The organism is Streptomyces gobiensis, from assembly GCF_021216675.1.
GTDB classification, from domain to species: domain Bacteria; phylum Actinomycetota; class Actinomycetes; order Streptomycetales; family Streptomycetaceae; genus Streptomyces; species Streptomyces gobiensis.
Map to the genome: position 1 here is coordinate 2355063 of NZ_CP086120.1, position 57337 is coordinate 2412399.

54 protein-coding genes (2 of these 54 only partly in view) are annotated in these 57337 nt (G+C 69.6%); 29 read left to right on the top strand and 25 right to left on the bottom strand.

What is annotated here, in order from left to right; translation table 11 throughout:
- The 5 genes from test1122_RS10760 to test1122_RS10775 form a co-directional block, all read left to right on the top strand.
- A protein-coding gene (locus tag test1122_RS10760) for a hypothetical protein (RefSeq protein WP_422396962.1) crosses the window boundary here: on the top strand, positions 1-672 show its 3' portion. The gene continues 225 nt to the left of window position 1, outside the view; 672 of the gene's 897 nt are visible here — the last part of the coding sequence; its start codon lies beyond the left edge, outside the window; the stop codon is at positions 670-672.
- A 61-nt stretch (positions 673-733) separates the two neighbouring features.
- Complete coding sequence (locus test1122_RS10765) at positions 734-1435, top strand: LmeA family phospholipid-binding protein (protein ID WP_232268949.1); 702 nt, start codon at positions 734-736, stop codon at positions 1433-1435.
- 184 nt (positions 1436-1619) lie between these two features.
- A complete protein-coding gene (locus test1122_RS26800; RefSeq protein WP_422397068.1) occupies positions 1620-1703 on the top strand; it encodes a putative leader peptide in 84 nt (27 codons plus the stop codon).
- Positions 1704-1842: 139 nt separating this feature from the next.
- Positions 1843-2679 (top strand): sulfurtransferase, encoded by an 837-nt coding sequence (locus test1122_RS10770; RefSeq protein ID WP_232268950.1) that lies wholly within the window; start codon positions 1843-1845, stop codon positions 2677-2679.
- A gap of 31 nt (positions 2680-2710) precedes the next feature.
- Positions 2711-2998, top strand: coding sequence for a DUF1416 domain-containing protein (locus tag test1122_RS10775; protein ID WP_232268951.1), 288 nt, complete (start codon positions 2711-2713; stop codon positions 2996-2998).
- An 81-nt stretch (positions 2999-3079) separates the two neighbouring features.
- Here the strand turns inward: test1122_RS10775 and test1122_RS10780 are convergent, their stop codons facing one another.
- On the bottom strand, positions 3080-3451 hold the full coding sequence (locus tag test1122_RS10780; protein WP_232268952.1) for a DsrE family protein: 372 nt from the start codon (positions 3449-3451) through the stop codon (positions 3080-3082).
- Positions 3452-3747: 296 nt separating this feature from the next.
- Here test1122_RS10780 and test1122_RS10785 point away from each other — a divergent pair, with 296 nt between their 5' ends.
- The gene (locus tag test1122_RS10785; protein WP_232268953.1) at positions 3748-4311 is read left to right on the top strand and encodes a heme-binding beta-barrel domain-containing protein; all 564 of its coding nucleotides are present in this window, start codon (positions 3748-3750) and stop codon (positions 4309-4311) included.
- A gap of 162 nt (positions 4312-4473) precedes the next feature.
- On the opposite strand, the gene test1122_RS10790 is transcribed toward test1122_RS10785, so the two are convergent.
- The 4 genes from test1122_RS10790 to test1122_RS10805 form a co-directional block, all read right to left on the bottom strand.
- Positions 4474-4614 (bottom strand): hypothetical protein, encoded by a 141-nt coding sequence (locus test1122_RS10790; RefSeq protein ID WP_232268954.1) that lies wholly within the window; start codon positions 4612-4614, stop codon positions 4474-4476.
- Between the two features lie 377 nt (positions 4615-4991).
- The gene (locus tag test1122_RS10795) at positions 4992-5243 is read right to left on the bottom strand and encodes a hypothetical protein (RefSeq protein WP_232268955.1); all 252 of its coding nucleotides are present in this window, start codon (positions 5241-5243) and stop codon (positions 4992-4994) included.
- A 101-nt stretch (positions 5244-5344) separates the two neighbouring features.
- Positions 5345-6250: a 5'/3'-nucleotidase SurE gene (gene surE / locus test1122_RS10800; protein ID WP_232268956.1), complete on the bottom strand. Its 906-nt coding sequence runs from the start codon at positions 6248-6250 to the stop codon at positions 5345-5347.
- 89 nt (positions 6251-6339) lie between these two features.
- On the bottom strand, positions 6340-7584 hold the full coding sequence (locus test1122_RS10805; protein ID WP_232268957.1) for an MFS transporter: 1245 nt from the start codon (positions 7582-7584) through the stop codon (positions 6340-6342).
- Positions 7585-8446: 862 nt separating this feature from the next.
- Here test1122_RS10805 and test1122_RS10810 point away from each other — a divergent pair.
- From test1122_RS10810 to test1122_RS10825, 4 genes are all read left to right on the top strand, one after another.
- Complete coding sequence (locus test1122_RS10810; RefSeq protein WP_232268958.1) at positions 8447-8968, top strand: phosphatase PAP2 family protein; 522 nt, start codon at positions 8447-8449, stop codon at positions 8966-8968.
- 196 nt (positions 8969-9164) lie between these two features.
- Positions 9165-10709: a carboxylesterase/lipase family protein gene (locus test1122_RS10815; protein WP_232268959.1), complete on the top strand. Its 1545-nt coding sequence runs from the start codon at positions 9165-9167 to the stop codon at positions 10707-10709.
- Between the two features lie 133 nt (positions 10710-10842).
- Complete coding sequence (locus test1122_RS10820; RefSeq protein WP_338423528.1) at positions 10843-12720, top strand: glycoside hydrolase family 3 protein; 1878 nt, start codon at positions 10843-10845, stop codon at positions 12718-12720.
- Positions 12721-13065: 345 nt separating this feature from the next.
- Positions 13066-14073 (top strand): LacI family DNA-binding transcriptional regulator, encoded by a 1008-nt coding sequence (locus tag test1122_RS10825; RefSeq protein ID WP_232268960.1) that lies wholly within the window; start codon positions 13066-13068, stop codon positions 14071-14073.
- 53 nt (positions 14074-14126) lie between these two features.
- Here test1122_RS10825 and test1122_RS10830 read toward each other — a convergent pair whose 3' ends face one another.
- Positions 14127-14774: a phosphatase PAP2 family protein gene (locus tag test1122_RS10830; protein ID WP_232268961.1), complete on the bottom strand. Its 648-nt coding sequence runs from the start codon at positions 14772-14774 to the stop codon at positions 14127-14129.
- A gap of 222 nt (positions 14775-14996) precedes the next feature.
- Complete coding sequence (locus tag test1122_RS10835; protein ID WP_232268962.1) at positions 14997-15935, bottom strand: alpha/beta hydrolase; 939 nt, start codon at positions 15933-15935, stop codon at positions 14997-14999.
- Positions 15936-16171: 236 nt separating this feature from the next.
- Between test1122_RS10835 and test1122_RS10840 the strand changes: the two genes are divergently transcribed.
- The 9 genes from test1122_RS10840 to test1122_RS10880 all read left to right on the top strand — a co-directional run bounded on the left by test1122_RS10840 (position 16172) and on the right by test1122_RS10880 (position 26524).
- On the top strand, positions 16172-16654 hold the full coding sequence (locus test1122_RS10840; RefSeq protein ID WP_232268963.1) for an ATP-binding protein: 483 nt from the start codon (positions 16172-16174) through the stop codon (positions 16652-16654).
- A 193-nt stretch (positions 16655-16847) separates the two neighbouring features.
- Positions 16848-18473, top strand: coding sequence for an AMP-binding protein (locus tag test1122_RS10845; RefSeq protein ID WP_232268964.1), 1626 nt, complete (start codon positions 16848-16850; stop codon positions 18471-18473).
- Between the two features lie 73 nt (positions 18474-18546).
- Positions 18547-19041, top strand: a complete 495-nt coding sequence (locus test1122_RS10850) for an acyl-CoA thioesterase (protein WP_232268965.1) — start codon at positions 18547-18549, stop codon at positions 19039-19041.
- Between the two features lie 98 nt (positions 19042-19139).
- A complete protein-coding gene (locus test1122_RS10855; protein WP_232268966.1) occupies positions 19140-21536 on the top strand; it encodes a bifunctional salicylyl-CoA 5-hydroxylase/oxidoreductase in 2397 nt (798 codons plus the stop codon).
- A gap of 35 nt (positions 21537-21571) precedes the next feature.
- Entirely contained in the window at positions 21572-22612 is a 1041-nt protein-coding gene (locus test1122_RS10860; protein WP_232268967.1) for a carbon-nitrogen hydrolase family protein, read from the top strand.
- Complete coding sequence (locus test1122_RS10865) at positions 22609-23721, top strand: cupin domain-containing protein (protein ID WP_232268968.1); 1113 nt, start codon at positions 22609-22611, stop codon at positions 23719-23721. Before test1122_RS10860 ends, test1122_RS10865 begins: the two co-directional genes overlap by 4 nt.
- 132 nt (positions 23722-23853) lie before the next feature.
- Complete coding sequence (locus test1122_RS10870) at positions 23854-24759, top strand: fumarylacetoacetate hydrolase family protein (RefSeq protein WP_232268969.1); 906 nt, start codon at positions 23854-23856, stop codon at positions 24757-24759.
- 103 nt (positions 24760-24862) lie between these two features.
- Positions 24863-25585, top strand: coding sequence for a maleate cis-trans isomerase family protein (locus test1122_RS10875; RefSeq protein ID WP_232271860.1), 723 nt, complete (start codon positions 24863-24865; stop codon positions 25583-25585).
- Positions 25586-25684: 99 nt separating this feature from the next.
- A complete protein-coding gene (locus tag test1122_RS10880; RefSeq protein ID WP_232268970.1) occupies positions 25685-26524 on the top strand; it encodes a PaaX family transcriptional regulator in 840 nt (279 codons plus the stop codon).
- A 480-nt stretch (positions 26525-27004) separates the two neighbouring features.
- On the opposite strand, the gene ilvD is transcribed toward test1122_RS10880, so the two are convergent.
- The 4 genes from ilvD to test1122_RS10900 form a co-directional block, all read right to left on the bottom strand.
- Positions 27005-28846, bottom strand: coding sequence for a dihydroxy-acid dehydratase (gene ilvD, locus test1122_RS10885; RefSeq protein ID WP_232268971.1), 1842 nt, complete (start codon positions 28844-28846; stop codon positions 27005-27007).
- A gap of 142 nt (positions 28847-28988) precedes the next feature.
- Complete coding sequence (locus tag test1122_RS10890) at positions 28989-29603, bottom strand: TetR/AcrR family transcriptional regulator (RefSeq protein WP_232268972.1); 615 nt, start codon at positions 29601-29603, stop codon at positions 28989-28991.
- On the bottom strand, positions 29600-30424 hold the full coding sequence (locus tag test1122_RS10895; RefSeq protein ID WP_232268973.1) for a sugar phosphate isomerase/epimerase family protein: 825 nt from the start codon (positions 30422-30424) through the stop codon (positions 29600-29602). Before test1122_RS10895 ends, test1122_RS10890 begins: the two co-directional genes overlap by 4 nt.
- A gap of 232 nt (positions 30425-30656) precedes the next feature.
- A complete protein-coding gene (locus test1122_RS10900; protein WP_232268974.1) occupies positions 30657-31589 on the bottom strand; it encodes a Ppx/GppA family phosphatase in 933 nt (310 codons plus the stop codon).
- A 62-nt stretch (positions 31590-31651) separates the two neighbouring features.
- Here test1122_RS10900 and test1122_RS10905 point away from each other — a divergent pair, with 62 nt between their 5' ends.
- Positions 31652-32470, top strand: coding sequence for a DUF3109 family protein (locus test1122_RS10905; protein WP_232268975.1), 819 nt, complete (start codon positions 31652-31654; stop codon positions 32468-32470).
- Here test1122_RS10905 and test1122_RS10910 read toward each other — a convergent pair.
- Complete coding sequence (locus test1122_RS10910) at positions 32467-34155, bottom strand: BACON domain-containing protein (protein ID WP_232268976.1); 1689 nt, start codon at positions 34153-34155, stop codon at positions 32467-32469. The genes test1122_RS10905 and test1122_RS10910 overlap by 4 nt on opposite strands.
- A 277-nt stretch (positions 34156-34432) precedes the next feature.
- On the opposite strand from test1122_RS10910, the gene radA reads away from it, so the two are divergent.
- Both radA and disA read left to right on the top strand, forming a co-directional pair.
- The gene (gene radA / locus test1122_RS10915; protein ID WP_232268977.1) at positions 34433-35836 is read left to right on the top strand and encodes a DNA repair protein RadA; all 1404 of its coding nucleotides are present in this window, start codon (positions 34433-34435) and stop codon (positions 35834-35836) included.
- 86 nt (positions 35837-35922) lie between these two features.
- Positions 35923-36981: a DNA integrity scanning diadenylate cyclase DisA gene (disA, locus tag test1122_RS10920; protein WP_232271861.1), complete on the top strand. Its 1059-nt coding sequence runs from the start codon at positions 35923-35925 to the stop codon at positions 36979-36981.
- A gap of 73 nt (positions 36982-37054) precedes the next feature.
- On the opposite strand, the gene test1122_RS10925 is transcribed toward disA, so the two are convergent.
- A complete protein-coding gene (locus test1122_RS10925) occupies positions 37055-37873 on the bottom strand; it encodes a hypothetical protein (RefSeq protein ID WP_232268978.1) in 819 nt (272 codons plus the stop codon).
- 157 nt (positions 37874-38030) lie between these two features.
- Here test1122_RS10925 and test1122_RS10930 point away from each other — a divergent pair, with 157 nt between their 5' ends.
- The 7 genes from test1122_RS10930 (at position 38031) to test1122_RS10960 (ending at position 42970) form a co-directional block, all read left to right on the top strand.
- Positions 38031-38942: an HhH-GPD family protein gene (locus test1122_RS10930; RefSeq protein ID WP_232268979.1), complete on the top strand. Its 912-nt coding sequence runs from the start codon at positions 38031-38033 to the stop codon at positions 38940-38942.
- Positions 38943-39104: 162 nt separating this feature from the next.
- The gene (locus test1122_RS10935; protein ID WP_232268980.1) at positions 39105-39656 is read left to right on the top strand and encodes a SigE family RNA polymerase sigma factor; all 552 of its coding nucleotides are present in this window, start codon (positions 39105-39107) and stop codon (positions 39654-39656) included.
- On the top strand, positions 39644-40393 hold the full coding sequence (locus test1122_RS10940; RefSeq protein WP_232268981.1) for a hypothetical protein: 750 nt from the start codon (positions 39644-39646) through the stop codon (positions 40391-40393). The genes test1122_RS10935 and test1122_RS10940 overlap by 13 nt, the downstream gene beginning before the upstream one ends.
- A gap of 8 nt (positions 40394-40401) precedes the next feature.
- Entirely contained in the window at positions 40402-41118 is a 717-nt protein-coding gene (gene cseB, locus test1122_RS10945; RefSeq protein ID WP_232268982.1) for a two-component system response regulator CseB, read from the top strand.
- 12 nt (positions 41119-41130) lie between these two features.
- Positions 41131-42387, top strand: coding sequence for a two-component system sensor histidine kinase CseC (gene cseC / locus test1122_RS10950; RefSeq protein WP_232268983.1), 1257 nt, complete (start codon positions 41131-41133; stop codon positions 42385-42387).
- A gap of 74 nt (positions 42388-42461) precedes the next feature.
- Entirely contained in the window at positions 42462-42725 is a 264-nt protein-coding gene (locus tag test1122_RS10955; protein ID WP_232268984.1) for a type II toxin-antitoxin system prevent-host-death family antitoxin, read from the top strand.
- On the top strand, positions 42722-42970 hold the full coding sequence (locus tag test1122_RS10960; RefSeq protein ID WP_232268985.1) for a type II toxin-antitoxin system RelE family toxin: 249 nt from the start codon (positions 42722-42724) through the stop codon (positions 42968-42970). The genes test1122_RS10955 and test1122_RS10960 overlap by 4 nt, the downstream gene beginning before the upstream one ends.
- A 188-nt stretch (positions 42971-43158) precedes the next feature.
- Here the strand turns inward: test1122_RS10960 and test1122_RS10965 are convergent, their stop codons facing one another.
- The 12 genes from test1122_RS10965 to test1122_RS11020 form a co-directional block, all read right to left on the bottom strand.
- The gene (locus test1122_RS10965; protein WP_232268986.1) at positions 43159-45684 is read right to left on the bottom strand and encodes an ATP-dependent Clp protease ATP-binding subunit; all 2526 of its coding nucleotides are present in this window, start codon (positions 45682-45684) and stop codon (positions 43159-43161) included.
- A 960-nt stretch (positions 45685-46644) separates the two neighbouring features.
- Positions 46645-46977, bottom strand: coding sequence for a histone-like nucleoid-structuring protein Lsr2 (locus test1122_RS10970; protein ID WP_232268987.1), 333 nt, complete (start codon positions 46975-46977; stop codon positions 46645-46647).
- A gap of 201 nt (positions 46978-47178) precedes the next feature.
- Positions 47179-47697 (bottom strand): amino-acid N-acetyltransferase, encoded by a 519-nt coding sequence (locus test1122_RS10975; protein ID WP_232268988.1) that lies wholly within the window; start codon positions 47695-47697, stop codon positions 47179-47181.
- A 9-nt stretch (positions 47698-47706) separates the two neighbouring features.
- Positions 47707-48099, bottom strand: coding sequence for a BlaI/MecI/CopY family transcriptional regulator (locus tag test1122_RS10980; protein WP_232268989.1), 393 nt, complete (start codon positions 48097-48099; stop codon positions 47707-47709).
- A 108-nt stretch (positions 48100-48207) separates the two neighbouring features.
- Positions 48208-48420 carry a hypothetical protein gene (locus test1122_RS10985; protein ID WP_232268990.1) on the bottom strand — a complete coding sequence of 71 codons (213 nt, stop codon included), beginning with the start codon at positions 48418-48420 and terminating at the stop codon, positions 48208-48210.
- Positions 48421-49044: 624 nt separating this feature from the next.
- Positions 49045-49674, bottom strand: a complete 630-nt coding sequence (locus test1122_RS10990) for a hypothetical protein (RefSeq protein WP_232268991.1) — start codon at positions 49672-49674, stop codon at positions 49045-49047.
- Between the two features lie 51 nt (positions 49675-49725).
- Positions 49726-50532, bottom strand: a complete 807-nt coding sequence (locus test1122_RS10995; protein ID WP_232268992.1) for a type III pantothenate kinase — start codon at positions 50530-50532, stop codon at positions 49726-49728.
- Positions 50533-50534: 2 nt separating this feature from the next.
- A complete protein-coding gene (gene nadC / locus test1122_RS11000) occupies positions 50535-51611 on the bottom strand; it encodes a carboxylating nicotinate-nucleotide diphosphorylase (RefSeq protein ID WP_422396963.1) in 1077 nt (358 codons plus the stop codon).
- Complete coding sequence (locus test1122_RS11005; RefSeq protein ID WP_232268993.1) at positions 51608-53335, bottom strand: L-aspartate oxidase; 1728 nt, start codon at positions 53333-53335, stop codon at positions 51608-51610. The genes nadC and test1122_RS11005 overlap by 4 nt, the downstream gene beginning before the upstream one ends.
- Positions 53332-54339: a pantoate--beta-alanine ligase gene (panC, locus tag test1122_RS11010; RefSeq protein ID WP_232268994.1), complete on the bottom strand. Its 1008-nt coding sequence runs from the start codon at positions 54337-54339 to the stop codon at positions 53332-53334. The genes test1122_RS11005 and panC overlap by 4 nt, the downstream gene beginning before the upstream one ends.
- A complete protein-coding gene (locus test1122_RS11015; RefSeq protein ID WP_232268995.1) occupies positions 54339-55247 on the bottom strand; it encodes a Rossmann-like and DUF2520 domain-containing protein in 909 nt (302 codons plus the stop codon). Before test1122_RS11015 ends, panC begins: the two co-directional genes overlap by 1 nt.
- A gap of 190 nt (positions 55248-55437) precedes the next feature.
- Positions 55438-57337, bottom strand: the 3' portion of a protein-coding gene (locus test1122_RS11020; protein WP_232268996.1) for a phosphatidylglycerol lysyltransferase domain-containing protein. The gene runs 11 nt beyond the window's last position; the window shows 1900 of its 1911 coding nt (coding positions 12-1911); its start codon lies off the right edge, out of view; the stop codon is at positions 55438-55440.

The window sequence follows — 57337 nt, forward strand, 5'->3', positions numbered from 1 at the left end:
CTGCTCGCGCTCACCGCACCGCTGGACCGCCTCGCACTCACCGTGGCTGTCGTCCTGCTTCAGGCGGTCACCGCCGCGGGCTGGTACCGGCTGAACGGCATGTGGCCCGCCCGGCAGGGCATCGCCCTCGCCTTCCTCGCGGGCGTCACCGCTGATATCGCCCTGCTGACCGCCAGCCGCGCGCACGCCGCCACCGCGGTTCTCGGCTCGCTCGGCATCTGGGTGCTGCTGATCCTCGTCCTCCAGCTCCGCAACCACAGCTCCCCCGACGAGCGGCTGTACGCGCTCACCGCCGCCGTTGGCTCTACGGTCCTCACGGTGCTCGCCGCTGCCTATCTGGCGGCCGCCGCCGTCACCACCGACGCGGTGATCACCGGCGTGGCCGCCGTCGCCGTGGCCGCCCTCGCCCGCGCACTGCCGCTGCCGTCGTTCGTCTCCGCCGCCATCGCCCTGCTGGCCGCCACCGGCGCGGGCATCACCGCAGGCCAGCTCACGGGCCTGGGCACCTCCGGCGCGCTCCTGGGGCTGGCCACCGGCGGCTGTGCCCTGCTCGGTCTCCGGGTCGCCAGCTATGACTTCCCGTCCCGCTTCGTCCATATGACCGCGGGGGTCGCCCTGCCGCTCGCCGTCGCCGCCCCGGCCGTGTACGTACTCGGACGCGCGCTCGGCTGAGCGTACGCCGATAGATCACGATAGGATTACGGAGCGTCAACCCAGAGGGGACCCGGAACCCATGCGAGCGCTCCGTATCACGTTGATCGTCCTGCTCGTGCTGGGCGGACTGCTCATCGGCGCCGACCGGCTCGGGGCGAAGCTCACCGAGGACAAGATCGCCGACGAGATCAAGTCCTCGCAGAACGCCAGGGATGTGTCGGTCTCCATCCACGGCTTCCCCTTTCTCACCCAGGTCGCGGTCAAGAAGCTGAACTCGGTCGACGTGGAGCTCACCGGGGTGACCGCCGACAACGGCGAACGCAGCATCCGGGTGTCGGAGTTCGATATCCACGCCAAGGACGTCCGGCTCTCGGACAACTTCTCCACCGCCGTCGCCGACCGGGCCACCGGCACCGCGCGCCTCTCCTACCCGGACCTCTCGGACGCCGCCGATGAAGGCGTCCGGGTCAGCTACGGCGGCAAGACCCAGGCGGGCAAGGGCAAGGTGAAGGTCACCGTAGGGGTGGAGCTGTTCGGTCGCACCCTTGAGCATTCCACCACCAGCACGGTCAGCGTGGAGAAGGGCGACACGATCCGGCTGCGTGCCGACGTCATCCCAGGTGCCGAGATTCCGGGCCTGGAGGACCTGGTACGGGACAAGATCGACTACACCCGGAAGATCGAGGGTCTGCCCGAGGGTGTCAGGCTTGAGGGGATCGAGCCGACCAGGGATGGCGTAAACGTGCGCTTCTCGGGTACGAACGTCAAGGTCACCAGCTAAGAGACGTATGTCCCACGATCCGAGACGCCCAGTCCGCCGGGTCAACGCCACCACCGTGCCACGCCCCCACCACCCCCTGACACATCCGCGCCGCCTCCCCTCGCATCCCACATGCCAGACGATCTCGTCTCGCCATTCGGAACGCCGGTGACACACACCCCGCCCCCTCCTTACGATCGTCGGTATGAAGCGACAGGCGGATCTCACGAAGCGACGGGCAGTCGATCTGTGCCGCGTCTCCGCCATGCTCTGTCGCCCCGCCGTCTAACGGCTGGCCGCCAGGCGCATTGCGCGCGCTGAACTCACAGCCGCCTCATCCCACCTTTCCGCGCCGCACAGCGCTGTGTGTGCGACCACGCGCATCCGCACACACCCCCACCCACCGCATCCGCTCCGGAGGAGATTCCATGAGCCGCAGTGACGTCCTGGTGGACGCCGACTGGGTCCAGGCCCGTATCGATGACCCGAAGGTGGTCATCGTCGAGGTAGACGAAGACACCTCGGCATACGACAAGAACCACATCAAGAACGCCATCCGCATTGACTGGAAGCAGGACCTCCAGGACCCGGTCCGCCGCGACTTCGTGGACCAAGAGGGCTTCGAGAAGCTGCTCTCCGCCAAGGGCATCGCCAACGACGACACCGTCGTCCTCTACGGCGGCAACAACAACTGGTTCGCGGCGTACGCCTACTGGTACTTCAAGCTCTACGGCCACCAGGACGTCAAGCTCCTGGACGGCGGCCGCAAGAAGTGGGAGCTCGACTCCCGCGACCTGGTCGCCGAGATCCCGTCCCGCCCGGCCACCGAGTACAAGGCCAAGCCGCAGGACACCTCCATCCGCGCCTTCCGCGACGACGTCGTCAAGGCGATCGGCGACCAGAACCTGGTCGACGTCCGCTCCCCCGACGAGTTCAGCGGCAAGCTGCTCGCCCCGGCGCACCTCCCGCAGGAGCAGTCGCAGCGCCCCGGCCATGTGCCGACCGCCCGCAACATCCCCTGGTCCAAGTCGGCCAACGACGACGGCACCTTCAAGTCGGACGACGACCTCAAGGATCTCTACGAGGAGGAGGGCGTCGACCTCGGCAAGGACACCATCGCCTACTGCCGCATCGGCGAGCGCTCCGCCCACACCTGGTTCGTCCTGCACGAGCTGCTGGGTCAGCAGAACGTCAAGAACTACGACGGCTCCTGGACCGAGTACGGCTCCCTCGTAGGCGTCCCGATCGAGCTCGGCTCCAACTGACCGCCTGACCTACCCGAAAGGAAATCCCCTCATGTGCGGAGCACAGGCAGGCGGCCCCGACGCCTCCACCATCAAGCCCGGTGAGACCACCATCCAGGGCAGCGTGACCCGCGACGGCGAGCCCGTCACCGGCTACGTCCGCCTCCTGGACTCCACCGGCGAGTTCACCGCCGAGGTGCCGACCTCTGCGACCGGCCAGTTCCGCTTCTACGCGGCCGAGGGCACCTGGACCGTCCGTGCCCTCGTCCCGGGCGGCACAGCGGACCGCACGGTCGTCGCCCAGCAGGGCGGCCTGGCCGAGATCGCCATCGCCGTATAGGCGGAAACGCATACGGCCGGAGGGCCGCACCCCACGGGTTGGACGCCAGGGGGTGCGGCCCTCCGCGCTTTTCGGACCCGCTCAGTACACGAGCGCCTGAGCGCCGTCCGCCATGGCCTCGCTCAGAAACACCTGCGCCCCCGCGATACGCACGCCCTCGAGCACATCCTTCTCCTCGATCTCCCGGCGCGCCGCGCACTGGGTGCACAGGGTGATCCGCCCGCCCGCCTGGATCCCCTCGATCAGCTCCGGCAGCGGCGCCGCGTGCGGCAGCTCAAACTCCGCCGCCTTCCCCGGCAGCGCGAACCACGCCGACTCCCCGGTGAGCCAGAGCGACACCTCCACCCCGCTCGCGGCCGCCACCGCCGCCACCGTGAACGCCTGGGAGCACCGCTCCGGGGCATCCGCCCCCGCCGTCACCTTGATCACAAGCTTCTTCGCGCTGTCAGCCATACGCCCACAGTAGTGCGGGCCCGCACCGAAACCCGATTGTGATCGCCACGGCCCACAAGGCGCACAGACGGGGGCGGCGGACCTCACAGCGCCGCCCCCTCCGGGGGCGACTAGACTCTCCAGCGGTCCACACATCGAATCTGCGCTAAGGAGCGCCCCGTGCTTGAGGCATTCTTCATCACCCTGATGGTCCTGGTCGCCGTCGGCACCGCGGCGTTCGCGGGCCTGACCGTGAAGAAGCTCTACCAGGGCCAGCGCTGACCCAGCCCCCACCACTACAGATCGTCTGAGCTCCCATGATCGAGATCCCGTCCGACCTGCACCCGGACCTCGTCCCCCTCGCCTTCCTCCTCGGCAACTGGGCCGGTGCGGGTGTCGCGGACTTCCCCGACTCGCAGAAGTGCAACTTCGGCCAGGAAGTCACCTTCAGCCATGACGGCCGGGACTTCCTGGAGTACGTCTCACACAGCTGGGAGCTCGACAGCGAGGGCAAGAAGGTCCGCCCGCTGGAGACCGAGTCCGGCTACTGGCGTATCGACAAGAACCGCAAGGTCGAGACCGTGATGGTCCGCGATCAGGGCATCGTGGAGGTCTGGTACGGCGAGCTGGCCGACCAGAAGCCGCAGATCGATCTCGCCACGGACGCCATCGCCCGCGTCTCCTCGGCAGGCGAGTACAGCGGCGGCAAGCGGCTCTACGGCTACGTCAAGGGCGACCTGATGTGGGTCGGCGAAAAGTCCACCCCCGAGGTCCCCCTCCGCCCCTATATGTCGGCCCACCTGAAGAAGGTCGTCGACCCCAGCGAGTGGGCAAAGGACCTGACCGACCTCCCCGACGACGGCATCGCCTTCTTCAAGTAACACGCCTCCCCTCCGCCGCACGGGCAACCGCACGGGCAGCCCTCCACGCCTGCCAGAGGGCGCGCCCATGGGGACACTGCCCGGCAGTCCGGCAGCGCTGACAGGCGGCAGCATGGTCCAGCCACCGCCCCCACCGCGAGCGTTCCAGCGCCTCGCCGCTCATCACCGACCCTCCTTACGGCGCCGCTCCGCCGCGTCCAGAAGGTCGAGGACATCGGGGACGGGCGGATAGTGCGGGGCACAGGCTCGGCAGGCCCACACGGTGTAGCCGGGCCCGGTGCCCGCGTGGATCTCCCGCACCACGACTGGACTCAGGGTGGACCGCTGACAGCGGTCACAGAACCGGGGCAGCGGCGCAGAGCTCACCGGGCTGCCACGCCCGCGAACCAGGCCCCACATCGCAGCCATCCGCCAGCGCGGCCTGCCGCTCCGCCCGCTCGTGCGCAACGAGAAAGGGGCGAACGAGGACGGTCGCGTCGCCATCAATAGGTTCCGAATGCTTCGGCCGTCCAGAACGGCCGACAGGGAAGTACGGCGGGTTCCACGGCTGGACGACGCTCCGGCGGGCGGGAGCCTGCGGCTGAGGCGACTCAGTTGACCACGTTGGATGACGACTGACGGTATGGCCGATGGACGCGGGCGACAGGTAGAAGTCCTACCCCCTTGTAAAGGGGTACAAGTCATACCCCTGACGCGGCGGTTGGCACGCCCAGCTTGTTCCTGAGGTAGAGCACGTCATCGCGAATCGCCGCGTTGTCCGACTCTGCGAGCTCCGCGACCGTCCCGCGGGCGAACAGGTTGAACCGCGCGGTTTCCGGCGAGATCTCCAGCGCTTTCTTCAGCAGATGCACCACGGCAACCTGCTCGCCCTGCAAGCTGTAGGCACGAGCCGACTCGATCATGTGGAAAGAACGGCGCGTGGCAGACGGCATCGATGTGGATGGTGCGAGCCCGCCGCGATGCGGTGTTGTCATGCGCGAGTGCGGGTGCCGCCGCGGTCACGCGGCGGGTGTGCCGACCGTCGCGCGGCCTGTCAGGGCCGCAGGCCCCTGAGGAGTGCGGCGGTCTTACCGAAGTCGGCGGGGCCGGTGTTCCAATTGGGGGCGATCGGCGTGAGGGACACCTTGTCGGCGATCAGCGCTTCCAGATCGCCACCCTTCTGGGCGGGTCGCATGGCCACATTGGTGGTCACCTTCCAGGTGTCGTCGCCAGCGTGGGTGAAGTGTGGCCGGATGACGGGCTGGGGGTCCTGGGTGGTGAGGGAGGTTCCGCGTGCGGTGCCGGTGCCATCGGCGCCGATGACGGGGTGGTTGACGTTCAGGCCCGTGCCCTCGGGCAGCAGGGGGCCGGACTTCGCCCGGGACCGCAGCCGGTCGATGAGCTTGACCGTGTAGTCGCTGGTGGGCTTCATGGCGGCCAGAGTGGGTTCGAGTTCCGGGGCGGAGAGGGGGCCGGTGCTGACCGCGATCGTGGGCACGCCGTATTCCAGGGCGGCCACGGCGCCGCCGACCGTCCCGGAGTGGGTGGCCAGACCGGCGACGTTGAGTCCGAAGTTGGCGCCGGAGATCACCAAGTCGGGCGCCTGGTCGGTGAATACCGCGGAGAAGCCGAAGGCCACTGAGTCGCCGGGAGTGCCGTCCACGGCCCATATGTGAGGCTCGGGGTGCTTGACCGTCATCGTGGGGGCGTTTGTGATCTTCGTTCCCGTGCCGCTCTGGTCGGTCAGGGGGGCGACGATGGTGACGTTGTGTCCAGCGGCGGTCAGATGCCGGAACATGGTCTGGATGCCGGGTGCATCGTATCCGTCGTCGTTGGTGAGCAGGATCCGCAGCGGGCTGGCCGGCGCGGCCTGCGGGGAGGCGGCCGCGGGGGCCGTCCCGGCAAGGGTGGGCGTACACAGCACCAGGGCGGCCAGCGACAGGACGCGTTTGCGTCTCACAATTACTCCTTCGAGAACGGCGGAAAGGGTGGAACCGGCGGGCGCACGACCCTCGACGCGTGCCCGCCGGGGCTGAGGAGGAGGACAGGTCAGCGCACGCTGCGGATCGGGAGGATGGCCAGCGCACCCAGCAGCGCCAGGGTGCCGCCGACCAGGAACAGCGGGGTGTACCCGCCCAGAGTGGTCACGACCGCGGAGGCGACGAATGGAGCGACGATCTGCGGGCCGGCGTTGGCGATGTTGACCACGCCCATGTCGCGTGCGGCATTCTCGGCCTTGGGCAGGACAAGGGTGACCAGGGCGGTGTCCACCGCCATGAAGCAGCCGAAGGCCAGGCCGTTGAGCGCCATGAAAACGATCATCCCGGGCCAGGTGGGACTGATCACGGGGACCAGTGTGACGAGCCCAGCGAGTGCGGCCGAGACGCCGACGAACACCTTGCGCCGGCCCAAGCGGTCTGACAGCAGCCCGCCGACCACGGTCGACAGGGCCATCGTGGCCATCGTCACCGGGGTCAGAATCGCGATCGCCTGGGCCGGCTGCAGGCCGGCGGGCAGCGCGATGTGGTCGTCCAGGATGAACAGTTGGTAGCCGGTGACGGAGAAGTAGCCGAGGACCATCAGCGCCCGGCCGATGAACGCCCATCGGAAGTCATGATGGGACAGTGCCGACAGGAAAGCGGCGATCTGTTCGCGCCGGGACACGGCCGGTGCGGGCGCACGCCGGGGCAGATCGCGGCAGAAGGTGGCCATCAGGAGGGCCGCGCCGACGACCACGGCGCCGAAGACGAGGTAGCCCGTGCGCAGGTCCCCTGCCGTCTGCGAGGCAATCAGCACTCCGACGGTGCCGCCGATCGGCAGCGCCAGCCCGACCAGCGCGGAGGCGGTGCCGCGGCGGGCCGGCGGGATCCGGTCGGGCACCACCGCGGTGACCGCGGCCTGGTAGACGTTCATCGTCGCCTGCACCAGGCACCATCCGATGCCCACCAGCAGTACGGTGTGCACATTCCCGAGAAACGCCAGCCCGCCCAGCGAGGCAAGGGCGCCGCCCAGGATCCAGGGGTTTCGTCGGCCGGTCCGGTCTGACAGGGCGCCGGCGATCGGGTTGAACGCGGTCGCGAAGACCGCGCTCACCCCGCCCACCACGCCGAGAAGGACGACCTTGTTCGCGGGATCGATCGACGCGATCTGCGTGGGCAGCAGGACCGCGCCGATGCCCATGTAGACCGCCAGCATCGATGAGTTGGCCACCAGCAGCAGGAACATGAGTCCGCGCTGGCGCGAGCCTGTCGCCGTAGCGTGCGCCGGCGGTTCGGTCAGTTTGTCGGTGGTCATGTCTACCGCCGGAATATGCGGGCCGCGCTCACCGCGCGACGGTGGGTGGGGAAGGGCATGTGAAGTCCTCGGGGGACGGAGCGGAGGTGGGGAAGGTGGAGAGGGGGCCGCAGAATCGATCTGCGGCGGCGAGACGTCTGGATATCGTCCAGACTTCATGAGTTACACGTGTTAATAGCGTGCGTAGACCCTTGTGTAGCACCCATCACGGCTGTCCGCTAGAGGTAAGGGCTCGCCATGAGGTGATCGTGATGACCAGAGCGCGCCTCTCCACATCACGTGTAACCACGCCCGAGGACTGATGGGAGCACCTTGTCCGGACGGGTTGGCAGGCGATGTAGCGCTTTGGCGGTGACGACGCACGTATCGCTCTTGTGCCGGTGGACACAAATGCGCCATGCTCGGCGTGAAACTGCGCCTGCGGCGACACACCACGCTGCAAGACGCCCCGCGTGGCCGCATCGGACCTGGGCGCCGCCTCATTTCAGCGCCCGTACCGCACACCGCCCCGAAGCGCCCGCGCCCAGCTGCGGGAATCGTCGCCCCCTGCCGTGCGCAGCCCGCCGACCGGTTCACCTGCCGCCAAGAGCCGGGCCGCACAGGCGCCTCTCCCTCGCCCCGCTCTCCGAGTCCTGCCGTTCCGGGACGTCACGAAAGGCCAGCCATGCTCAACACGAATCCCGTCGCAGACCCGCCGCCGCGACCGTCCGCACCCCCTCGCCACCCCGCCCCGGCCGCTCCGCCGCGCGGAGCGCTCGCGACCGGATCCGTGCTCCTGCTGACCGCCATAGCGGTCGGGCTCACGCTCCGAGGCGATGGACAGCCGTTCTTTCAGGATCTCGATGACCGCTGGATGGGGTGGATGAGCGGATCGCGCCATGACGCGGCAACCGACCTGGCCCATGTCCTGGACGGGATAGGAGGACCCCTGGGCCTGATCGCCCCCCTTGCCCTGGCGGGCTGTCTCAGCGTCTACGGGCGGTGGAGGTCCGCGGTGTTCGTGTTCACCACCAGCGTCCTCGCGAACATACTCGTGGTTCTGCCGATGAAGCAGATCGTCGACCGCGCACGACCGCCACAGCCCTGGGTCCTGGTAAACCAAGGCTCCTTTCCCTCGGGGCAGGTCTTCATGACGACCACCCTCGTGGTCGCGGTCGGGGTGGTGCTGTTCCCTCCCGTCGCGCGGCGCTGGTGGTGGCTCTTCGCCGCCGTGTTCGTCGCCGCGATGATGTGGAGCCGCACATGGCTCCACACCCAGTGGCTGAGCGACACCGTCGCGGCGGTGGCCGCCGGGGCCGGGTCCGCACTGCTGCTGTGGCTCGCCTTCGCTCCGCTCCTGGAGCGGGAGGCGGTGCGGGCGGCGGCCGGCCGCCTGTTTGACTGACCGCACAGCGGGGCCGGATCACTCCAGGGAGAGCGGTATAGTTCTTTATTGACGATCGCAAGAAATAAAGAATACTCTCGCTCCAGATGACTGTCCGGCGCGTGCGAAGACCATGAGGCCGACGCCCGTCAGGCGCCCCCGCCGAGAGCGGCGGCATCGCTCCGCCCGGTGAGGCGCTGACCGAGGAAGGGAAATCATGGCCGTTACGCAAGGTCGGGTCCCGCCCACCGTGGAGCTGACCGCCGGTCGGCTGCGAGGTGACACTGAGGGCGGTGTCGCCGTGTTTAAGGGAGTGCCCTACGCCGCACCCCCGGTCGGTGCACTGAGGTGGCGCCCGGCGCAGACCCACGCGGGCTGGAGCGGCACGCGGGACGCGACCGCCGCCGGGCCGAGTGCACCGCAGATGTTCATGGAGGGCGGCGACCCCGTACTCGGCGGCCACGGCTTCCCGCCCTTCGACGAAGACTGTCTGACGCTCAATGTGTGGACACCGGCCGTCGACGCCGCCAAGCGGCCGGTGATGGTCTGGATCCATGGCGGTGGCTTCGTCTCCGGGTCCGGCTCGCTCCCCAACTACTCCGGTGAGACCTTCGCTCGCAACGGTGACCTGGTCGTCGTCACCATCAACTACCGCATCGGCCCGCTCGGTTACCTCTGCTTCGGTGAAGAAGGCGGCGGGGAAGCGGCAACAGGAAACCTCTGGCTCACCGACCAGCTCGCGGCGCTGCGCTGGGTATACGACAACATCGCGCACTTTGGCGGAGATCCGCACAGCGTTACGGTCGCCGGCCAGTCGGGCGGCGCCATATCCACCGCGGCGCTGGCCGGGCACCCCGAAGCCCAAGGGCTGTTCCAGCGCGCCATCCTGCAGAGCCCGCCCTTCGGCCTGGACATCCCGACCCGCGCCAAGTATCTCCAGCGGACCGCCGCCTATCTGGAGATCACCGGCGCGAAGGACCTCGATGAACTCCGCGGCCTGCCCTGGTCACGGTTGACCGAGGCGGCCGGAGAGCTGTTCGGCCACACCATGCGATGGGGTTACTGGCCCACACCGTTCCTCCCGGTACGCGACGACATCACGCTGCTCCGCCACCCCGCCGACACACTCCTCCACGGCGCCGCGACCGATATAGACGTCCTGATCGGCTGGACCCGTGAGGAAGCCAACTTCGGCTTCGCCCTGGACAAGGGATACGCGGCGGCGACCAGGGATCAAGTGATCAACAGGATCGCGGACACCTTCAAGGCCGATGCCGTCGACGTGTACGCCGCGTACGAGCGGACCCGGCCCGGCGCCCGGCCCGCGGACGTGCTCATGGACCTGATCACGGATGAACTGTTCCGCGTGCCCAGCCTGGAGCTGGCCGAGTCCCGGGCAGCTCTCGGACGTCCGGTCTGGGCCTACCAGTTTGACTTCCCCACACCTGCGCTGGGCGGCAGGCTCGCCGCCGCCCACTGCCTGGAACTGCCCTTCGTCTTCGACAACTTCGACAACTGGTCGCACGCACCCTTCCTCGAAGGAATCGAGTCCACCGCCCGGGACGGCCTTGCACAGGCCATGCACCGGGCATGGATCTCCTTCGTCCGCACCGGCGATCCCAACCACCATGCCCTGCCGATCTGGGAGCGGTACGACGGGAAGACCCGCGCCACCATGCGCTTCGACTCCGTCACCACCACCGTCAGCGACCTCGCCGGGCATTCACGCCGACTGCACCACCGGGCATCCAAGCAGGCATAGACCAGGCATAGAGACAGCCCAGAGCAAGTCCGCGAAGCAATAATCTCGCTAGTTACACGTGCAATGTGCTCCAACAATCCTCCGGCCCGCTGCGAGCGGGAGCCGACCTACGCTACGGAATGGAACGAACCCCATGACCAAGACCCCGGCGGCCCGGCCGCGCACGCTCACCGCCCCCGACGGCACCGCCTTCCGTGACCTGAACGGCAACGGCGTCATGGAGCCCTACGAGAACCCCCGACTGCCGGTCGGCGAGCGCGTCGCCGACCTCCTGCGGCGCATGACGCTGGAAGAGAAAACGGGTCTGCTCTTCCAAACCATGATCACCATCAACGCCGATGGCTCCCTGGTCGAGCCGGAGCCGGGAGCCCCGGACGACGACCCGATGTGTGCCTCCACCTCCGCCATGGTGACGGGCAAGCTCATGAACCACTTCAACCTGTTCGGAGCCGCCGCCCCGCGCCGCATGGCCGAGTGGAACAACCGCCTGCAGGACCTGGCCGCAACGACCCGCCTGGGCATTCCGGTGACCATCTCGACCGATCCCCGCCACGGCTTCGTGGACAACCTGGCCGCCAGCGTGCACACCGAAGGCTTCTCACTCTGGCCCGAACCACCGGGCCTGGCCGCCATCGGCGACGAGGAACTCGTGCGCCGGCACGCCGACATCGTCCGCCGCGAATATCTCGCCGTCGGTATCCGCCTGGCCCTTCATCCCATGGCCGATCTGGCCACCGAGCCCCGCTGGCCGCGCGTGCTGGGCACCTTCGGCTCCGACGCCGAAGTAGCCGCCCGCATGGTCGGCGCGTACATCCGCGGCCTCCAGGGCGAGATCCTCGGGACCAGCAGCATCTCGGCGATGACCAAGCACTTCCCCGGCGCCGGCCCACAGCTGGGGGGCGAGGACGCCCACTTCCCCTACGGCCGCGAACAGGTCTACCCCGGCGATAACTTCGACTATCACCTGATCCCCTTCGAAGCCGCGTTCGCGGCGGGGACCTCGCAGATCATGCCCTACTACGCCATGCCCGTCGGCACGCCCTACGAAGAGATCGGCTTCGGCTTCAACAAGGGAATCATCACCGGGCTGCTGCGGGAGAAATACGGCTTCGACGGCATCGTCTGCACCGACTGGGGCCTGGTCACCGACGCGCAGATCTTCGGGGCGCCCTTCCCCGCACGCGCCTGGGGAGCCGAGGAACTGGACCGGCTCACCCGCGTGGAACGCATCATCGACGCCGGCGCCGACCAGCTCGGCGGCGAGGCGGCGCCCGAGCTCATCGTGGAACTCGTACGCAGCGGCAGGGTGACGACCGAGCGCATCGACGCCTCGGTGGCACGCCTGCTGCGGGAGAAGTTCATCCTCGGTCTGTTCGACAATCCGTATGTGGACCCCGACGCCGCCGCACGGATCTGCGGCAACCGCGAGTTCACCGCGGCCGGACTCGCCGCGCAGAGCCGCTCGATCACCATCCTCAAGGACCGCCCTCAGGACGCGCCGACGCCCGTGCTGCCCCTCGCGTCCGGCATTCGGGTCTATGTCCAGGGCATCGATCCCGGTATCGCCGGGCAGTACGCCACCGTGGTGGCCACCCCCGAGGAGGCCGATGTCGCGCTGGTCCGCGTCGCCGCACCCTGCGACGAGCGGACCGAGGGCATCGAGACCTTCTTCCGTGCCGGCCGGCTCCACTTCACCGAGGACGAACTGCGCCCCGTCCTCGATACAGCCGCGGCCGTCCCCACCGTGGTCGACATCTTCCTCGACCGTCCCGCGGTCATACCGGAGATCGCTGAGCATTCGGCGGTGCTGGTGGCCAACTACGGTGCCTCGGACACCGCGTTGCTGGACGTGCTCTTCGGCCGGGCGGAGGCCGAAGGGCGTCTGCCCTTTGAACTCTCCCGTTCGACAGAGAGCGTCGCCGCCGGTCATGAGGACGTGCCCAACGACTCGGGTGACCCCCTCTTCCCCTACGGCCACGGCCTGCGTCTGACATCACTCACTCAGCGCTGAGGGACCGGCTTCCAGGGAGCGCCGCCGATGGTTTCGGCGGCGCTCCCGCGTCCCCGGCCCTCCCGCAGTTGCGGCGCGCTACCAGCCGGTCATGGAATCCCACAGCCGTTTCGGTGATCAGCGGGCCGCGTCCTTGGCAGGGCAGCCGTGGCCACCGGTGCCCCAGGCAAGGTGCGCCCGAAAGGCGCGTGCGCCGTGGACGTCAAAATTACGATGGCCAATGCATGGCGATACCGGTTTTCGCGGCGCCCCGACGGACGGCGCCGAGATGCCTCCGATGAGATAACGCGTGTAACGTAAAGGGTGGAACCGGTCGCATGACCGTAGGGCTCGATTAAGGACGTCATGGTCAAAGATCCAACCGCCCCGGCGTCGATCACCAGCGCGGACGTGGCCCGCCTGGCAGGGGTGTCACGGGCCACCGTGTCCTTCGTGCTCAACGACACCCAGTCGCACCGGGTCAGCGCGAGTACGCGTGCGCGCGTGCTGGCCGCGGCCGAACAGTTGGGTTACGTCCCGCACGCCGCCGCCCGGTCTCTGCGAGCCGGCCACAGCAACCTGGTGCTGATGCCCACATCCGTCTCGGCGATCGGCCGTCTGCTCAGCGGCTGGCTGGACGATCTGCACAGCGAGCTTGAGCGCCACGGATACACCACCGTGCTGCATGCCGGCCGGTTCCCCGACCCGGTCACCGCCGCCCGGGCCTGGGCCGAGCTCCGGCCCGCGGCGGTGTTTGTCCTGGAGAGCGATGGCTTCACCGCGCAGGCGGGCGATGTCCTGCGGCGTGCGGGTGTCCGTGGCCTGCTTGCCTTCGCCGCCCGGCCGGTGGAGGGCGTCCACACCATCGCACTCGACCACTCACGCATCGGCGCGGTCGCCATGGAACACCTCATCTCCCGTGGGCGGCGCAGCATCGGCGTGGTCATGCCGCGAGAGCGCGGCCTCGATGTTTTTGCCCAGCCGCGTCTGGCCGGCGCGCAGGGTGTCGCCGCACGCAGCATGGCGACCGTCACCGCGGTGGAGATGGCGTACACCCAGGAGTCCGCTGTTGAGTTGGCCAAGCGCTGGTCGAGCCTGGGCCTGGACGGGGTATTCGCCTACAACGACGAGTACGCGGCCCTGCTGCTGCACGCGCTTCAGGACGAGGGCATCTCCGTCCCGGACGAGGTGGCCATTGTCGGCTCTGATGACCTTGTGCTGTCCGCTGTGCAGCGGCCCTCGCTCACGACCATCAGTCTGGACCTGCCCTCCCCCGCACACATCGCTGACACCCTGCACGAGTTGATCGAGCGTGGCGCAGCGCCCGCGGTGCCCGGTATGGAACCCGTTCTCGTCCACCGGCAGTCCTCTTGAGCGATCTTTCTGAGCCGGATCATGGTCACTCAACGATCTGCGGGTGCCTGCGGTTAGTCCGCAGGGGGCGTGGCCTCGGACGATGTTGTCGGTCGGCTGCCTTCTCTCGTCAGCCGGTGAGCGAAGACCCACCACAGAACTAGCGCGGTGCCCGCGCCGACCATGGCGCCCGCCAGCGTGTCGCTGAGCCAGTGCGCATGGAGCCAGCTTCGGCTCCACATCATCGCCAAGGTGATCAGCGTGCCGAACAGCCACCAGGCCCGTCGGCGCGCTGCCGGAATGAGCAGAGCGCCGACGATCACCACGAGGAGCGCCGTTCCGGCAACGTGTCCGGAGGGGAAGGAGCCGTGGTCCACCCGGACCAGTGGGTTCTCCGGGCGAGGCCGGTCGACAAGGTGCTTGAGGGCCAGTACGACGAGCACGTTCCCCGCCAGGTATGTGGTGAGCAGGTAGAGCAGAGACCACCAGCGCTTCCGCGTGATGAAGAAGATCAGCAGGGCGACGGGAACCACCGCTCCGGGAGGCCCGCCGACCCAGTTGAGTATGGCGGCCATGGCCGCGTAGAGACCGTCGTGCGGGCCTCCCATCCAGAGCAGCCAGCGCTCGTCCAGGTCTTGGAAGGGCGGTCGCTCGGGACGGGCATGGACGACGAGGGCCAGCACAGCGGTGGCCAGGACGAAGACCAGTCCGAGGGGAAGCATCCCCGATCGCGGTGGAGCGGGGGTGGTACGGCGGTGCCGAGGGGGCGCCGGGGTGTTGGGAACAGCGGCCGAATTGCCGGTCATAAGGACCTCTCACGGTCAGGCGCTCGCCGGGCCAGTGTGATGAGCAGGGCGGCGGACTCGCCGGTGCGAGGCCGACTAGGGGCACGGGGCGCCATCGACAGCACCCCGTGCGGGGGAGGGTCAGCGGTGTGGCGCCGGTCAGACGCGCAGGTGGCGGGCGAGGAAGGCGACGCTCTCGGCCACGATAGGTGTCACGTCCGGGACGCCGAGGAAGATGTGGTCGGCGCCGTCCACGGGCTGCAGCGTGACCTCGCCGCCGACGCGCTCGAGTGCTTCGGCGAGGACTTCGCTCTGGCTGTACGGCACGAGGCTGTCCGACGTTCCGTGAATCAGCAGGAACGGGGGCGGAGTCGCGGTGCCCGCGTAAGTGACGGGACTGGCGGCCCGGGCCAGTTCCGGCTGCTGGTCGGCGGTGCCGCCCAGCAGTGCGGTAAACGGATTGGGGTACTCCATCCCCGACGGAGGCGGGGGCAGAGCATGTGAGAGCAGCGAGCTCAGCTCGGACACCCCGTACCAGTCGACGACGGCCTGGACGGTGCTGTCCTCGTCACATATCCCTACGCCGCCTTCCAGGGCCGGGCCCTCGGGGCCGTCAGGGCTGACGAGTCCCGCGAGTGCGGCCAGGTGGCCGCCGGCTGACTCGCCCCAGACGCCGATCCGGTCCTTGTCGATGCCGAAGCTGTCGGCGAATCGCCGCAGGTAGCGGAGTGCGGCTTTCACGTCGTGCAGCTGAGCCGGGAACGGCGCCTCAAGGCTGTGCCGGTAGTCGACGCAGACGAGGGCGAGTCCGGCCTGCAGGACCGAGCCGTGCAGCAGATCGACGGGAATGGTCGGCGGGGGATAACGCCGGTCGCCCTCCAGCCAGCCCCCGCCGTGGATCCACACGACGACCGGCACTGGTCCGTCGGCCGCCGGTACATGGACGTCGAGCAGACGAGGCCGGTACCCGGGTGTGGTCGCGTACGTGGCCCCGTCGAAGCGGCGCACACCGTCCGGGCTGACCAGGGGTGGCGGGGGAGCAAGGAAGGGCGGCGGCGGCCACCCCAAGTCGAGCTGGGCCGGAAGCGATTGCGTCATGTCCGCCTCTTTCTGATCGGCGTAGATCCGGTGATGGGTGACGGCGTGGCTCCGGAACCTCGCAACGTATGTCCGAAATGCCTTGCACTCACCCGGGGAGGTGCCTAGGATGTTACACGTGTAACAATCACCCCGCGACACAATGTGCGCTGAATATAGGGACTCTGCACAGCTGGTCTTCCGACTGGTTACACGAGGATCTAGGCGTCGTCGCCTTCCCCTGCCGGGAGCCCGTCATGCTCACCGCCACCCCTTCCTCAGTCCAGCCCGCCTCCGCCTCCCGTACCTGGACACCCCCGCAGTCCGCCCCGACCCACGACCGCTCCTTCGTCCACTGGACACTCAGGCCGACCGTCGCCGCGGTCCCGAACATCCGAGCGCGTGTGCGTGCCGTTCTTGAGGACTGGCAGATCGCCCCCACCCTCACGGACATGCTGCTCCTGGCCATCAGCGAACTGGTCTCCAATGCTGTGCGGCACGCCGGAGCCGTCACCGACCGACTGCGTACCACCGTCACCCTCGGTGGAGGGTGGCTACAGCTTGAGGTCGCTGACGGCGATCCCTCCCTGCCTCGCGTCTGCCTAAAGGCCGGCCCGGAGGCGGAAAGCGGTCGCGGCCTGATGATCATCGGTGTCCTGGCCGCCGAGCTGAGCGGCGAGATGGTCGCGGTCCCGCGCGGCTCCGGCAAGGTCGTCAAGGTCCGCGTTCCCGCAGCCTGAACGGCCTTTCTCGCCGCCCGGCTCCGCCGAAAGCCGACCGTACCCACAGGGACCCGGCCGTACCGGCCCATGCCCGCACACCCTCGCCGTGGTGCACCGTCAACAAAGATTCGTATCGCGAAATATTGACCGTCGTCAGATAAACGAGATACTTACCCCACTCTCCTGCTGCCCCGAGATTGAGGTGCGTCCCATGGAGCTCTCCCCGTCCGCACATGTGGACACGTTCTGTCGTGACCGGCTCCCACCCTTCCCCCTCTGGCCCGAACTGCACTTCGAACTGCCGGAGTTGGACTATCCGGATCGGCTCAACTGCGCCCAGCGGCTACTCGATGACGCCGTCGAGCGCTGGGGCGCGGACCGCCCCTGTCTGTTGACCCCCACGGAGCGGTGGACCTACGGCGAACTGCTGCACCGCGCCAACCAAGTGGCTCAGGTGATCACCGAGGACTTCGGCATCCAGCCCGGGAACCGCGTCCTGCTGCGGGGCCCCAACAACCCCTGGCTGGTCGCCGCCTGGTTCGGTGTGCTCAAGGCCGGCGGCGTGGCCGTCACCACGATGCCGCTGCTGCGTGCCGCGGAACTCGCGCAACTGCACGACGCCAGCCTCCCGGTCGTCGCAGTGTGCGATCACCGCTACACGGACGAACTCGAAGCCGCGGACACCCCCGGCCTGGCCGTGCTGACCTACGGCGGTCACGGTGCGCAGGACCTGACGCGGCGCTGCGCGGTCAAGGACGGCAGGTTCTCCAACGTCACCACGGCCGCCGACGACGTCGCCCTGATCGCGTTCACCTCCGGCACGACAGGGCGCCCCAAGGCGACCATGCACTTCCACCGGGACGTACTGGCCAACGCCGACACCTTCTCCCGGTATGTCCTCAAGCCCCGGCAGGACGACGTATTCACCGGCACGCCGCCGCTCGCCTTCACCTTCGGGCTCGGTGGTCTGGTGGTCTTCCCGCTGCACACCGGGGCGGCGACCCTGCTGATCGAGCAGGCCCCGCCGGAGCAACTGGCCGACCTCGTCGCGGAACACGGCGTCACCGTGCTGTTCACCGCTCCCACGGGCTACCGGGCGATCATGGCTGCCGGAGCGGTGGACCGCCTGGCGGGCCTGCGCCGGTGCGTGTCCGCCGGAGAGGCGCTCCCCGCGCAGGTGTGGGAGGAATTCCACGCGGCCACCGGGCTGCGCATCATCGACGGCATCGGTGCCACCGAGATGCTCCATGTGTTCATCTCCGCCGCCGACGACGACATACGTCCGGGGTCCACCGGCAAACCTGTCCCCGGATACCGGGCGATGGTGGTGAACGAGGCGGGCGAGTCCGTCCCCGACGGGGAGCCGGGCCTCCTTGCCGTCACCGGTCCCACCGGCTGCCGCTATCTGGCGGATCCGCGCCAGACGACGTATGTCAAGGACGGCTGGAACATCACAGGCGACACCTATATACGCGACCAGGACGGCTACTTCTGGTACGTGGCCCGCAGCGACGACATGATCGTCTCCTCCGGGTACAACATCGCCGGCCCCGAGGTCGAGAAGGCGCTCGTCACCCACCCCTATGTCGCGGACTGCGGCGTCGTCGGTGCGCCGGACGACAAGCGCGGAATGCTCGTCAAGGCGTACGTGGTACTGCGCGCCGACGTCGCGCCCGACGAGACGACCGTCAAGGAACTCCAGAATCACGTCAAGCAGACCATCGCGCCCTACAAGTACCCCCGCGCCGTCGAGTTCGTCACCGAGCTGCCGCGCACCAGCAACGGAAAGCTCCAGCGCGGCGAACTGCGCAAGCGAGCCCACGGCGCGGCCGAGTAGATCCGCTGCCGCACCGGCCTCACCACCACCCATCCCGCGTCGGCAGCTACCCGGCCGGACGAAAGGCGCCACCATGGACACTCCCAGCCCGCAGCGGGCATCCTCCCCGACGGGCAGCTGCGCCGCCGGATGCGCGGAAGCCCTCGCGCAGAGCCTGCCCAGCGTCGTCATCGAGCGTCGGGTCGAGTGGCCCGACACCGACGCCGCCGGTCACTACCACCACTCCACCGTGGTGCGCTGGGTCGAGGCGGCCGAGGCCGTCCTGCTGCGGCGCCTGGGACTGGCGCATCTTTTCGGAAGCATCCCGCGCGTCCACTTCGAGGCCGACTATCGCGAGCGGCTGTGGTTCGGGGAGATCGTTCGCACCGAACTGCGCGTCACCAAGGTCGGGACCGCTTCCCTTCACTACGCCTTCACCGTCCGCGGTCAGGGCGGCGAGGCCGCGGCCACCGGCCGTATGACGATCGCCCACTCCGCCGCCCGCGCCACCGGCTCCACGCCTTGGCCCGACGAGGTGCGCGAAGTTCTGGCCAAGGCGGGCCCACAGGCGCCCGAACTCTTCGCCTGATCTGGCGCGTCGATGCACATCAGCCTTGCATATATTGTTTTCTTGACGGTCGTAGAATTTACGACATACATTGTCCCAGGAACCACTAGGAGGACGCCGTGCGCGTAGCAGTCATCGGAGGAGGGCCTGGCGGGCTGTACTTCGCGGCCCTGGCCAAGCAGCTCTCCCCGCGATGGGACATCACCGTCTGGGAACGCAACGCGGCCGACGACACCTTCGGATTCGGTGTGGTGTTCTCCGACGAGACGCTCGACGGCATCGCGCAGGCCGACCCGGAGATCTTCGACGCGATGTCGGCGGAATTCGCCCGCTGGAGCGACATCGACGTCTGCTACAAGGGCCAGGTTCTCACCTCCGGCGGCCACGGCTTCGCAGCCCTGGGACGCAAGCGCCTGCTGCGGATCCTGCAGGACCGCTGCGCCGCTCTGGACGTGGACGTCCGCTACCGCACCCAGGCACCACCGGTCGGTCAACTCGCTGCCGAATACGACCTGGTGGTGGCCGGTGACGGGGTACGGTCGGCAGCCCGGGACACCTACGCCGACACCTTCGTGCCGGACCTCGACGAACGGCACTGCCGTTACATGTGGCTCGCCACGGACAAGGTCTTCGAAGCCTTCACCTTCATCGTCGCCGAGCGGGACTTCGGCACCCTTCAGGTCCACGCCTACCCGTTCGACGACACACGCAGCACCTTCATCGTGGAGATCGACGAGGGCTCCTGGCGGCGCGCGGGCTTCGACACGTTCGCGGCCCGCGACTACCCGCCCGGGACCAGCGACGAGGACAGCATCCGGCTGTGCGAGGAGATACTCGCCGACCACCTCGACGGCCACCGTCTGATCCCCAACGGCTCCAAGTGGATCCGCTTCACCACCGTGCGCAACCAGACCTGGCGCCACGACAATGTGGTGCTGCTGGGGGACGCCGCCCACACCGCCCACTTCTCCATCGGCTCCGGCACCAAGCTCGCCATGGAGGACGCACTCGCCCTGGCCGCCTGCCTCCACGAACATCCCGACCTCCGCACCGCGCTCGCCGCTTACGAGGCCGAACGCAAGCCGGTCGTCGAATCCACCCAGCGTGCCGCCCAGGCCAGCCTCGAATGGTTCGAGCACATCGGCTGCTACACCGGGCAGGAACCCCTCCAGTTCGCGTTCAACCTCCTCACCCGCAGTCGGCGCGTCACCTACGACAACCTACGGGTCCGCGACAAGGAGTTCACAGGCGCGGTCGACACCTGGCACGCGGCGGCGGAGACATCGATCGTCCCGCCCGCCAGTGCCGCCGTACCGCCGATGTTCCGCCCCTTCCAGCTCGGCGGACTGCTTCTGCGCAACCGTGTCGTCGTGCCGCCCACCGCGCTGTACGCCGCACGCGACGGTGTCCCCGGAGACTTCGAACTCGTGCACCTGAGCACCCAGGCCCTCGGCGGCTCCGGACTGGTCTTCGCCGGTATGACGGCCATCAGCCCCGATGCGCGCGCCACCTCCGGCTGCCCCGGCCTGTACACCGACGAGCAGGAGACCGTATGGCGGCGGATCACCGACTTCATCCACCGTCAGTCGGACACCTGTCTGGGCATCCAGCTCACCCATGCCGGCCGCCGCGCGGCGACCAGCACGCCCTGCGCGGACGGCGAATGCGTTCCGCTCGGCGAGGGAGGATGGCCTGTGGTCGCCGCCTCCGCCCTCGCCTGGGACCCCACCAGCACGCCACCGCGCGAAGCCACCCGCGGGGACATGGACGACATCGCACAGGACTTCGTCACCGCGGCCCGCCGTGCCCACCGCGCTGGATTCGACGCGCTGGAACTGCAGTATGCCCATGGCCACTTGATGTCCGGCTTCCTGTCGCCGCTGACCAATCTGCGCACCGACTCCTACGGCGGCACCCTCGCGGGCCGGCTGCGCTTCCCGCTGGAAGTGCTGCGGGCGGTGCGTGACGTCTGGCCCTCGGGCAAGGCGCTGGTCGTCCGGATCTCGGCTACCGACTGGGCCGAGGGAGGCACCAGCGAAGCCGACGTCATCGAGATCTGCCGCGCACTCGCGGACGCCGGAGCGGACGCCGTCGACGTCTCCACCGGTGAGGTCGTCTCCCACGAGCGGCCCCGTTACGGCCGCAGTTACCAGACGCCCTACGCCGACCTGATCCGTAACGCCACCGGCATACCCACCATCGCGGTGGGCGCCATCTCCACCTACGACGACGTGAACTCGATCATCCTGGCCGGCCGGGCCGACCTGTGCGCCGTCGGCCGCGCCCAGCTGTACGACCCTCTGTGGACCCTGCATGCCGCGGCCGCCCAGAACTACACCGGGCCCGGAGCACCGTGGCCCCCGTCCTGGAAGGCGGGCAGCGGCAGGCCCCCCGGCTCCCGCACCGACCGTATCCCGCCCCGTCTCCAGCTGCTTCGCAAACCTCCCGTCCAGGTGCACCAGCGATGGCTTCCGCCCGCCGAAGGCGCTGTCCCCGCGGCGACGGCCGTCCGCTGACACCGCCTGCCTGTTCCGTGTCCGAGGAGGACCTGATGGAGACTCTGCCCCGCTTCACCGCCGCCGCCGTGCAAGCGGCCCCCGTCTACCTTGACGCGGCGGCAACCGTCGACAAGGCCATCGCGCTCATCCAGGAGGCGGCCGGTAACGGCGCCTCGCTGGTCGTCCTTCCTGAGGTGTTCGTCCCCGGCTATCCGTACTGGAACTGGACGATGAACCCGGTCCAGGGCTCCCCGTGGTTCGAGCGCCTTCACCGCTCGTCCATCGACGTCCCCGGACCGCACGTGGACGCGCTGCGCGCCGCGGCCCGCCAGCACGGTGTCGTCGTCGTCATCGGCGTCAACGAGCGCGCCCCGCACAGCCTCGGCGTCCTCTACAACACGCTTCTCACCATCGGCCCGGATGGAGAACTACTCGGACTGCACCGCAAGTTGGTGCCCACATGGGCCGAAAAGCTCACCTGGACCGGCGGCGACGGCAGCTCCCTGCGCGTCCACCAGACGCCCATCGGACCGCTCGGCGCACTCGCCTGCGGAGAGAACACCAACACGCTGGCCCGCTTCACCCTCCTCGCCCAGGGCGAACTGATCCACGCCGCAAGCTACATCGCCCTGCCGGTAGCCCCCGAGGACTACGACATGGCGGACGCCATCGCGGTCCGTACCGCCGCCCACAGCTTCGAGGGAAAGGTCTTCTCCATCGTGGCCTGTTCCACGATCTCCCCCGAGATCGTGGACACCGTCGCCGGGGACGACGAGGACGTACGACGCATGCTCGCCCGCCCCCGCAGCGCGCTGTCCGGGATCTTCGGGCCCGACGGCCGTCCTGTCACCGAACCACTGATCGACGACGAGGGCATCGTCTACGCCGAGATCGACCTGGCCAAGTGCATCCAGCCCAAGCAGATGCACGACATCGTCGGCCACTACAACCGCTTCGACGTCTTCCAGCTCCACGTCGACAACACCCCACGCGCCCCGGTGACCTTCACAGCCGACCCCACTCTCCACCCCGCCGCCCCCACCACCGCACCCCTCTCAACCGAAAAGACCGGCACCACGAAGGAGGACACATGACCATCGAGTACGACGACACGATCCTGGGGCGGGCCCGGGTGTCCGAAACCCCCGAACTCACCGCCTACTACGGCGAACTCACCGAACTCGAGGCCGGTGCGCTGTGGACTGTCGCCAACGACATCGAACCCTGGTATCCACAGCCGAAGTCCGTGCCGGTCCTGTGGCGCTACAACGAACTGCGGCCCCTGGTCCGCAAGGCGCTCGGTCTGGTCAAGGCAGACGACGCCGGCCGGCGCGTGGTCATGCTCGTCAACCCCGGCCGCAAGGACGTCAGCGCCGCCGCCGGACTCCTCTACACCGGCCTGCAGATCATGGGCCCCGGCGAAGCCATGACCGCCCACCGCCACCAAGCCGCGGCCCTGCGCTTCGTCCACGAAGGCACCGGCGCCTGGACCATCGTGGACGGCCAGAAACTCAAGGTCGGCCCCCGGGACTTCGCCATCACGCCCAACGGGACCTGGCACGAACACGGCAACGAATCCGACGACGCCCCCGTCATCTGGCAGGACGGCCTCGACATCCCTCTGGTCAACGCCCTCGACGCCGGTTTCTACGAGGTCCACCCCGATCTGCACCAGACACCGGGCAAGATCATCAATTCCTCGGTCCTCACCTATGGCGCGAACCTCCTGCCCTATGGCGTGGAGAAGTGGACCAGGCCCTACTCGCCACTGCTCGCCTACCCGTGGGAGACCACCTACGAGTCCCTGCGCAACCTGGCGAAGGCCACCGAGGGATCCCCCTATGACGGCGTGATCGCGGAATACACCAACCCGGTCACCGGCGGCTCGGTCATGCCCACCATGGGCGCGCACATGCAGCTCCTGCGGCCCGGCCAAGCCACTCAGGCGCACCGCCACACCGGCTCGGTCATCTACACCGCCGCCAAGGGCCATGGCGTCTCGGTGATCGCCGGACAGCGCTTCGAATGGAAGCAGGGCGACGTCTTCTGCGTCCCGTCCTGGGCCTGGCACGAGCACCACAACCTCGCCCCGTCCGAGGACGCCTGTCTCTTCTCCTTCAACGACTTCCCCGTGATGCGCTCGCTCGGCTTCTACCGGGAAGAGGCTTACACCGACAACGGCGGGCACCAGCCCACCGCCTAAACCGCGCCGCCGCGACGGAACGGCCGGCCCTGACACCGGTACCGGCGCGGCGGCGCATCAGCCGGGGACGGCCTCGCGCCCCGCACCGCCCCCGGCTGCCCTTCCTGCCTGCCCCACCCACAAGGAGCACCCATGCGACTGCTCACATACACCCACGACGACTCGCTCAACCGCCTGGGTGCCGAGGTCGACGGCTCGGTCGTCGACCTCGCCGCGCTCGCGGCCCACGCCGACGTCGAACTACCCAGCGACCTGCTGTCCTTCATCCAGGCAGGCACCACCGCCCATGGCACCGCGCTACGCCTGCTGGGCAGCGACTCCGACGCCTGGCCGGACGAGGCCGTCCACCAGCTCGACGAGGTGTCGCTGCGTGCCCCGTTGCGCCCCGGGAAGATCATCGGCGTCGGGCTGAACTACGTGGAACATGTCGAAGAGTCCAGCCGCAGCCTGGACACCGACAAGGAACTGCCCCCGCGCCCCGTGCTCTTCAGCAAGCCCGCCACCGCCGTCACCGGCCCCGGGCAGCCGATCCTGCACAACGCCGACCTGACGGCGCAGCTGGACTGGGAATGCGAACTCGCCGTCATCATCGGACGCACCGCTTTCCGCGTCACGGAGGAGGACGCCTTCGACCACGTCTTCGGCTACAGCATCATCAACGACATCAGCGCCCGCGACCAGCGCCGCTCCGGCCAGTGGTTCTTCTCCAAGGGCCAGGACTCCTACGCCCCCTTCGGCCCCGCCGTGGTCACCGCGGACGACGTACCCGACCCGATGGCGCTGGACCTGTCGCTGCGCGTCAACGGCGTGACCAAGCAGAAGTCGAACACCCGCCACATGCTCTTCCCCATCGCCCGCCTCATCGCCGACATCACCTCGGGCGTGACCCTCGAGCCCGGCGACATCATCGCCACCGGCTCTCCCTCGGGCGTCGGCGCGGGCATGGTCCCACCGGAATTCCTCACCCCCGGGGACACCGTCGAAGCCACCGTCCAAGGCATCGGCACTCTGACCAACCCCGTGATCGACGCCCGCTGACCCCGCCCGGCCCCCAGGCCGGGCGCCCCCTAACGCAACGAGGACCCCTGTGTCGCACCGTACCTACCGCATCGGCCAGATCGTGCCGAGCTCCAACGTCACCATGGAAACCGAAGTACCGGCCATCCTGCGCGCCAGGCACTCCATCGCGCCGGAACGCTTCACCTTCCACTCAAGCCGTATGCGCATGACCCACGTCACGCCCGAGCAGCTCAAGGCCATGGACGCCGACTCCGACCGGTGCGCCGTGGAACTCTCCGACGCCCACGTCGATGTGCTCGGCTACGCCTGCCTGGTGGCCATCATGAGCATGGGCCTCGGTTACCACCGCGTCTCCGAGCAACGCCTCCATACCCGAACCGTGGAGAACGGCGCCCCGGCCCCCGTCGTCACCAGCGCCGGCGCACTGGTCCACGGACTGCGCACCCTCGGCGCCAAGAAAATCGCCCTGATCGCCCCCTATATCCGCCCGCTCACCCAGACCGTCGTGGGGTACCTCACCCACGAAGGAATCGAAGTCCTCGACTACCAGGCACTGGAAATCCCCAACAACCTCGATGTCGCCGCGCACGACCCCGGCAACCTGCCCGGCCTCGCCCGCGCCCTCGACTACGCCGACGCCGACGCCGTCGTGCTCTCCGCATGCGTCCAGATGCCCTCCCTGGGAGCCATCGAAGAAGCCGAACAGCTCCTGGGCAAGCCGGTGGTATCCGCAGCTGTCTGCACCGCCCACCACATGCTGCGGGCCCTCGGCCTCCCGGCGCTGGCCCCCGGCGCCGGCCATCTGCTGTCCGGCGCGTACGCGGAGGCATCCCCCGCAACGTAGCGTCGCCGGCCGGATGACTGGGACCCGGCCGAGAACCCGAGTCCCTGGCACGCACGTACGGCTCGGTAGGATCGCCACTGCACGCTACGGAAGGCGATCATGTCGGACAGCGCAACCCGGCCCAGCTCCTTGATCAACACGATCTACGGGGCATTCGTCCGACGCCTCGGCGGGTGGATCTCCATTGCCGATCTGATCGTCCTGATGGCCGAGCTGGACGTGGAGAGCCCTGCGGTGCGGTCAGCGATCTCCCGGCTGAAGAAGCGTGGCATCCTCGAACCCGAGCGGCGGGGCGCGACGGGATACCGGCTCAGCCCGGCCGTGCACGCCGTCTTCGATGAGGGCGACCGGCGCATCTTCGGCAACCTGGAACCCGCGAACCTGAGCGACGGCTGGGTGATGGCCGTCTTCTCGGTGCCGGAGTCAGAGCGCTCCCACCGCTACCAACTGCGAACCCGGCTGACCTGGCTGGGGTTCGGGAACATCTCGCCAGGAGTGTGGATGGCGCCCCGCCGGCTCCTGGACGATGCCCGAAGCACTCTCGACCGCCTCGGCCTGAGCGATTACGTGCACCTCTTCACCGCCGACTACGCCGCCTTCAGCGATCTGCGCACGGCCGTCAGCACCTGGTGGGATTTCCCGGCCATCCAGGCCCAGTACGCGTCGTTCACCGACACCTACGCACCCATCGCTGAGCGATTGGCACGGCAACCCGAGATCGACCCCACCGAAGCCTTCCGTTGCTACGTGCCGATGCTCACGCAATGGCGCCGTCTTCCTTACCTCGACCCCGGCCTCCCCGCCGACTTGCTCCCCGAGGACTGGAACGCGGTCGCAGCCCGCCGCCTCTTCCAGCAACTGCACAACCTGCTCGCCGGACCGAGCCTGCACCACGTACAGACAGTGACCAGCCTGGAGAAGCAGAAATCCATGGCCTGACGAAGCCTGCCCCGGGTGGAGTTCCCCCGATACCCTCCCCTTCCCGGAAACCGGGGCTGTGCCCCGGGCCCCGGGGTTGGCCGGGTGCGGGCCGGTGGCCGGTGTTGTGCCCACCCTCCCCCATAGCCTTAAGGGCATGGGGGGACCCCCATCGCCCCTCTGGGGGTCCCCCCGGACGAAGTCTGGGGGAGGCCCGAGTGCCCACAACACTCGACGGCGTGAGGGGGTGGGGAGGGGTGGGTTGTTCCGGACGCTTGCCCGTGATTTGTGGCCCGACACACACTCAACCGCCCAACACAACGCCACCGCGCGTCGGGCCGTAAATCATGGGTCCGGAACGTTCCACCCCGGACCGCCCCCGACCGACCCATCCACAGCAGCCATGGGTGAGCGCACGCATCACCGCAACGGGTGGGTGGGCGGGGAAAAACCCACCCACGGCGGGAAAGCCGAACCGACCACCCGCAGGGGCGGGCGGAATCAGGCGAGCCGGGAGATGTCGCGGACCGCGCCCTTGTCGGCCGACGTAGCCATCGCCGCGTAGGCGCGCAGCGCCTGGGAGACCTTGCGGTCACGGGCGACGGGCGCGTAGCGCCCGCCCCGCGCCTCGCGGCGAGCGGAAAGCTCCTCGGCGGAGACCTTCAGCTCGATCGAGCGGTTCGGGATGTCGATCGCGATCAGGTCACCGTCCTCGACCAAGGCGATCGTGCCGCCCGCCGCCGCCTCCGGCGACGCGTGGCCGATGGACAGCCCCGAGGTCCCGCCGGAGAAGCGGCCGTCGGTGACCAGGGCGCACTTGGCGCCCAGTCCCCGGCCCTTGAGGAAGGCCGTCGGGTACAGCATCTCCTGCATACCGGGGCCGCCCTTGGGGCCCTCGTAGCGGACGACGACCACGTCGCCTTCCTTGACCCGCTTGTTGAGGATGGCGTCGACCGCGTCCTCCTGGGACTCGACGACCACCGCCGGGCCCTCGAAGGTCCAGATGGACTCGTCGACGCCCGCCGTCTTCACGACACAGCCGTCCTCGGCCAGGTTGCCGTAGAGGACCGCCAGACCGCCGTCGGCGGAGTAGGCGTGTGCGGCGTCGCGGATGCAGCCACCGGCCGCGTCCACATCGAGCGTGTCCCAGCGCTCGGACTGGGAGAAGGCCGTGGAAGACCGCACGCACCCAGGCGCCGCGTAGAACATCTCCGTGGCCTCCGCCGAGGGCGAGCCGCCGCGGATGTCCCACTTCTTCAGCCAGTCGGCCAGCGACGGCGAGTGAACGGCGTGCACATCCTCGTGCAGGTGGCCCGCGCGCTGGAGCTCGCCCAGGATGGCGGGGATGCCACCCGCCCGGTGGACGTCCTCCATGTGGTACGAGCCGTTCGGCGCGACCTTGCAGACGCAGGGCACCCGGCGCGACACCGCGTCGATGTCGGCCATGGAGAAGGTGAGCTCGGCCTCCTGGGCCGCGGCCAGCAGATGGAGGACCGTATTGGTCGAGCCGCCCATGGCGACGTCCAGGGCCATGGCGTTCTCGAAGGCCTGACGGCTGGCGACGTTCCGCGGCAGGACCGTCTCGTCGTCATGCTCGTAGTACCGCTTGGTGATCTCCACGATCGTGCGGCCCGCGGCCTCGTACAGCTCCTTGCGGGCCGTGTGCGTGGCCAGCACCGAGCCGTTCCCAGGCAGGGCCAGGCCCAGCGCCTCGGCCAGGCAGTTCATGGAGTTCGCGGTGAACATGCCGGAACAGGAGCCGCAGGTCGGGCAGGCGGCTTCCTCGATCCGCTCCAGGTCCTCATCCGACGTGGTGTCGCTCACCGCCTCCGACATCGCGTGGACCAGGTCCAGGTTCGACCGGACCGTGCCGTCCACCAGCGTGGTCTTGCCCGCCTCCATCGGCCCGCCGGAGACAAAGACGACCGGGATGTTGAGCCGCAGGGCGGCCATCAGCATGCCCGGGGTGATCTTGTCGCAGTTGGAGATGCAGATCAGCGCGTCGGCGCAGTGCGCCTCGGTCATGTACTCGACGGAGTCCGCGATCAGATCCCGCGACGGCAGGGAGTAGAGCATCCCGCCATGGCCCATGGCGATGCCGTCATCGACCGCGATGGTGTTGAACTCACGCGGGATGCCGCCGGCCGCCTTGACCGCGTCGGAGACGATCCGCCCCACCGGCTGGAGGTGGGTGTGCCCCGGCACAAACTCCGTGAAGCTGTTGGCCACGGCGATAATCGGCTTGCCGAAGTCCTCGCGCTCTACGCCCGCGGCGCGGAGGAGGGCTCGGGCGCCCGCCATATTGCGGCCATGGGTGACGGTGCGGGACCTCAGCTCGGGCATGGTGCGACTCTCCCTGCGGGTGACTCGGTAGTGACCACCGAGGGTACGCCTCTACATCCATGATCTGGACTGGTTTGCCGGATAGTGAGACGGGGAGCTCAGTTTCCGGCCAGTCCCCGGCCAGTCCCCGGCCAGTCCCCGGTCAGTCCCCGGTCAGATGGTGCTGCACCACCGGGGCCAGCCGGGCGATCAGCACCTCCCGGTCCTCCGAGGCCAGCGGCTCCACCTTGATCACATACCGCAGCATCGCCGTCCCCACCAGCTGTGCCACCGCCAGCTCGACCCGTAGCTCACGGTCCGGCGCGGACAGCTCACCGACCAGCCGGGTCAGCAGCAGCCGGGTCACCATCGTGCGGAAGATCCGGGCCGCGGTCTCATTGTTCACCGCGGACCGCACCACGGCCAGCATCGGCGCCCGGGTGGCCGGGTTCTCCCAGATGCCGAAGATGAAGCGGGTGATCTGCGCGCCCAGCTCATCGGCCCCCACCTGCGGCAACGCTTCCAGTCCGCGCCGGGCCGGGGCGATCGCGGCCTCGATCGCCGCCGCGAAGACCTGCTCCTTGGTGCCGAAGTAGTGGTGGACCAGCGCAGGGTCCACCTCCGCGCCCCGCGCGATGGCGCGGATCGACGTCTTGTCGTAGCCGCGCTCGGCGAACTCCGTACGGGCCGAGACGAGGATCCGGGACTTTGTGTCCGGCCCCTCGGCCGCACCCGTACGAGGGCGGCCACGGCGGCGCGGGCTCGGCGCCCCGCTCATGGCTCTGCCGTCCGGGCCGCGGCGGCCAGATGCAGCCGGGTGAAGGCCAGCGCCTCGGCGAGGTCCACCTCACGCTCCGCGGCGGACATCGCACGGCGTGTGTTGACCTCGACGACGACATGGCCGTCGAAGCCGTTCAGGGCGAGACGTTCCAGCACCTCCGCGCAGGGCTGGGTGCCACGGCCCGGCACCAGGTGCTCATCCTTGTTGGAACCGTTCCCATCGGCGATATGGACATGGCCGAGACGGTCACCCATCCGGTCCAGCATCGCGAGAGTGTCGGTACGGGCCGTCGACGTATGGGACAGGTCGATGGTGAAGTGACGGTAGTCATCGTCGCTGGGGTCCCAGTTGGGCGCGTACGCGAGCATCTCGCGGTCGCGGTAGCGCCAGGGGTACATGTTCTCGACCGCGAACCGGACGTCGGTCTCACCGGCCATCCGCCAGATTCCGCGGACAAACTCCCTGGCGTACGACCGCTGCCACCGGAAGGGCGGATGGACGACGACGGTCGAGGCGCCCAGCCGCTCGGCGGCCGAGCGGGCCCGCTGCAGCTTCGTCCAGGGGTCGGTGGACCAGACCCGCTGGGTGATCAGGAGACACGGTGCGTGTACGGCGAGGACCGGGACGCCGTGGTGGTCGGAGAGGCGGCGCAACGCGTCGATGTCCTGGCTGACCGGGTCGGTCCAGACCATGATCTCGACTCCGTCGTAGCCCAGGCGCGCGGCGATCTCGAAGGCCGTCGCTGTGGACTCCGGATACACGGAGGCCGTGGACAGGGCGACCTTCACGTCCGGGGTGCGCGCCGAATCTTGAGCCACGGGGCAAGCCTACGGTGAGCTTGCCTGCGGGGTTTCCCAGGCCCGGCGCTTCCTGGGCGGGCTCCGCGGGGTGGGTGGGTGTCCCCCTATTCCCGCCCCTTCCCGGCTGTACCGATATGCGGCTCCGCCGCGTGGCGGGGCTTCGCCCCGGGCCCCGCCGGGTTGCGGGCCGGTGGCCGGGGGGTTGTGCCCACCCACAGCCCCTCGCGGGGCTGCGAGTGCCCACAACGCGCTACGCGGAGCGTAGGTGGTCCAGGCGGCGGAGGATTACGCCCTCGCGTAGGGCCCAGGGGCAGATCTCCAGGGTTTCCACGCCGAACAGATCCATCGCGCCCTCGGCGACCAGCGCGCCCGCCAGCAGCTGGCGGGCGCGGCCCTCGGAGACCCCGGGGAGCTCGGCGCGCTGCTGGGCCGGCATCGCGGCCAGCTTCGGGACCCACTCCTCCAGTGACTTACGGCCCAGATCCCGCTGTACGTACAGCCCCTCGGCGGAGCGAGCGGCCCCGCCGAGGCGGGCGAGCTGTTTGAAGGTCTTGGAGGTGGCCACCACATGATCCGGCGCCCCGAGGCGGCTGAACTCGCCCACGATACGGGCGATTTCCGCCCGTACATGGCGGCGCAGCGACCGTACGTCCGCCGGGTCGGGCGGATCGCCGGGCAGCCAGGAGCCGGTGAGCCGCCCCGCGCCCAGGGGCAGTGACACCGCGGCGTCCGGCTCCTCGTCGATCCCGTAGGCGATCTCCAGGGAGCCGCCGCCGATGTCCAGCACGAGGAGCCGCCCGGCCGACCAGCCGAACCAGCGGCGGGCGGCGAGGAAGGTGAGCCGCGCCTCCTCCGAACCGGACAGCACCTGCAGCTCCACGCCGGTGTCGACGGTGACACGGGCCAGGACGTGCTGATGGTTGCTGGCTTCCCGTACCGCCGAGGTGGCGAACGGGAGTACATCCTCGACGCCCTTGTCCTCGGCGATCTCCAGGGCTTCCTTGATCGTGCTGGCCAGCCGGTCGATGCCGTCCGGACTGATCGCGCCGCCGTCATCGAGGAGTTCGGCCAGGCGCAGTTCCGCCTTGTGCGAGTAGGCGGGCAGCGGGCGCGCGCCCGGGTGTGCGTCCACCACCAGGAGGTGAACGGTATTCGAACCCACATCGAGGACACCGAGTCTCATAGGAGAGAACGCTACTGCGCCGACCGGGGTGCCGGTCCCCCATGGGCCCGTACCCTGGACGCGTGGTGAAGACGAACAAGGCGAAGGCGGACAAAAGTCAGAACGTGGGTGGGAAGAAGCGGCGGGCCGCCGGGGAGGAAGTCGATCTGGATCACGCACGGGCGTGGGTCGAGTTCCCGGATCCGGCGGATGACGAGCAGATCTTCCGCTGCGATCTGACCTGGCTGACCTCGCGGTGGAACTGCATCTTCGGCCAGGGGTGCCAGGGCATCCAGGCCGGACAGGCGAGCGATGGCTGCTGCACGCTGGGTGCGCACTTCTCGGATGAGGACGATGAGAGGCGGGTCGCCGGGCACGCGGCCCGGCTGACGCCGCAGACCTGGCAGTTTCACGATGTCGCCATGGAGTCGGGCTGGACCGAGACCGATGAGGACGGTGAGCGGAAGACCCGGCGCTACGAGGGGGCGTGCATCTTCAACAACCGGCCGGGCTTCCCGGGCGGCGCCGGGTGCGCACTGCACATACTGGCGCTGCGGGAGGAGCGCGAGCCGCTGGAGACCAAGCCGGATGTGTGCTGGCAGCTGCCGGTCCGGCGGACCTATGAGTGGGTGGAGCGGCCGGACGGCGAGCAGAAGCTGTATGTGTCGATCGGTGAGTACGACCGGCGTGGCTGGGGCTCCGGTGGCCATGATCTGCACTGGTGGTGCACGGGGGCAACGGCCGCGCATGGTGCGGGTGAGCCGGTGTATGTCTCGTACCGCCCGGAGCTGACCGAGCTGATGGGCAAGGAGGGCTACGACCGTCTCGCCGAGCTCTGCGAACAGCGTCTGGCCTCCCAGCTCCCGCTGCTGGCCCCGCACCCGGCGGATCCGGCCGCCTAGGACGAGGGCGAGGACGACGAGGACGACGAGGACGACGAGGGGGACGACTCCTCGGGTGGGTCAGAGGGGGACGGGCTGGGGTCGGACGGCTCCGGGTCGGAGGGCGATGGGCTGCCCGGGTCCGAGGGGCCGGGGTCCGGGTCCTTGCCACGGCCCTGGAGCGTGATCACCGTGTTCGCGGGGGCGATCTGGATACGGGCCGACCACTCACCCTGCGGTTCGCGGGCACGGTCGATGGTCACCGTGATCGTCGTGGACTCACCGGGCTGTAGCGTGCCGGACGTATGGCTGAGCCGTAGCCAGCTGGCGTCAGTCGACGCGGACCAGTGCACCGGTGATCCGCCGGATGCCGTCAGGGTGATCTGCGTAACGTCGCCGGATGGCTGGGCGTCGACCGTCAGCCGTCCCGGCCCGGGCTGTGCGGGGGCGCCGCTGGGGCTGCCGACGGCGCCGGTGCCGCCACCGTGGGAGTACCGGGTGGCGGGGTCGCTGGACCCGTCGCCGTCCGGGGAGCCGGAGGAGCCGTCCGCCTCAGCGGACACCTTGGCCCCGCGCCGCCCGCGCGGGTTCTTGGCCGGGTCGCCGGTGGGGTCGCCCGTACGGTCGGCGCGGCCGGCGTTCTCATAAGGGTGGCCGTTCAGACCCTGCTGCTCATCCGGCTCGGTCGCCGAGGCTGAGGTCACATCCCGGCCCTCCCCGGTGAACGGCGCCGCGCGATACGCCGCCCAGAGGGCGACCACCGGTGCCGCGACCACGGTGGCGACCACCGTGGTGGTCACCGCCCGGCTGCGCAGCCGGCCCCGGCGGGCGCCCCGGTCCCTGAGCTCGACCGGGAAGCCCCGCCGGTCAAGGCGCGGTGTCGGCAGCACCCTGGCCCGCAGCGCGGCACGCATCGCGGCGTGCACGGCGGCCCGCGGCGCCTCCAGCACGGTGAGGGTGCTGGTGCCGAGGGCCACGGTGCCGGGCCAGGACGCCCCGGCCATCACCCGCTCAGCGGTCCGGCGGCAGTTGGCGCACGCGTCGACATGCCGCACCAACTCCCGGCGCAGCGCGGTGCCGAGAAGCACCTCGTGGTCCCCGGCGAGCCGGGCGACGGCCGGACAGCCACCGGTCTCCACAACGGCCAGCGCCGCCCGGGTCCGCTCGACCTCGCAGGCACCGCTGGAGAGCAGCAGCCGGGTGGCGTCGCTGTCCATGCTGAGGATGGCGGCGACCTCATGGACGGGCAGCTGATGGCGCACGGCCAGCTCAAGCGCCTCGCGCTGCTCGGGGGTGGTTCCGGCGGCCTCCGGCCAGGCGAGGGCGGCGAGTTCACGGCGGCGCTGGGTGGCGGCGGCACCGGAGAGCTTGGGCCGCTCGGGCTGGCCGTGGGCGGCGAGACGGCGCAGACAGGCCCACCGGGTCAACGCGTAGAGCCAGGGGCGGTACAGCGCGGTATCGGCGGGGCGGCGGCCGCGACGCTGGGCCCGTTCGCGCTGCCGCTCGGCGAGTGCGAGCGCCTCACCGAGGGCCGCGGTGGCGGCCTCGTGCTCGCACATGACGGAGAGGCAATACGTGAACAGCCCGTCGAGATGCGGGTCGTAGTGCATGGGCGGCCAGGTCTCCACCGGATCAGCGCGCATCGCGCCACGGCGCGCCACGTCTGCGCCAGTGGTGTGCGGAGGGTGCTCGCGCCTGCTCATCATCCGGTGACCGTAGGCCTCAATTGGGTATGAACTCTCGCCGGTTGCGCAGGTTTAACCCTTACGGGTGACAATCTCGCTCGAAAGAGCACATGGGGTGGGCCTGCTACGGGGTGGGGCGGAGCGTCGTGGCTGGGGTGGGTGGTGGGTTGCGTAGAGGGGCCGGGCCCACCTGTCCACCCTTCTATGCCGGAGTGTGGGGCGTCAGGCCGCCCCTCTGCAGCCGCCAGTCAACCCCTCTACGGGTGGGCTGTCACTGCACCCCGTTACGGTGAGGCGCATGGCCGCCCGTAAATCGTCCGCCAAGGACCGCCCCTCCTACCGTTGCACCGAGTGCGGCTGGACCACCGCCAAGTGGCTCGGCCGCTGCCCGGAGTGCCACGCCTGGGGCACCGTCGAGGAAACCGGCGCCGCGCCCGCCGTGCGGACGACCGCGCCCGGCCGGGTCTCCACCGCCGCACTGCCCATCGGGCAGGTGGACGGCTCCCTGGCCGCCGCCCGCTCCACCGGGGTGCCGGAGCTGGACCGGGTGCTCGGCGGCGGTCTGGTGCCGGGCGCGGTGGTGCTGTTCGCCGGGGAGCCGGGGGTCGGCAAGTCGACGCTGCTCCTCGATGTCGCCGCCAAGGCGGCCAGCGCGGAGGAGCGCACGCTGTATGTGACCGGCGAGGAGTCGGCGGGGCAGGTCCGGATGCGGGCGGACCGTATCGGCGCGCTGGACGACCACCTCTATCTGGCGGCCGAGACCGATCTCTCCGCCGTCCTCGGGCATCTGGACGAGGTCAAGCCCTCCCTGCTGGTGCTGGACTCGGTACAGACCGTGGCCTCCCCCGAGATCGACGGGGCGCCGGGCGGTATGGCACAGGTACGTGAGGTGGCCGGGGCGCTGATCCGGGCGTCCAAGGAGCGCGGCATGTCCACGCTGCTGGTCGGCCATGTCACCAAGGACGGCGCCATCGCGGGCCCCCGGCTGCTGGAGCATCTGGTGGACGTGGTGCTGCACTTCGAGGGTGACCGGCACGCCCGGCTGCGGCTCGTACGCGGGGTGAAGAACCGCTACGGCGCCACCGATGAGGTCGGCTGCTTCGAGCTGCACGACGAGGGGATCACCGGCCTGACCGACCCCTCCGGGCTCTTTCTCACCCGGCGCGATGAGCCCGTCCCCGGCACCTGTCTGACCGTAACCCTGGAGGGACGGCGGCCCCTGGTCGCCGAGGTGCAGTCGCTGACGGTCGACTCCCAGATCCCCTCGCCACGTCGCACCACCTCCGGCCTGGAGACCTCCCGGGTTTCGATGATGCTCGCCGTACTGGAGCAGCGCGGACGGATCAACGCCCTGGGCAAAAGGGACATCTACAGCGCCACGGTAGGAGGCGTGAAGCTCTCCGAGCCCGCTGCCGATCTGGCCGTCACCCTTGCCCTGGCAAGCGCGGCCATCGACACCCCGTTGCCGAAGAACCTGGTGGCGATCGGTGAGGTCGGGCTCGCGGGCGAGGTCCGCCGGGTCACCGGAGTGCAGCGGCGGCTGGCCGAGGCGGCCCGGCTCGGCTTCACCCACGCACTGGTCCCCGTCGACCCCGGGAAGGTGCCGGACGGCATGCGCGTCAGGGAGGTCGCGGACATAGGCGAGGCGCTGCGCGTGCTGCCCGCACGGAGCGCTGGGCCGGACGCTGACGGCCGCCGGTAGACTTTGCCCTGGTCTCGCCCGTACGTACGCACGACCGAAGGAGTGCCGTGGCAGCCAACGACCGGGCAGGAGCCTCTGACCGCCTGATGCGCGCCTCACTGAGCGCGGTCGCGCCTGGCACCGCTCTGCGCGATGGCCTGGAGCGGGTCCTGCGCGGCAACACCGGCGGACTCATCGTCCTCGGCATGGACAAAACGGTCGAAACGCTGTGCACCGGTGGCTTCGTACTGGATGTGGAGTTCTCCGCGACCCGGCTGCGGGAGCTGTGCAAGCTCGACGGCGCGCTGATCCTCGACAAGGACATCACCAAGATTGTGCGGGCCGGGGTGCAGCTCGTCCCGGACGCGGCGATCGCCACCGAGGAGACCGGCACCCGGCACCGTACGGCGCAGCGGGTCTCCATCCAGACCGGCTTCCCGGTCGTCTCCGTCAGCCAGTCGATGCGGCTGATCGCCCTGTATGTGGACGGCCAGCGGCGGGTCCTGGAGGACTCGGCGGCGATTCTGTCCAGGGCCAACCAGGCGCTGGCCACGCTGGAGCGGTACAAGCTCAGACTCGACGAAGTCGCGGGCACGCTCTCCGCTCTGGAGATCGAGGACCTGGTGACCGTCCGCGATGTGTCGGCGGTGGGACAGCGGCTGGAGATGGTGCGCCGGATCGCCACCGAGATCGCCGAGTATGTGGTGGAGCTCGGCACGGACGGCCGGCTGCTGTCGCTCCAGCTGGATGAGCTGATCGCGGGCGTCGAGCCGGAGCGGGAGCTGGTCGCCCGGGACTATGTGCCGGAGCCGGGCGGCAAACGGTCCCGTACGGTCAGCACCGCCCTGGCCGAGCTGAACCGGCTCACCCATACGGAACTGCTCGAACTCCCCACGGTGGCCCGTGCGCTGGGATACAGCGGCGCACCGGAAACGCTGGACTCGGCGGTGTCGCCGCGCGGTTACCGGCTGCTGGCGAAGGTGCCGCGGCTGCCGAACACGGTGATCGAGCGGCTGGTGGAGCACTTTGGGGGGCTCCAGAAGCTGCTGGCTGCGAGCGTCGACGATCTGCAGACCGTCGATGGCGTCGGCGAAGCGCGGGCCCGCTCCGTCCGCGAGGGCCTCTCGCGGCTGGCGGAGTCCTCAATCCTCGAGCGCTACGTCTAGCGGCTCGGGCTCGATTTTCGAGCCCGTCCGGCGGACTGGGGTCCGGGGCGAAGCCCCCCGCGCAGGGCGGCGCCTAGTCCTTCGTCAGGACGAAAGACGTCTGGGCCGTGCCCAGGCCCGGGACCGCTGCCTCGGCGAGATACGTGCCGGTCTTCGCCGACCCCCCGGAAGGCGTCGCACACTCAGCCGCACTGCGCTTACGGTCCCATTCGACCGTGTGAGTAACCTCACCCCGCGCCGGAACCCGCAGCAGCGCCGAGCCGCTCCCGGCCGGGCAGTGGTCGGAGGCCCAGACCGTGTCGTCGTTGGTGTCCGAGATGGTGATGACGGCCTTCTTCGGTCCGAAGTCGACCTTGCAGGCGTCGCCCCCACCGTTCTCCGCGATGAGCTTGAACTTGGGCTTCTCCCCCGGCGCGTACTCATTCTCGACGCTGACCAGGCGCAGCTTGACCGGACCCGACGTGCACGTCGGCAGATCCGCCGCCGGTACCCCGCCGCCGCCCGCCGTACCGCCCGTACGCGCGGAGCCGGCGGACCCGCCGGATCCCCCCGTACCGTTGGAACCGTCGTCGCCGGAGCCACCGCCCGTACCCGCGGAGTCACCGGTACCGCCGTGGTCGCCGTCCGCGCCGCCGTCCTCCTCATCGCGCCCCCCGGGGCGCTCGCTGATCACCGGCTCCGAGCTGGTGGGCCCGGGCGTAATCGCGCTGGCGGCGCCGTCGCCACGGTTGTCCGAGCCGCCACCCGCCTGCTTACCGCCGCTGCCGGCACCGGAGTTGAGCGCCCAGACGACCAGCACAAGGAGCAAAGCGACCAGGGACAGCGCAACTGCCCTCCGTCGCCAGTAGATGGAGGAGGGAAGCGGCCCGATCGGATTGCGCAGAGATCCCACGCGGAAACCTTACGAGACATCAGGCGCCACACAGCCCCGTACCCGCCACACGAGGGACATCTTTTCGTATCAGCGGCACTCAACGCCCCAGACCACGCAGGCGCGCGGCGCGGAGCGTTTCTCCCTCGCCACACACCGTGCCAGGATCTAAGGCGCCATGACTGCTACGACTGAGCACAACGCGCCCGAGCACAGCGCGACCGATCTCCACGCACCCGTCATCGACTGGTTCGACGCTCACGCCCGCGATCTGCCCTGGCGCCGCCCCGAGGCGGGGGCCTGGGGTGTGATGGTCAGCGAGTTCATGCTGCAGCAGACCCCGGTGAACCGGGTGCTGCCGGTGTACGAGCAGTGGCTGGCGCGCTGGCCACGCCCCGCCGACCTGGCCGCCGAGCCGCCCGGCGAGGCGGTACGCGCCTGGGGCCGCCTCGGCTATCCGCGGCGGGCTCTGCGACTGCACGGGGCGGCGGCGGCCATAGCGGAGCGGCACGGCGGCGAAGTACCCAAGGAGCACGCCCAGCTCCTCGCGCTGCCCGGGGTCGGCGAGTACACGGCTGCGGCAGTGGCCTCGTTCGCCTACGGTCAGCGGCATCCGGTGCTGGACACCAATGTGCGCCGGGTCTTCGCCCGCGCGCTGGGCGGCCAGCAGTATCCGCCGAACGCCACCACCGCCGCCGAGCGCAAGCTGGCCCGGTCCGCGCTCCCCGAGGCCGAGGCGCAGGCGGCACGCTGGGCCGCGGCCACCATGGAGCTGGGCGCCCTGGTGTGCACGGCCCGCACCCCCGGCTGCGCCCGCTGCCCGATCGCCGACCGGTGCGCCTGGCGGCTCGCGGGATCGCCTCCGCATGAGGGCCCGCCCCGCCGTGGCCAGACCTACGCCGGTACGGACCGCCAGGTCCGCGGCAAGCTGCTGGCCGTACTGCGTGAAGCGGTTTCGCCGGTGCCGCAGGAGGTGCTGGATCAGGTGTGGGACGAGCCGACGCAGCGGGCCCGGGCGCTTGACGGGCTGGTCGCGGACGGTCTCGTCGAACCGTTGGCGGGCGGGGTCTACCGCCTGCCGCTCAGCTGACAGCTCTGTTGCACAGCCCTGTTACACAACCGACGGGTACTCGTGCGGCCGTTGTGCGCTCGCCATGGGCACGCCGCAACACCGGCTCCGTAGCTTCTTCCTCATCAGACCGACCGGCCCCGACTGACCAAACGGGGACCGGCGAGCCACGAGGAGGCGGGCATGACGGGGACGGCACAGGTGCTGGACTTTGAGGATTACGTACGGACGCGGCAGGATGCCCTTCTGCGCAGCGCCCGCCGCCTCGTGCCGGACCCGATCGACGCCCAGGACCTGCTCCAGACCGCGCTGGTCCGGACCTACGGAAAGTGGGACGGTATAGCCGACAAGTCGCTGGCCGACGCCTATCTGCGCCGGGTGATGATCAATACTCGTACCGAGTGGTGGCGCTCCCGGCGACTCCACGAGGTGCCGACCGAAGCGCTTCCCGATGTGGCGAGCGTCGACGACGGTTCCGAGCAGCACGCCGACCGGGCGCTGCTGATCGACATCCTCGGGGTGCTGGCGCCCAAGCAGCGCAGCGTGGTCGTACTGCGCCACTGGGAGCAGATGACCACGGAGGAGACGGCGGAGGCGCTGGGGATGTCCGCCGGGACGGTGAAGAGCACACTGCACCGGGCGCTGGCCCGGCTGCGTGCGGAGCTGGAGAGCAGGGAGCTGCGTTGGGAGCAGGAGCGGACCCAGGAGCGGGAACGCGCGGCGTGCGCTGCCTGAAGGCGGCTCCCACGGTGGCCGCTGCCTCGACGGTCTCGGTGCTGCTGGCCACCGCCTTGACCGCGTGCGGCAGCGGCGGCGGCATCCGGGTCGAGCAGTCCGCGGCCGCCTCCGACAGCCCCCACTCCAAGATCACTCAGCTGCCCGCCTCCCCGCTGCCCACCGACAGCGGCGCGGAGGCCGGCTCGCCCAAGCCGTCCGCCACTCCCTCGGGCGGCGCCCAGGACTCACCGGAAGAGCCGCCGCTGCCGACCGCGGCGGTCCCGGTGTCCCCGCCCGGCGCGGACCGGGAGCTGGATATCGTCGCGCTGCTGAAGGCCGATCCGGCGGTCGGCGCCGCCGTCAAGCGGGATCTGCACCCCTGCACCCGGAAGGCATGGCCGATCGATCTGGCCTACGGTCGGCTGACTCGCGCTGCCGCGTCCGATGTTGTGGTCAATGTCTCGACCTGTGCTGATGGCAAGGGTGTGGGCAGCTATGTCTACCGGCAGAATCGTGCCGGTGAGTATGTGAACGTCTTCGCCGATGAGGAACCGGCCGTATACGCCGAGATCGACAAGGGCGCGTTGCAGGTGTACCAGCAGATCTACTTCAACGACGACCCGGTCTGCTGCCCGTCCGGCGAGGATGTCGTCACCTATGTGTGGCGGGACGGCAAGTTCGCCGAGCTGGACCGCGCGTACAAGGAGTATCCGAAGACCACGGCCGGTGCGGGCGAAACCGGTGGAGAGGGCTGAGACAAGCGGTGGCCGACACGCATGTGCTGTTCGTGGAGGACGACGACGTCATCCGGGAGGCACTTCAGCTGACCCTGGAGCGGGACGGCTTCACGGTGACGGCGGTCGCCGACGGACTGGCCGGTCTGGAGGCGTTCCGGGCCGACCGGCCCGATGTGGCACTGCTCGATGTGATGGTGCCGGGGCTCGACGGGGTGAGCCTGTGCCGCCGTATCCGGGATGAGTCGACGGTCCCGGTGATCATGCTGTCCGCGCGGGCGGACTCCATCGATGTGGTCCTCGGCCTGGAGGCCGGGGCCGACGACTATGTGACCAAGCCCTTTGACGGCGCGGTGCTGGTGGCCCGGATCCGCGCGGTGCTGCGCCGCTTCGAGCACTCCCGGGTAGCGAGTCCGGCGGCGGACGCGGACGGGCACGGGGACGCTCCCGGCTGCCGGGACACGCTGCTGCGGTTCGGCGATCTGGAGGTCGACACGGAGGGGATGGAGGTCCGCCGGGACGGCGAGCCGGTGCCGCTGACGCCGACCGAGATGCGGCTGCTGCTGGAGTTCTCCGCCGCACCCGGTGCGGTGCTGTCCCGGGACCGGCTGCTGGAACGGGTGTGGGACTACGGCTGGGGCGGGGACACCCGGGTCGTCGATGTCCATGTGCAGCGGTTGCGGGCGAAGATCGGACAGAACCGGATCGAAACCGTCCGGGGCTTCGGCTACAAGCTGAAGGGCTGAGGTGCCTGCCCCGTGTACCGACTGACCCTCCGCGTCGGCCTGCGCTGGAAGCTGAGCATCGCCATCGCAGCCGTCAGCGCGCTGGTCGCGCTGGTGCTGAGTCTGCTCGTACACAACGCCGCCCGCATCTCAATGATCAACAACAGCCGTGATCTTCAGGATGAACGGCTGCAGTCCGCGCAGCGGATCTACGAGTCCAATGAGCGGCTGGCCTTCGGCGCGATGCTCAACGATCCCGACCTGCCGGAGCCGCTGCTGGATGCCCTCGCCCGTGGCGAACGCGCCACATATGTCAGTGAGGGCGGCAGCAGCAGCCCGGATGTCTGGGCGGCGACCCCGCTCCCGGACGGCGGTGTGCTCTCGCTGCACACCCGCTTCACCGACCGCTACTCGGTCCTGGGCGAGCTGGACCGGACCCTGGTGATCGGTTCGTTGACGGTCGTGCTCGGCAGCACCGCGCTCGGGGTGCTGATCGGCGGCAAGCTCTCCCGGCGGCTGCGCAAGGCGGCCGTCGCGGCGGGCCGGGTCGCCGAGGGCGACGCCGATGTACGGGTACGGGAGGCGATCGGCGGCCGGGCCCAGGACGAGACTGATGAACTGGCCCGCGCCATCGACGCCATGACCGACGCCCTGCAAGCCCGGCTGGAGGCCGAGCGCCGAGTCACCGCCGATATCGCCCATGAGCTGCGTACCCCGGTGACCGGCCTGCTCACCGCAGCCGAGCTGCTCCCCGCGGGGCGGCCCACGGAGATGGTGCGGGACCGGGCACAGGTGCTGCGTACCCTCGTCGAGGACATCCTGGAGGTGGCCCGGCTGGACGGCGCCGCCGAACGGGCCGAGCTGCAGGAGGTCGCGCTCGGCGAGTTCGTCACCCGCCGGGTGCGGACCCTGGCGCCGGACGCGGAAGTTGAGGTCGTACGGGACGCGATCGTCACCACCGACCCGCGCCGGCTGGAACGGATCCTGGGCAACCTGCTGGTCAACGCCGCCCGCCATGGCGCACCGCCGGTCGAGGTCACCGTCGAGGACCGGCTGATCCGGGTCCGCGACCACGGCCCCGGCTTCCCCCCGGCCCTGCTGGCCGACGGCCCCAGCCGCTTCCGCACCGGCAGCACCGACCGCGCCGGTACGGGGCACGGCCTGGGCCTGACCATCGCAACCGGCCAGGCCCGGGTGCTGGGCGCCCGGCTGACCTTCCGCAACACCACACCGGGCGCGGTAGCGACCCTCCGTCTCCCAGAGGCTCCCCCGGACCCAGTCGGCTCCTAGCCCCAGGGTTTGCCGTTGTTGAGAATTCCTCGAATCGCCCCAGCGGAACATATACATAGGTGTACAGTAGATATATGTCCGCTACATATCCGATCGCCGAGGCGCGAGGCAAGCTCGGTGACCTCGCGCGCCGCGCCGCCCAGCACGAGCACATCACCTTGACAGACCGCGGCGTCCCAGCAGCGGTCCTCATCTCCCCCGCCGAGCTCGAAGATCTTGAGGACGCCCTCGCCCTCGCTCGCCTTGAGCGTGATCGGGCGCTCGGCCGCACCGAGAGCCCGATTCCTCACGACGAAGCACGTCGCGCCCTCCTCGACGCCGCGGGGAGGGGCGCGTGACATGGCAGGTTCTGTGGGAACCAGCTGCCCTCGACACCGCCACCGGTCACCTCAAGGATGACCCCCGCAGTGTTGATGCCCTCCTCCAGGCCACCGATCAGCTTGCCGAGGACTCCCGGCCTGAAGGATCCCGCCCCTGGGGCACCCACCACCGTCGTCTTCGCCACGGCGCCTGGCGCATCCTCTACCGCGTCGATCCGGAAGCCCACACCATCCACATCGAGCACATCGCACGTACCAGCTGAACCGCTCCGAGCTGGATCCATCACAGCTGACGCTGTACCTGCCGCTGTACGCAGCGCAGTTATGGGGCCGTGTGCGGGCCCGGCCCGCACCGGGCCGGGCGCGTATGGATACGGCTCACGGACATACGTCGGCCCCGGAACCTTCCTCGGTTCCGGGGCCGATATGGGTCTTGGCCTCAGGAGACCTGTCAGGGCTCCTTCGTCAGGTTGGGGCCGTGGCCCGTGGCCTGCTCGACCGGCGGGGTGTCCGGAAGGGCGGACTTTTCCTCGCCGCGGAAGGTGAACTTCGCCTCTTCACCCTCGCCCTCGGTATCGACCACCACGATGTGACCGGGGCGCAGCTCGCCGAAGAGAATCTTCTCGGAGAGCGCGTCCTCGATCTCCCGCTGGATCGTCCGACGCAGCGGCCGGGCACCCATCACCGGGTCGTAGCCGCGCTTGGCGAGCAGTTCCTTGGCCTCGGTGCTGAGCTCGATGCCCATGTCGCGGTCCTTCAGACGCTCATCCACCTGGGCGATCATCAGGTCGACGATCTGGATGATGTCTTCCCGGGTGAGCTGGTGGAAGACCACCGTGTCATCGACACGGTTCAGGAACTCCGGCCGGAAGTGCTGCTTGAGCTCTTCGTTGACCTTGTTCTTCATCCGCTCGTAGCCGGTCTTCACATCGCCCTGGGCGGCGAAGCCCAGGTTGAAGCCCTTGGAGATATCCCGGGTGCCAAGGTTTGTCGTCATGATGATGACGGTGTTCTTGAAGTCCACGACCCGGCCCTGGGAGTCGGTCAGGCGACCGTCCTCCAGGATCTGCAGCAGGGAATTGAAGATATCCGGGTGGGCCTTCTCGACCTCATCGAAGAGGACGACCGAGAACGGCTTACGGCGCACCTTCTCGGTGAGCTGGCCACCCTCCTCATAGCCGACATAGCCGGGAGGCGAGCCGAAGAGGCGGGAGACCGTGTGCTTCTCCGAGAACTCGGACATATCCAGGGAGATGAGCGCGTCCTCATCGCCGAAGAGGAATTCGGCGAGGGTCTTGCTCAGCTCCGTCTTACCGACACCGGACGGGCCGGCGAAGATGAACGAGCCACCGGGGCGCTTCGGGTCCTTCAGGCCGGCGCGGGTACGCCGGATGGCCTGCGAGAGGGCCCTGATGGCGTCCTCCTGGCCGATGACGCGCTTGTGGAGCTCGTCCTCCATGCGCAGCAGACGGGAGGACTCCTCCTCCGTCAGCTTGAAGACCGGGATACCCGTGGACGCGGCGAGGACCTCGGCGATCAGCTCCTCGTCCACCTCGGCGACGACATCCATGTCGCCGGCCTTCCACTCCTTCTCCCGCTTGGCCTTCTGCGCCAGGAGCTGCTTCTCGGTGTCCCGCAGGGAAGCCGCCTTCTCGAAGTCCTGCGAGTCAATCGCGGACTCCTTCTCCCGGCGGACGTTCGCGATCTTCTCATCGAACTCGCGGAGGTCCGGCGGCGCGGTCATCCGGCGGATACGCATCCGGGATCCGGCCTCGTCGATCAGGTCGATCGCCTTGTCCGGCAGGAAGCGGTCCGAGATGTACCGGTCGGCCAGCGTCGCGGCTCCGACCAGGGCGGCGTCCGTGATGGAGACACGGTGGTGTGCCTCGTACCGGTCGCGCAGACCCTTGAGGATCTCGATCGTGTGCGGCAGCGACGGCTCCGCGACCTGGATGGGCTGGAAGCGGCGCTCCAGGGCCGCGTCCTTCTCCAGGTGCTTGCGGTACTCATCGAGCGTCGTGGCACCGATGGTCTGCAGCTCGCCGCGGGCCAGCATGGGCTTGAGGATGCTGGCGGCGTCGATCGCGCCCTCGGCGGCGCCCGCACCCACCAGGGTGTGCAGCTCGTCGATGAACAGGATGATGTCGCCGCGGGTGCGGATCTCCTTGAGAACCTTCTTCAGGCGCTCTTCGAAGTCACCGCGGTACCGGGAGCCGGCGACCAGGGCGCCCAGGTCCAGGGTGTAGAGGTGCTTGTCCTTGAGGGTCTCGGGCACCTCACCCTTGACGATGGCCTGGGCCAGGCCCTCGACCACCGCCGTCTTGCCGACGCCGGGCTCGCCGATGAGGACCGGGTTGTTCTTGGTGCGGCGCGAGAGCACCTGCATGACCCGCTCGATCTCCTTCTCGCGCCCGATGACCGGGTCGAGCTTGGATTCGCGGGCGGCCTGCGTGAGGTTGCGGCCGAACTGGTCCAGGACAAGGGAGGTCGAGGGCGTGCCCTCGGCAGGGCCACCGGCGGTGGCCGCCTCCTTGCCGCCGGAGTAACCGGAGAGCAGCTGGATGACCTGCTGCCGCACCCGGTTCAGATCGGCGCCCAGCTTCACAAGGACCTGGGCTGCGACGCCCTCGCCCTCGCGGATCAGGCCGAGCAGGATGTGCTCCGTGCCGATGTAGTTGTGGCCAAGCTGAAGTGCCTCGCGGAGCGACAGCTCCAGCACCTTCTTGGCGCGAGGAGTGAAGGGGATGTGGCCGGAGGGCGCCTGCTGCCCCTGACCGATGATCTCCTCCACCTGCTGGCGGACCGCCTCGAGCGAAATCCCGAGGCTCTCCAGTGCCTTAGCGGCGACACCCTCACCCTCGTGGATCAGGCCCAGGAGGATGTGCTCAGTGCCGATGTAGTTGTGGTTGAGCATCCGGGCTTCTTCCTGAGCCAGGACGACAACCCGCCGCGCGCGGTCGGTGAACCTCTCGAACATCGTTAATCGCTCCTCAGAGCGGTCAGTCAGTTAGGGGTAGGTCCCCTCCCTGTCCTTCCGCAGCTTAGTCCCGCAACGGGGGACCGCTCATTCCAACTGCTGTCACCCATCCACGGGCACCTGCCCCGAACAGCCGACAACAGTTCCAACCCGATGGTGCGAGACGATGTTCCCGCAGGCCAGGCGTATCCACCTGCATTCAGTACGCCCATGGCGAACGCGCCGCTGCCGACACGCTCCGCCATAGCGTCATCGCCTTCCGCACCCCCGTACCACTAGGGATTCCTTACCCGCTGGAACCTGCACTCCATGCGGAGCACCCAGGGGTCATCCGCTACCGGCGAACACCCTTGCGCCGTCGGCGGCGACCCCACGCTCCCCGCATAAGCACACGACGTGATCACGGACCAACTCTACGTAACTTACTGGGGTTTTGGCAGTTGCTCCGGGCATGACCTTCACCCTCCCACGCCCACGGACCACCGCGGAGGACGCGGCCAGTGATCCACCTGTCCGGGCGAACCATGAAGACGCCAGAAACGCAGAGAACGCTGAGAACGCTGAGAACCACGACTATCTGGAGATGCCCGCCGATGCTGGGTTCGCGCTGCTGCGGCGCGGGGTGCGGACCGGCCCCATGGAGTACGACCCGGAGACCGGTCGCGTCCGGCTGATGGTGCCGGAGGGCAGCGCGGAAGAGTTTCCGGGGCTGCTGGAGTGGCTTGAGTGGGGCGGCGTCGAGCTGGATCTGACCGCCCGGGAAGGTCCGCGGTGTGGGGGGTGCGCGGAAACAGAAACCACCGAAACCACGGAAACCACAGAAACCGGCTCGCGGGAGGCCGCGGTTTGGCTACGGCCTCCCGAACCGGGGTGCGAGGTGGATCTCGTACGACTGGTCAGCGCGGCAGCCACGGAATGCCACCGCGCTCGGCTGCGGCGGAATGCTGGCGCCCAAGGCGCTCAGGCGTTGGCCTTCTCGTATGCCTCGCGGATTTCGGCGGGGACCCGGCCGCGGTCATTGACCTCGTAACCGTTCTCCCGCGCCCAAGCGCGGATCTTGGCGGTGTCCTGGCTGCCACCGCTCGCCGCTGCGGCGCGGCCCTTGCCGCGCGAAACGCGACCGGTGCGGCGGCCTGCCTTCACGAAGTCAGCCAGAGCCTCGCGCAGCTTGTCCGCATTGGCGGTGGTGAGGTCGATCTCGTAGGACTTGCCGTCCAGCGCGAACGTCACCGTCTCGTCCGCCTCGCCGCCATCGAGGTCGTCTACAAGAAGGACCTGAACCTTCTGTGCCACGGCTACTCCCATTCACTGTCGCCGTCCTGCCATTGGGACAGCGATAACCGATTACTGATATTGACGACGCCAGCAAACCTCTTTTCCCCGGAAAACACAAACCCTGTGGGATGTTTGTCTAGCGACCCGACAGGGATTGGCGGGATGTTTCGGACATAGGCCACGCAGATGTGATGACTCCGTGATGAGACATAGGCGCCCTCATAGGTGCAGCAGCATCCGGCTGTTGCCCAAGGTGTTGGGCTTCACTCGTTCGAGACCGAGGAACTCGGCCACACCCTCGTCATAGGAACGAAGCAGCTCACTGTAGACATCGCCGTCTACCGGTGTCTCACCGATCTCAGTGAAGCCATGCTTGGCGAAGAAGTCCACTTCGAAGGTGAGACAGAAAATGCGCCGGACACCGAGCCAGCGCGCGGTCTGGAGCAGCTTCTCCAGCACCTGATGTCCCACACCGGTGCCCTTGAGAGAAGGGTCTACGGCCAGCGTGCGGACCTCCGCGAGGTCTTCCCACATCACATGCAAGGCACCACAGGCGACCACCTCGGCATCGTGGTCCCGCTCGGCGACCCAGAACTCCTGGATGTCCTCGTAAAGCGTCACAGTCGCTTTGTCGAGGAGGATCCGGTCGCGTGAGTAGGTGTCGATGAGGCGGCGCACAGCACGTACATCGCTGGTCCTCGCCCGGCGAACGGTGACCTCACTTATGGCTTCTGGCATGACCGAACGCTATCGCTCCTCTGGAGGCGAGAGATGCACACCATTGAGTTGCACAACGCGCAAGGCGTCCCGCAGAGCTTCGACCTGTTCCGGGGACATCATCCCGAAGAACGCGACGAGTGCGGATGCGGGGTTGTCGCTTGCCGACCAAGCCTCGTTCATGAGGGCGGCGGCGTAGGCGGCACGAGTGGAGACCGCTTCATATCGATAGGCGCGACCGTCCTGCTCACGGCGGACCCAGCCCTTCTGATGCAGGTTGTCCATTACGGTCATGACCGTCGTGTAGGCGATCTGCCGTTCTTCTTGGAGATCTTCCAGGACTTCTCGGACGGTTACCGGGCGGTTCCACTGCCATACCCGGGTCATGATGGCGTCTTCCAACTCACCCAATGGTCGCGGCACAGGAAGAATATTAGTGGGAGATGTCGCGAATGACGCCCCTTTTCGGAGCGTCATTCGGTATAAAAAGGGCGAATGGGGGCGGCGGAGGGTGCGTATCGCTTGCGCGGCTTAGGCGCGGGATTCGCGGGATTCGCGGGATTCGGCGTCCGGCTGGGGCTGGCTCGCCGCCTGGGCCGCGTCCGCGCGGGCGAACGCGGCATCCACGGCGGCGTCCTCCTTGGCCTTGTTGGGGCCGCCCTGGCTCTTCACGATCGTCACGATGAGCGCGGTGAAGGCTACGGCCATCACCGCGGAGGGGGTGAGTGCGGCGACGTAATCCATGCTGTCGGCCTCCTTGCTGCGCGGGCCTTCCAGAGTAGGCCAGCTTGTGTCCGGCTCTTCGCGGGGGCGGGTGAGCAGGCTGCTGCCCCGCCGTACGTTGCCGGCTGTCCCGCCGTGGGTGGGTGTCCCCGTTCCCGCCCCTCCCCGGTTCTGCCTCTATGCGCCTCCGCCGCGTGGCGGGGCTCCGCCCCAGCGCGGGGGTGCCGTGGGTGGGTTTCCCCGTATCCCGCCCCTTCCCGGAAACCGGGGCTTCGCCCCGGGCCCCGGAGGTGGCCGGGTGCGGGCCGGTGGCCGGGTGTTGTGCCCACCAAGCGTCGCAAGCTCCGTTACGGGGTTGGCCGGAGCGTCGTGGCTGGGGTGGGTGGGTGGTTGCGTAGCAGGGTGGACCCACGCCCCTCGCGGGGCTGCGAGTGCCCACAACATGGGGGTGGGGGTCTGGGGGCGGCAGCCCCCAGTTTCGGGAAGGGGCCGGGTTCGGGGAACTCCCACCGCCGACAACGACGCTCAGCCAGCACCGACGGACGGAGTCCGGCGCTGGGGGCACCTCCCAGCCCGCCAGGGCTAGGGGAGGCCGAAGCCCGGGAGGCCCGCCAGGGCCGACCGGTGCGAGGGCGCCAATAAGGGCTAAACCGCTTTGGGGTAGGACTCCTCTGGGGGTGGGGGAGGTGGGGACGGTGCGGGCGTGGGGCGGCGGCGGGGTGGGAAGACCTCGGCGGGAGTGGGTACCGGGCGGCTGGGTGCCGGTTTGGCGGGCGGCTTCGTACGGTCCGGCTTCGGCTTCTCCTTCTCCTCCCCGGCCTCCGCCGCCTCCGCCGCCTCCGCCGAGCGGCCACCGGGAAGCGCGTACAGGTGGGTCCGGGCGGCCGGCAGGACCACCCGGGTCAGCAGTTCGGTGCGGCGAGCCGCCTCAGATGGGCCCGTTCGTTGCGCGCAGAGCTCGTGCACGGCGGCCAGGTCGTCGACGGTCGGCACATAGCCCGCCTCCAGGGCGTCCTGGAGGCGTTCCAGATAGCCCGTCGCGGAGCCCGGCAGGGCGTCCCGGTAGCGGACCAGGTCGGCGGTGAGGAAGGCGCGGAGCCGGTGCGCCTCATGCGTCACATCGTTCACAGCCTGGGCAAGCATCAGACACTCCCGGACCTCCTCCTGATCGGGGACGGGGGCGGGCTGGAGGGCATTGGCGAGGGCGCGTCGGAGCACACGCAGCTCATCCGCGCTGAAGGCCATGCCGCCTCGGGAACCGTGTGGCGTGGGCATAGTGTGACTTTAAGTGCTAAATGCGACCAAAACGCCCATCAACGCGCCCGGCTACATCCGGGAGACGTTCCGCTCGTAGACGAGGCGCAGGCCGATCAGGGTCAGCCAGGGCTCGTGCTCGTCGATGACCGAGGCCTCGCCGAGCACCATGGGAGCCAGGCCACCGGTGGCGATAACCGTGACATCGTCGGGATCGCCGTCGGGGCCGGCCAGCTCGCGGGCCATGCGTTCCACGACCCCGTCGACCTGCCCGGCGAAGCCGTAGAGGATGCCGGACTGCATGGCCTCTACGGTGTTCTTGCCGATGACATTGCGCGGCCGCGCGAGCTCGATCTTGCGTAGCTGGGCGCCGCGCATACCGAGGGCCTCGACGGAGATCTCGATACCGGGCGCGATAACACCACCGGCGTACTCCCCCCGGGCGGAGACCGCGTCAAACGTGGTGGCCGTACCGAAGTCCACGACGATGCAGGGGCCGCCGTAGAGCTCGACCGCGCCGACGGCGTTGATGATGCGGTCGGCGCCGACCTCCTTCGGGTTGTCCATGAGGATCGGCACGCCGGTCTTGACACCCGGCTCGACCAGTACGGCGGGGATGTCGCCGTAGTAGCGGCGGGTCACCTCGCGCAGCTCATGCAGGACGGAGGGGACGGTGGAGCAGATGGCGATGCCGTCGATGCCCTCGCCGAGCTCCACCCCGAGCAGCGGGTGCATGCCCATCAGCCCCTGGAGCAGCACGGCGAGTTCATCGGCGGTGCGGCGGGCATCCGTGGAGATGCGCCAGTGCTCGACGATGTCCTCGCCGTCGAAGAGGCCAAGGACGGTCTGAGTGTTGCCGACGTCGATGGTGAGCAGCATGGTCAGTTCGCCTCACGCGGTTCTTCTCGGTCGTCCCGTACGTCGCGCAGATCCAGGCCGATGTCCAGGATCGGGGCGGAGTGGGTGAGCGCACCGACCGCGAGGTAGTCGACGCCGGTGGCGGCGTACGCGGCGGCGTTGTCGAGGGTCAGGCGGCCGGAGGACTCCAGGGCCGCGCGGCCCGCGACGAGCTTGACCGCTTCGGCGGTCTCAGCGGGGGTGAAGTTGTCCAGCAGGATCAGCTCCGCGCCCTCCGCGAGTACGGGCTCGATCTGGTCGAGGCGGTCGACCTCCACCTCGATGGGGACATCGGGGAACTCCGCACGGATCGCCTTGAACGCCTCGGCCACACCGCCTGCCGCGATGACGTGGTTGTCCTTGATGAGCGCGGCGTCGGAGAGGGAGAAACGATGGTTGACACCGCCGCCGCAGCGGACCGCGTACTTCTCCAGGGAGCGCAGGCCCGGGGTGGTCTTGCGGGTGTCCCGCACCTTGGCGTTCGTACCGGCCAGGGCATCGGCCCAGGCGCGGGTGGCGGTCGCGATGCCGGAGAGGCGGCACAGGAGATTGAGCGCGCTGCGTTCGCCGGTGAGGAGGTCGCGGGTGCGGGTACGGACGGTCAGGAGCCGCTGGCCGGCGGCGACCCGGTCACCGTCCTCGGCATGGCGCTCGACCTCGAACTCATCGGTGCAGACGATGGAGAGAATCGCCTCGGCGATCCGCAGCCCGGCGACGGTGCCCGCCTCGCGGGCGGTGAAGTCGCCGGTGGCAACGGCATCTTCGGGGATGGTGGCGACGGTGGTGACATCGATGCCGTGGTCGAGGTCCTCCTCGATGGCGAGGTGGGCGATGTCCTCGACCTGGACCGGGTCGAGGCCCGCGTCCGCCAGGAGCTGGGCAAGGTCCGGGTCGAGCCCGCACTCCAGGGGGTCGAGGCCGGGCTCCGCCTCGTCGGGGGAGCCGCAGCCGCAGGAGTCGCCGCATCCTCCGCCGCTGGCCGCGATGGGGAGCAGCGGGAGGGCCACGGGCTGCCGTCTGGCGGGCTCGGGGCGCTCTGTGCGGTCGTCGGGGGTGGTCACGGCTTCTCCTCGGTGGCGGGCGACGGGCAGACGACCGGCGGGAAGCCGGTGGCGTCGGTGGTGCGGGTCGTGAGGGTGCTGGCGGTGTTGAGCGTAACGATGAGGTGGCGGCGCCACACCTCGTCATCGCGATCGGGGAAGTCCTCCCGCCAGTGGCAGCCCCGGGTCTCCGCACGGCGGAGGGCGGCGGTGACCAGGACACGGGCGACGAGGTGAAGGTTGGTCGTCTCCCAGGCTTCCACACCGGGCTCGGCGGGCTTGTGGGCGGCGGCGAGTTCGTCGAGTTCGGCGGCGGCGGTGGCCAGGCTCTCCGCCGAGCGCAGGACTCCGGCGCCGCGCGTCATGATCCGCTGCACGGTGGGGCGGGCTTCGGGGGGCAGCAGCTCCATTGGCGGCTCCCCCGCCGCGCCCGTCGCGGGGACCTCCCGTACGCGCCTTTCCGGCGACGTAGCGGTGTCCCCGGTATCCGCGGTATCCGCGGTATCCGCGATATCCGCGGCGATGCGTTCGGCGAAGACCAGGCCCTCCAGGAGGGAGTTCGAGGCGAGCCGGTTGGCGCCGTGGACGCCGGTGCAGGCGGCCTCACCGCACGCGTAGAGGCCGGGGACCGTGGTGCGGCCGTGCAGATCGGTGCGGATACCGCCGGAGGCGTAGTGGGCGGCGGGAGCGACCGGGATGGGGGCGGTGACCGGGTCGATGCCGTGGGTACGGCAGGCGGCCAGGATCGTGGGGAAGCGCTCGGCCCACATCCGGGCGCCGAAGTGGCGGGCGTCCAGATACATATGGTCGACGCCCTGCTCCTGGCAGCGGCGCATGATCCCCTTGGCGACGATATCGCGGGGAGCCAGCTCGGCCAGCTCGTGCTGGCCGACCATGAAGCGGGTGCCGTCGGCGTCGATGAGATACGCGCCCTCACCGCGTACCGCTTCCGAGATCAGCGGCTGCTGGCCCTGGGCGTCCGGACCCAGATACAGAACCGTGGGGTGGAACTGGACGAACTCCAGATCGGAGACCTCCGCTCCGGCACGCAGGGCCAGGGCGACGCCGTCGCCGGTGGAGACGGCCGGGTTCGTGGTCGCGGAGAAGACCTGGCCCATGCCGCCGGTGGCCAGGACGACCGCGGGGGCGTGCACGGCCCCCACACCGTCGTGCTGGCCCTCGCCCATGACATGGAGGGAGATCCCGGCCGTATGACCGTCGGCGTCCGTCAACAGGTCAAGGACCAGGGCGTGGTCAACGGTTTCTATGCCCGCCTCATGGACCGCGCCGGCGAGGGCGCGGGAGATCTCCGCGCCGGTCGCGTCGCCGCCCGCGTGGGCGATACGGCGGCGGTGGTGGCCGCCTTCCCGGGTCAGTTCGATCTGGCCGGTGGCGGCGGAGGTGTCGAAGACCGCGCCGGTGGCGATGAGGCGACGTACGGCGTCCGGGCCCTCGGTGACCAGGAGGCGTACGGCCTCTTCATCGCAGAGGCCCGCGCCCGCGACCAGCGTGTCGTCGCGGTGCTGCTCGGGCGTATCGCCCTCACCGAGCGCCGCGGCGATGCCGCCCTGGGCCCAGCGGGTGGAGCCGTCGTCCAGGTGGGCCTTGGTGACGATGACGGTCCGCTGGCCGGTGGCGGCGCAGCGGAGCGCCGCCGTGAGTCCGGCGACACCGGAGCCGACGACCACGACGTCAGCCTCGATGGCCCAGCTTGGATCGAGGGCGTGCAGTCGTATGCCGGTCACGAGGCGGTCCCAAAGGTGAGGCGGATGTTGTCGATAAGGCGGGTGGTGCCGACGCGGGCGGCGACGGCGAGGATCGCTTCGCCCGCATGGGTCTCGGGGACTTCGGTGAAGTCGGCCGGGTCGACCAGGGCGAGGTAGTCCACGGCGTAATCCACGTCCGGGCTCCTCGTCCGCGCCGCCTCGTCCAGCACCTGCCGGGCCGCGGCGAGGGCCGAGCTGGGGCGGCCCCACGCGTGGGCGAGGGCATGGGCGTCGGCCGAGGCGCGGGGCTCGTCAAGTGCCGCGAGCGCCGCGGCGCGGTCCGTGCTCTCCGGGCGGCCGGGAGCGGCGGCCGCCCGCGCGCGCAGGGCGCCTTCGGCGGTCAGCCGGTCGCGGGCGGCGAAGAGTGCGTAGGACAGGGACAGGGCGGTCTGCCGCTCGGCGGCCGAAAGGTAGCGGTTACGGCTGGAGAGGGCGAGGCCGTCCTCCTCGCGGACCGTCGGTACGCCGACGACCTCGACCGGGAAGTTGAGATCCCGCGCCATCCGGGTGATCAGCGCGAGCTGCTGGGCATCCTTCTCGCCGTAGAGGGCGAGATCCGGCGCGGTGAGGTGGAGGAGCTTGGCGACGACCGTGAGCATGCCGTCAAAGTGGCCTGGCCGGAAGGCGCCTTCGAGGCGTTCACCCATGGGGCCCGCGGTGATCCGGACCTCGGGCTGCCCACCCGGGTACACCTCGTCGACGTCCGGCGCGAAGACGGTGTCCGCGCCCGACCGCTCGGCGACCCGGAGGTCCGCGTCCAGGGTTCGCGGATAGCGGTCCAGGTCCTCGCCGGCGCCGAACTGGAGTGGGTTGACGAACACGGTCACCACGACCTCGCCGTCCGGGCCGGCCATGTCATGGGCTTTACGGATCAGCGTGGCGTGGCCCTCGTGCAGGGCGCCCATGGTCATCACCACCGCGCGGCGCCCCGGTCGGGGCGCCGGGCGCAGCGCTTCGGCGGTGTGCAGCAGCCGCACGCTCATCACGCTCCTCCGTCCGCGAGCACCTCAAGCAGGTCCTCGGCCAGCTCCGGCTTGAGCAGCCCATGCGCGAGCGCCCGGTCCGCCGTCGTACGGGCCATGGCGAGGTAGCCCGAGACCGCGCCCGGCGCGTGCTCGCGCAGCTCGGCGATATGCGCGGCGACGGTGCCCGCGTCGCCGCGGGCGACCGGCCCGGTGAGAGCAGCGTCGCCGGATCGCAGGGCGTTGTCGAGGGCGGCGCCCAGCAGCGGGCCGAGCATCCGGTCCGGAGCGGCCACTCCGGCGGCCCGTAGCAGCTCCATGGACTGGGCGACCAGGGTGACCAGATGGTTGGCGCCCAGCGCGAGGGCGGCGTGGTAGAGCGGGCGGGACTCCTCGGCGATCCACTCGGGCTCGCCGCCCATCTCGATGACCAGCGCCTCGGCGGCCAGCCGCAGTTCCTCGGGCGCGGTGACGCCGAAGGAGCAGCCGGCCAGCCGCTGCACATCGACCGGCGTCCCGGTGAAGGTCATCACCGGGTGCAGGGCGAGCGGCAGCGCGCCCGCGCGCAGCGCGGGGTCAAGGACGGCGGTGCCGTAGCGGCCGGACGTATGGGCGATGAGCTGTCCCGGGCGGATGGCCCCGGTCTCGGCGAGACCGCTGATGAGGCCGGGCAGCGCGTCATCGGGGACGGTGAGCAGGACCAGCTCGGCGCGGGCCAGCACCTCGGCGGGCTCGACCAGCGGCACCCCGGGCAGCAGCGCGGCCGCGCGGCGCCGGGAGGCGTCGGACACCCCGGAGGCGGCGACCGGGCGGTGCCCGGCGAGCCGTAGCGCGGCGGCCAGCGCGGGGCCGACCCGGCCGGCGCCGACGACTCCGACGGTGAGCCGGGCGGGGCGGTCCTCGGCGTTGCCGGTGGGTTGTTCATTCACGTGAGCTGGGCCTTCCGTTCCAGTCCGCTGGATCGGTACCGGACGATCGTCGCCATGCTACGCGCCGTGGATGGGCCGGTGCTCAAGGTGGGCGCCGTGCGCAACACCGGGAGCCCGGCTAACGGGGCTCCGCCCCCGGGCCCCGTGAGCGGGAGTGCCGTGGGTGGGTTTCCCCGTATCCCTCCCCCAGCTACCGCTGGGAGGTGCCCCCACCTTCCCGGAAACCGGGGCTTCGCCCCGGGGCCCCGGGGTTTGCCGGTGCGGGCCGGTGGCCGGGTTGTGCCCACCAAGCGTCGCGAGCTCCGCCCCGGGGCTGGCCGGAGCGTCGTGGGGTTGGGGGGAGGGTTACGAAGCCTTCGGCCTGCATTGCGGCGAAGCCGATACGGGGAAGGTCGCGGGCGTGCCGGAAGACCAGGAAGCGCGGCTCCCAGCGCGGCTGGAACTTCGCGTTGAACTTGTACAGGGACTCGATCTGGAACCAGCGGGAGAGGAAGATCAGAAGCTTTCGCCACATCCGCAGCACCGGCCCGGCGCCCAGCCGCTCACCCCGGGCGAGCACCGCCCGGAACATCGCGAAGTTGAGCGAGACCTGCCTGATCCCCAGCCCCGGCGCGGCCTGTATCGCGGCCACGATCAGCAGCTCGTTCATCCCGGGGTCGGCGGACCGGTCCCGCCGCATCAGGTCCAGCGACATCCCGTCCCCGCCCCACGGGACAAAGTGGAGCACCGCTTTCAGCTCGCCCGCCAGGTGCGCGGTGGCCACGACACAGTCCCCGTCGGCCGGGTCGCCGACCCGGCCGAGTGCCATGGAGAAGCCCCGCTCGGTCTCAGTGCCGCGCCAGGTGTCGGCGGCCGTACGGACCTGGGCCAGCTCCTCGGCGTCCAGCTCGCGCACCCGGCGCACCCGGGTCTCGTAACCGGCCCGCTCAATGCGCTTGACCATCTGCCGTACGTTCCGCATGCCCCGCCCGGCGAGGGTGAAGGAGGCCACCTCGACGACCGCCTCGTCGCCCAGCTCCAGGGCGTCCAGACCGGTCTCCCGGGTCCACACATGGCCGCCGGTCTCCGAGCAGCCCATCACCGCCGGGGTCCAGGAGTGCGCGCGGGCCAGCGCCATGAACCTGTCGATCGCGCCCGGCCAGGCCTCCACATCGCCCACAGGGTCGCCGCTGGCCAGCATCACTCCGCTCACCACCCGGTAGCAGACGGCCGCCTTGCCGGACTCGGAGAAGACCACGCTCTTGTCCCGGCGCAGGGCGAAGTGGCCCAGCGAGTCCCGGCCGCCGTGCCGGGCCAGCAGCCCGCGCAGCCGTTCTTCGTCCTCGGCGGTCAGCCGGGCGGCCGGGTGGTGCGGCCGGAAGGCGAGATACGCGGTGGTGATGGCGGTCAGCAGCCCGAGCGCGCCCAGCGAGTAGGCGACGGTGTCCGAGGCACGCCCGGCGTAGGACACCGGCCCCTCAAAGCCGAAGAGACCCCACAGCACATGCTGGAGCCGTTCCCCGAGCCCCGGGTCACCGGTGATCCGGTTCGGGTGCGCCCCCACGATGACCAGCCCGAGGGCAAGGCTGCCACCGCCCAGAACCAGGAAGTTGACGGCCGCCCGCCACCGGCCGCGCGGATCGGGGAGCGCGGCGAACTCCCGGCGGTGCCGCAGCAGCGGCCACAGCAGGGCGAGGCAGAGCAGGGTCCCGATGACCGAGTGCCGGTAGAGCAGCTGGGCGGCCGCGCCGACGGGCACCAGCACCACGGCCGCCGCCCAGGCGCGCCGCTTACCGCGCTTGAGGCCATGGGCAAGGATCAGCAGCAGCACGCCGACCACGATGGAGGCGGCCGCGGCGAGTGAGCAGACGGTGCCGGGCAGCACCTCGGCAAGGTCGTGCATACGGCTGCGGCGGAGCCCGGGGAAGATCCCGGAGACCAGGTTGAGCAGCCCGATGAGCCCACAGGCCGTGCCGACGACGGTGGGGATGGCGGCGGGCCGCGGCCCGCGCGGCAGCCAGCGAGGGCGCTGAGGCCGCGTCGATTCAGAAGTCGATTCAGAAACCGGTGCCGGTGCCGGAGCGACCGATGCGGTTCTTTCACTCTCTACT

What these genes read in the sequence shown, in the direction of transcription:
- test1122_RS10765 (WP_232268949.1), top strand. Translation starts at nt 734, where the DNA reads ATGCGAGCGCTCCGTATCACGTTGATCGTCCTGCTCGTGCTGGGCGGA.
- test1122_RS26800 (WP_422397068.1), top strand. Translation starts at nt 1,620, where the DNA reads ATGAAGCGACAGGCGGATCTCACGAAGCGACGGGCAGTCGATCTGTGC.
- test1122_RS10770 (WP_232268950.1), top strand. Translation starts at nt 1,843, where the DNA reads ATGAGCCGCAGTGACGTCCTGGTGGACGCCGACTGGGTCCAGGCCCGT.
- test1122_RS10775 (WP_232268951.1), top strand. Translation starts at nt 2,711, where the DNA reads ATGTGCGGAGCACAGGCAGGCGGCCCCGACGCCTCCACCATCAAGCCC.
- test1122_RS10780 (WP_232268952.1), bottom strand. Translation starts at nt 3,451, where the DNA reads ATGGCTGACAGCGCGAAGAAGCTTGTGATCAAGGTGACGGCGGGGGCG.
- test1122_RS10785 (WP_232268953.1), top strand. Translation starts at nt 3,748, where the DNA reads ATGATCGAGATCCCGTCCGACCTGCACCCGGACCTCGTCCCCCTCGCC.
- test1122_RS10795 (WP_232268955.1), bottom strand. Translation starts at nt 5,243, where the DNA reads ATGCCGTCTGCCACGCGCCGTTCTTTCCACATGATCGAGTCGGCTCGT.
- test1122_RS10805 (WP_232268957.1), bottom strand. Translation starts at nt 7,584, where the DNA reads ATGACCACCGACAAACTGACCGAACCGCCGGCGCACGCTACGGCGACA.
- test1122_RS10810 (WP_232268958.1), top strand. Translation starts at nt 8,447, where the DNA reads ATGAGCGGATCGCGCCATGACGCGGCAACCGACCTGGCCCATGTCCTG.
- test1122_RS10815 (WP_232268959.1), top strand. Translation starts at nt 9,165, where the DNA reads ATGGCCGTTACGCAAGGTCGGGTCCCGCCCACCGTGGAGCTGACCGCC.
- test1122_RS10820 (WP_338423528.1), top strand. Translation starts at nt 10,843, where the DNA reads ATGACCAAGACCCCGGCGGCCCGGCCGCGCACGCTCACCGCCCCCGAC.
- test1122_RS10825 (WP_232268960.1), top strand. Translation starts at nt 13,066, where the DNA reads ATGGTCAAAGATCCAACCGCCCCGGCGTCGATCACCAGCGCGGACGTG.
- test1122_RS10830 (WP_232268961.1), bottom strand. Translation starts at nt 14,774, where the DNA reads ATGCTTCCCCTCGGACTGGTCTTCGTCCTGGCCACCGCTGTGCTGGCC.
- test1122_RS10835 (WP_232268962.1), bottom strand. Translation starts at nt 15,935, where the DNA reads ATGACGCAATCGCTTCCGGCCCAGCTCGACTTGGGGTGGCCGCCGCCG.
- test1122_RS10840 (WP_232268963.1), top strand. Translation starts at nt 16,172, where the DNA reads ATGCTCACCGCCACCCCTTCCTCAGTCCAGCCCGCCTCCGCCTCCCGT.
- test1122_RS10845 (WP_232268964.1), top strand. Translation starts at nt 16,848, where the DNA reads ATGGAGCTCTCCCCGTCCGCACATGTGGACACGTTCTGTCGTGACCGG.
- test1122_RS10850 (WP_232268965.1), top strand. Translation starts at nt 18,547, where the DNA reads ATGGACACTCCCAGCCCGCAGCGGGCATCCTCCCCGACGGGCAGCTGC.
- test1122_RS10860 (WP_232268967.1), top strand. Translation starts at nt 21,572, where the DNA reads ATGGAGACTCTGCCCCGCTTCACCGCCGCCGCCGTGCAAGCGGCCCCC.
- test1122_RS10865 (WP_232268968.1), top strand. Translation starts at nt 22,609, where the DNA reads ATGACCATCGAGTACGACGACACGATCCTGGGGCGGGCCCGGGTGTCC.
- test1122_RS10870 (WP_232268969.1), top strand. Translation starts at nt 23,854, where the DNA reads ATGCGACTGCTCACATACACCCACGACGACTCGCTCAACCGCCTGGGT.
- test1122_RS10875 (WP_232271860.1), top strand. Translation starts at nt 24,863, where the DNA reads ATGGAAACCGAAGTACCGGCCATCCTGCGCGCCAGGCACTCCATCGCG.
- test1122_RS10880 (WP_232268970.1), top strand. Translation starts at nt 25,685, where the DNA reads ATGTCGGACAGCGCAACCCGGCCCAGCTCCTTGATCAACACGATCTAC.
- ilvD (WP_232268971.1), bottom strand. Translation starts at nt 28,846, where the DNA reads ATGCCCGAGCTGAGGTCCCGCACCGTCACCCATGGCCGCAATATGGCG.
- test1122_RS10890 (WP_232268972.1), bottom strand. Translation starts at nt 29,603, where the DNA reads ATGAGCGGGGCGCCGAGCCCGCGCCGCCGTGGCCGCCCTCGTACGGGT.
- test1122_RS10900 (WP_232268974.1), bottom strand. Translation starts at nt 31,589, where the DNA reads ATGAGACTCGGTGTCCTCGATGTGGGTTCGAATACCGTTCACCTCCTG.
- test1122_RS10910 (WP_232268976.1), bottom strand. Translation starts at nt 34,155, where the DNA reads ATGATGAGCAGGCGCGAGCACCCTCCGCACACCACTGGCGCAGACGTG.
- radA (WP_232268977.1), top strand. Translation starts at nt 34,433, where the DNA reads ATGGCCGCCCGTAAATCGTCCGCCAAGGACCGCCCCTCCTACCGTTGC.
- disA (WP_232271861.1), top strand. Translation starts at nt 35,923, where the DNA reads ATGCGCGCCTCACTGAGCGCGGTCGCGCCTGGCACCGCTCTGCGCGAT.
- test1122_RS10930 (WP_232268979.1), top strand. Translation starts at nt 38,031, where the DNA reads ATGACTGCTACGACTGAGCACAACGCGCCCGAGCACAGCGCGACCGAT.
- test1122_RS10935 (WP_232268980.1), top strand. Translation starts at nt 39,105, where the DNA reads ATGACGGGGACGGCACAGGTGCTGGACTTTGAGGATTACGTACGGACG.
- test1122_RS10955 (WP_232268984.1), top strand. Translation starts at nt 42,462, where the DNA reads ATGTCCGCTACATATCCGATCGCCGAGGCGCGAGGCAAGCTCGGTGAC.
- test1122_RS10965 (WP_232268986.1), bottom strand. Translation starts at nt 45,684, where the DNA reads ATGTTCGAGAGGTTCACCGACCGCGCGCGGCGGGTTGTCGTCCTGGCT.
- test1122_RS10975 (WP_232268988.1), bottom strand. Translation starts at nt 47,697, where the DNA reads ATGCCAGAAGCCATAAGTGAGGTCACCGTTCGCCGGGCGAGGACCAGC.
- test1122_RS10985 (WP_232268990.1), bottom strand. Translation starts at nt 48,420, where the DNA reads ATGGATTACGTCGCCGCACTCACCCCCTCCGCGGTGATGGCCGTAGCC.
- test1122_RS10990 (WP_232268991.1), bottom strand. Translation starts at nt 49,674, where the DNA reads ATGCCCACGCCACACGGTTCCCGAGGCGGCATGGCCTTCAGCGCGGAT.
- test1122_RS10995 (WP_232268992.1), bottom strand. Translation starts at nt 50,532, where the DNA reads ATGCTGCTCACCATCGACGTCGGCAACACTCAGACCGTCCTTGGCCTC.
- panC (WP_232268994.1), bottom strand. Translation starts at nt 54,339, where the DNA reads ATGAGCGTGCGGCTGCTGCACACCGCCGAAGCGCTGCGCCCGGCGCCC.